The organism is Mesorhizobium sp. M0862 (assembly GCF_040319795.1).
Classification (GTDB): Bacteria; Pseudomonadota; Alphaproteobacteria; order Rhizobiales; family Rhizobiaceae; genus Mesorhizobium.
The window spans coordinates 1-54482 of the sequence record NZ_JAMYOJ010000001.1; the positions used below are offsets into that span (position 1 = coordinate 1).

The 54482-nt window shown below is 63.1% G+C and carries 58 protein-coding genes and 1 tRNA gene; 21 read left to right on the forward strand and 38 right to left on the reverse strand.

Going from position 1 to position 54482, the window contains the following annotated elements; all coding sequences use genetic code 11:
* Positions 1-322 precede the first annotated feature (322 nt).
* The 5 genes from NKI15_RS00005 to mnmE all read right to left on the reverse strand — a co-directional run bounded on the left by NKI15_RS00005 (position 323) and on the right by mnmE (position 6391).
* Positions 323-1213 carry a ParB/RepB/Spo0J family partition protein gene (locus tag NKI15_RS00005; RefSeq protein ID WP_023706932.1) on the reverse strand — a complete coding sequence of 297 codons (891 nt, stop codon included), beginning with the start codon at positions 1211-1213 and terminating at the stop codon, positions 323-325.
* Between the two features lie 62 nt (positions 1214-1275).
* On the reverse strand, positions 1276-2073 hold the full coding sequence (locus NKI15_RS00010; RefSeq protein ID WP_023672118.1) for a ParA family protein: 798 nt from the start codon (positions 2071-2073) through the stop codon (positions 1276-1278).
* A gap of 65 nt (positions 2074-2138) precedes the next feature.
* Entirely contained in the window at positions 2139-2771 is a 633-nt protein-coding gene (rsmG, locus tag NKI15_RS00015) for a 16S rRNA (guanine(527)-N(7))-methyltransferase RsmG (protein ID WP_023751004.1), read from the reverse strand.
* A complete protein-coding gene (gene mnmG / locus NKI15_RS00020; protein WP_023751003.1) occupies positions 2768-4642 on the reverse strand; it encodes a tRNA uridine-5-carboxymethylaminomethyl(34) synthesis enzyme MnmG in 1875 nt (624 codons plus the stop codon). Before mnmG ends, rsmG begins: the two co-directional genes overlap by 4 nt.
* A gap of 426 nt (positions 4643-5068) precedes the next feature.
* A complete protein-coding gene (gene mnmE / locus NKI15_RS00025) occupies positions 5069-6391 on the reverse strand; it encodes a tRNA uridine-5-carboxymethylaminomethyl(34) synthesis GTPase MnmE (RefSeq protein ID WP_023751002.1) in 1323 nt (440 codons plus the stop codon).
* A gap of 60 nt (positions 6392-6451) precedes the next feature.
* Here mnmE and NKI15_RS00030 point away from each other — a divergent pair, with 60 nt between their 5' ends.
* Positions 6452-6520 carry a hypothetical protein gene (locus NKI15_RS00030; protein ID WP_348626502.1) on the forward strand — a complete coding sequence of 23 codons (69 nt, stop codon included), beginning with the start codon at positions 6452-6454 and terminating at the stop codon, positions 6518-6520.
* Positions 6521-6859: 339 nt separating this feature from the next.
* On the opposite strand, the gene yddG is transcribed toward NKI15_RS00030, so the two are convergent.
* From yddG to hemE, 4 genes are all read right to left on the reverse strand, one after another.
* Positions 6860-7786 carry an aromatic amino acid exporter YddG gene (yddG, locus tag NKI15_RS00035; protein ID WP_023751001.1) on the reverse strand — a complete coding sequence of 309 codons (927 nt, stop codon included), beginning with the start codon at positions 7784-7786 and terminating at the stop codon, positions 6860-6862.
* Between the two features lie 167 nt (positions 7787-7953).
* Complete coding sequence (rho, locus tag NKI15_RS00040) at positions 7954-9219, reverse strand: transcription termination factor Rho (RefSeq protein ID WP_023672113.1); 1266 nt, start codon at positions 9217-9219, stop codon at positions 7954-7956.
* A 163-nt stretch (positions 9220-9382) separates the two neighbouring features.
* Positions 9383-9925: a protoporphyrinogen oxidase HemJ gene (hemJ, locus tag NKI15_RS00045; protein WP_023692917.1), complete on the reverse strand. Its 543-nt coding sequence runs from the start codon at positions 9923-9925 to the stop codon at positions 9383-9385.
* Positions 9925-10956: a uroporphyrinogen decarboxylase gene (hemE, locus tag NKI15_RS00050; RefSeq protein ID WP_023687594.1), complete on the reverse strand. Its 1032-nt coding sequence runs from the start codon at positions 10954-10956 to the stop codon at positions 9925-9927. The genes hemJ and hemE overlap by 1 nt, the downstream gene beginning before the upstream one ends.
* Positions 10957-11239: 283 nt before the next feature.
* Between hemE and NKI15_RS00055 the strand changes: the two genes are divergently transcribed.
* The 5 genes from NKI15_RS00055 (at position 11240) to dnaQ (ending at position 15098) form a co-directional block, all read left to right on the forward strand.
* Positions 11240-12178, forward strand: a complete 939-nt coding sequence (locus tag NKI15_RS00055; RefSeq protein ID WP_444848996.1) for a pyruvate, water dikinase regulatory protein — start codon at positions 11240-11242, stop codon at positions 12176-12178.
* Positions 12179-12236: 58 nt separating this feature from the next.
* On the forward strand, positions 12237-12836 hold the full coding sequence (locus NKI15_RS00060) for a Maf-like protein (RefSeq protein WP_023698100.1): 600 nt from the start codon (positions 12237-12239) through the stop codon (positions 12834-12836).
* On the forward strand, positions 12829-13656 hold the full coding sequence (locus NKI15_RS00065; protein ID WP_023698099.1) for a shikimate dehydrogenase: 828 nt from the start codon (positions 12829-12831) through the stop codon (positions 13654-13656). Before NKI15_RS00060 ends, NKI15_RS00065 begins: the two co-directional genes overlap by 8 nt.
* Positions 13657-13683: 27 nt before the next feature.
* Positions 13684-14268 (forward strand): dephospho-CoA kinase, encoded by a 585-nt coding sequence (coaE, locus tag NKI15_RS00070; protein WP_023698098.1) that lies wholly within the window; start codon positions 13684-13686, stop codon positions 14266-14268.
* Positions 14269-14393: 125 nt separating this feature from the next.
* A complete protein-coding gene (gene dnaQ / locus NKI15_RS00075) occupies positions 14394-15098 on the forward strand; it encodes a DNA polymerase III subunit epsilon (RefSeq protein ID WP_352514279.1) in 705 nt (234 codons plus the stop codon).
* Between the two features lie 262 nt (positions 15099-15360).
* Here the strand turns inward: dnaQ and secB are convergent, their stop codons facing one another.
* Positions 15361-15861, reverse strand: coding sequence for a protein-export chaperone SecB (gene secB, locus NKI15_RS00080; protein WP_023672105.1), 501 nt, complete (start codon positions 15859-15861; stop codon positions 15361-15363).
* 139 nt (positions 15862-16000) lie between these two features.
* Complete coding sequence (locus NKI15_RS00085) at positions 16001-16501, reverse strand: FxsA family protein (RefSeq protein ID WP_023742015.1); 501 nt, start codon at positions 16499-16501, stop codon at positions 16001-16003.
* A 196-nt stretch (positions 16502-16697) separates the two neighbouring features.
* Here NKI15_RS00085 and NKI15_RS00090 point away from each other — a divergent pair, with 196 nt between their 5' ends.
* The 4 genes from NKI15_RS00090 (at position 16698) to NKI15_RS00105 (ending at position 19465) form a co-directional block, all read left to right on the forward strand.
* A complete protein-coding gene (locus tag NKI15_RS00090) occupies positions 16698-17402 on the forward strand; it encodes a Tim44/TimA family putative adaptor protein (RefSeq protein WP_023672103.1) in 705 nt (234 codons plus the stop codon).
* A gap of 79 nt (positions 17403-17481) precedes the next feature.
* Positions 17482-18582 (forward strand): murein transglycosylase A, encoded by a 1101-nt coding sequence (gene mltA / locus NKI15_RS00095; protein WP_352514447.1) that lies wholly within the window; start codon positions 17482-17484, stop codon positions 18580-18582.
* The gene (locus tag NKI15_RS00100) at positions 18579-19097 is read left to right on the forward strand and encodes a Smr/MutS family protein (protein WP_352514280.1); all 519 of its coding nucleotides are present in this window, start codon (positions 18579-18581) and stop codon (positions 19095-19097) included. Before mltA ends, NKI15_RS00100 begins: the two co-directional genes overlap by 4 nt.
* Complete coding sequence (locus NKI15_RS00105) at positions 19097-19465, forward strand: helix-turn-helix domain-containing protein (RefSeq protein ID WP_023672100.1); 369 nt, start codon at positions 19097-19099, stop codon at positions 19463-19465. The genes NKI15_RS00100 and NKI15_RS00105 overlap by 1 nt, the downstream gene beginning before the upstream one ends.
* Positions 19466-19560: 95 nt before the next feature.
* Here the strand turns inward: NKI15_RS00105 and NKI15_RS00110 are convergent, their stop codons facing one another.
* From NKI15_RS00110 to NKI15_RS00125, 4 genes are all read right to left on the reverse strand, one after another.
* Positions 19561-19767 (reverse strand): hypothetical protein, encoded by a 207-nt coding sequence (locus NKI15_RS00110; protein ID WP_023672099.1) that lies wholly within the window; start codon positions 19765-19767, stop codon positions 19561-19563.
* Between the two features lie 336 nt (positions 19768-20103).
* Complete coding sequence (locus tag NKI15_RS00115) at positions 20104-20721, reverse strand: transglutaminase-like cysteine peptidase (RefSeq protein ID WP_352514281.1); 618 nt, start codon at positions 20719-20721, stop codon at positions 20104-20106.
* 192 nt (positions 20722-20913) lie between these two features.
* On the reverse strand, positions 20914-22191 hold the full coding sequence (locus NKI15_RS00120; protein WP_023686051.1) for a polyhydroxyalkanoate depolymerase: 1278 nt from the start codon (positions 22189-22191) through the stop codon (positions 20914-20916).
* 252 nt (positions 22192-22443) lie between these two features.
* Positions 22444-22803: a septal ring lytic transglycosylase RlpA family protein gene (locus tag NKI15_RS00125; RefSeq protein ID WP_352514282.1), complete on the reverse strand. Its 360-nt coding sequence runs from the start codon at positions 22801-22803 to the stop codon at positions 22444-22446.
* Between the two features lie 310 nt (positions 22804-23113).
* Between NKI15_RS00125 and NKI15_RS00130 the strand changes: the two genes are divergently transcribed.
* Positions 23114-23299: a hypothetical protein gene (locus tag NKI15_RS00130; protein ID WP_023710328.1), complete on the forward strand. Its 186-nt coding sequence runs from the start codon at positions 23114-23116 to the stop codon at positions 23297-23299.
* 233 nt (positions 23300-23532) lie between these two features.
* On the opposite strand, the gene NKI15_RS00135 is transcribed toward NKI15_RS00130, so the two are convergent.
* The 4 genes from NKI15_RS00135 to NKI15_RS00150 all read right to left on the reverse strand — a co-directional run bounded on the left by NKI15_RS00135 (position 23533) and on the right by NKI15_RS00150 (position 27310).
* Positions 23533-24336 carry an ATP-binding cassette domain-containing protein gene (locus NKI15_RS00135; RefSeq protein WP_352510733.1) on the reverse strand — a complete coding sequence of 268 codons (804 nt, stop codon included), beginning with the start codon at positions 24334-24336 and terminating at the stop codon, positions 23533-23535.
* A 7-nt stretch (positions 24337-24343) separates the two neighbouring features.
* A complete protein-coding gene (locus NKI15_RS00140; RefSeq protein ID WP_352514283.1) occupies positions 24344-25120 on the reverse strand; it encodes an ABC transporter permease subunit in 777 nt (258 codons plus the stop codon).
* Positions 25117-26286, reverse strand: a complete 1170-nt coding sequence (ssuD, locus tag NKI15_RS00145) for an FMNH2-dependent alkanesulfonate monooxygenase (RefSeq protein ID WP_352514284.1) — start codon at positions 26284-26286, stop codon at positions 25117-25119. Before ssuD ends, NKI15_RS00140 begins: the two co-directional genes overlap by 4 nt.
* Positions 26287-26356: 70 nt before the next feature.
* Positions 26357-27310 carry a sulfonate ABC transporter substrate-binding protein gene (locus NKI15_RS00150; RefSeq protein WP_352514285.1) on the reverse strand — a complete coding sequence of 318 codons (954 nt, stop codon included), beginning with the start codon at positions 27308-27310 and terminating at the stop codon, positions 26357-26359.
* Between the two features lie 284 nt (positions 27311-27594).
* Between NKI15_RS00150 and NKI15_RS00155 the strand changes: the two genes are divergently transcribed.
* Positions 27595-27864, forward strand: a complete 270-nt coding sequence (locus NKI15_RS00155) for a GIY-YIG nuclease family protein (RefSeq protein WP_352514286.1) — start codon at positions 27595-27597, stop codon at positions 27862-27864.
* 136 nt (positions 27865-28000) lie between these two features.
* Here NKI15_RS00155 and NKI15_RS00160 read toward each other — a convergent pair whose 3' ends face one another.
* The 4 genes from NKI15_RS00160 to tauA all read right to left on the reverse strand — a co-directional run bounded on the left by NKI15_RS00160 (position 28001) and on the right by tauA (position 31087).
* Positions 28001-28183: a hypothetical protein gene (locus NKI15_RS00160; protein ID WP_023672089.1), complete on the reverse strand. Its 183-nt coding sequence runs from the start codon at positions 28181-28183 to the stop codon at positions 28001-28003.
* An 80-nt stretch (positions 28184-28263) separates the two neighbouring features.
* Positions 28264-29124 carry an ABC transporter permease subunit gene (locus NKI15_RS00165; RefSeq protein WP_352885615.1) on the reverse strand — a complete coding sequence of 287 codons (861 nt, stop codon included), beginning with the start codon at positions 29122-29124 and terminating at the stop codon, positions 28264-28266.
* Positions 29121-29912 carry a taurine ABC transporter ATP-binding protein gene (locus NKI15_RS00170; protein ID WP_352885616.1) on the reverse strand — a complete coding sequence of 264 codons (792 nt, stop codon included), beginning with the start codon at positions 29910-29912 and terminating at the stop codon, positions 29121-29123. The genes NKI15_RS00165 and NKI15_RS00170 overlap by 4 nt, the downstream gene beginning before the upstream one ends.
* Positions 29913-30073: 161 nt before the next feature.
* The gene (tauA, locus tag NKI15_RS00175) at positions 30074-31087 is read right to left on the reverse strand and encodes a taurine ABC transporter substrate-binding protein (RefSeq protein ID WP_352885617.1); all 1014 of its coding nucleotides are present in this window, start codon (positions 31085-31087) and stop codon (positions 30074-30076) included.
* A gap of 230 nt (positions 31088-31317) precedes the next feature.
* Here tauA and NKI15_RS00180 point away from each other — a divergent pair, with 230 nt between their 5' ends.
* From NKI15_RS00180 to NKI15_RS00205, 6 genes are all read left to right on the forward strand, one after another.
* On the forward strand, positions 31318-31479 hold the full coding sequence (locus NKI15_RS00180; protein WP_023681206.1) for a hypothetical protein: 162 nt from the start codon (positions 31318-31320) through the stop codon (positions 31477-31479).
* 415 nt (positions 31480-31894) lie between these two features.
* Positions 31895-32371 carry an RrF2 family transcriptional regulator gene (locus NKI15_RS00185; protein ID WP_023698087.1) on the forward strand — a complete coding sequence of 159 codons (477 nt, stop codon included), beginning with the start codon at positions 31895-31897 and terminating at the stop codon, positions 32369-32371.
* Positions 32372-32387: 16 nt separating this feature from the next.
* Positions 32388-33755, forward strand: a complete 1368-nt coding sequence (locus NKI15_RS00190; RefSeq protein WP_352885618.1) for an FAD/NAD(P)-binding protein — start codon at positions 32388-32390, stop codon at positions 33753-33755.
* 227 nt (positions 33756-33982) lie between these two features.
* Positions 33983-35416 carry a pyridoxal-phosphate dependent enzyme gene (locus tag NKI15_RS00195; RefSeq protein WP_023698085.1) on the forward strand — a complete coding sequence of 478 codons (1434 nt, stop codon included), beginning with the start codon at positions 33983-33985 and terminating at the stop codon, positions 35414-35416.
* A complete protein-coding gene (locus tag NKI15_RS00200) occupies positions 35413-36594 on the forward strand; it encodes a trans-sulfuration enzyme family protein (protein ID WP_023681210.1) in 1182 nt (393 codons plus the stop codon). The genes NKI15_RS00195 and NKI15_RS00200 overlap by 4 nt, the downstream gene beginning before the upstream one ends.
* A gap of 132 nt (positions 36595-36726) precedes the next feature.
* The gene (locus tag NKI15_RS00205) at positions 36727-36918 is read left to right on the forward strand and encodes a hypothetical protein (protein ID WP_352885619.1); all 192 of its coding nucleotides are present in this window, start codon (positions 36727-36729) and stop codon (positions 36916-36918) included.
* Positions 36919-36968: 50 nt separating this feature from the next.
* On the opposite strand, the gene NKI15_RS00210 is transcribed toward NKI15_RS00205, so the two are convergent.
* From NKI15_RS00210 to NKI15_RS00235, 6 genes are all read right to left on the reverse strand, one after another.
* A complete protein-coding gene (locus tag NKI15_RS00210; protein WP_023672079.1) occupies positions 36969-37274 on the reverse strand; it encodes a UBP-type zinc finger domain-containing protein in 306 nt (101 codons plus the stop codon).
* Positions 37274-38941, reverse strand: a complete 1668-nt coding sequence (locus NKI15_RS00215) for an FAD-dependent oxidoreductase (protein ID WP_352885620.1) — start codon at positions 38939-38941, stop codon at positions 37274-37276. Before NKI15_RS00215 ends, NKI15_RS00210 begins: the two co-directional genes overlap by 1 nt.
* A gap of 235 nt (positions 38942-39176) precedes the next feature.
* Positions 39177-42320: an amino acid permease gene (locus NKI15_RS00220; protein ID WP_352885621.1), complete on the reverse strand. Its 3144-nt coding sequence runs from the start codon at positions 42318-42320 to the stop codon at positions 39177-39179.
* Positions 42321-42961: 641 nt separating this feature from the next.
* Positions 42962-43195, reverse strand: coding sequence for a hypothetical protein (locus NKI15_RS00225; RefSeq protein WP_031197458.1), 234 nt, complete (start codon positions 43193-43195; stop codon positions 42962-42964).
* Between the two features lie 53 nt (positions 43196-43248).
* Positions 43249-43455 (reverse strand): hypothetical protein, encoded by a 207-nt coding sequence (locus NKI15_RS00230; protein ID WP_023681214.1) that lies wholly within the window; start codon positions 43453-43455, stop codon positions 43249-43251.
* Positions 43456-43529: 74 nt separating this feature from the next.
* Positions 43530-43829 (reverse strand): DUF1236 domain-containing protein, encoded by a 300-nt coding sequence (locus tag NKI15_RS00235; RefSeq protein WP_023698077.1) that lies wholly within the window; start codon positions 43827-43829, stop codon positions 43530-43532.
* Between the two features lie 206 nt (positions 43830-44035).
* Between NKI15_RS00235 and NKI15_RS00240 the strand changes: the two genes are divergently transcribed.
* The 3 genes from NKI15_RS00240 (at position 44036) to NKI15_RS00250 (ending at position 45166) form a co-directional block, all read left to right on the forward strand.
* Entirely contained in the window at positions 44036-44266 is a 231-nt protein-coding gene (locus NKI15_RS00240; RefSeq protein WP_033001362.1) for a hypothetical protein, read from the forward strand.
* A gap of 48 nt (positions 44267-44314) precedes the next feature.
* Complete coding sequence (locus NKI15_RS00245; protein ID WP_023672071.1) at positions 44315-44623, forward strand: DUF1236 domain-containing protein; 309 nt, start codon at positions 44315-44317, stop codon at positions 44621-44623.
* A gap of 198 nt (positions 44624-44821) precedes the next feature.
* Complete coding sequence (locus NKI15_RS00250) at positions 44822-45166, forward strand: low affinity iron permease family protein (protein WP_023672069.1); 345 nt, start codon at positions 44822-44824, stop codon at positions 45164-45166.
* Between the two features lie 102 nt (positions 45167-45268).
* On the opposite strand, the gene NKI15_RS00255 is transcribed toward NKI15_RS00250, so the two are convergent.
* The 9 genes from NKI15_RS00255 to NKI15_RS00295 form a co-directional block, all read right to left on the reverse strand.
* Positions 45269-45353: transfer RNA gene (locus NKI15_RS00255), tRNA-Leu, on the reverse strand.
* 300 nt (positions 45354-45653) lie between these two features.
* Positions 45654-46274: a 2,3-bisphosphoglycerate-dependent phosphoglycerate mutase gene (locus tag NKI15_RS00260; protein WP_023672068.1), complete on the reverse strand. Its 621-nt coding sequence runs from the start codon at positions 46272-46274 to the stop codon at positions 45654-45656.
* Between the two features lie 27 nt (positions 46275-46301).
* Positions 46302-47123, reverse strand: a complete 822-nt coding sequence (gene dapB / locus NKI15_RS00265; RefSeq protein WP_352461060.1) for a 4-hydroxy-tetrahydrodipicolinate reductase — start codon at positions 47121-47123, stop codon at positions 46302-46304.
* Positions 47120-48979 carry an ABC transporter ATP-binding protein gene (locus NKI15_RS00270; protein ID WP_023681221.1) on the reverse strand — a complete coding sequence of 620 codons (1860 nt, stop codon included), beginning with the start codon at positions 48977-48979 and terminating at the stop codon, positions 47120-47122. Before NKI15_RS00270 ends, dapB begins: the two co-directional genes overlap by 4 nt.
* A 280-nt stretch (positions 48980-49259) precedes the next feature.
* On the reverse strand, positions 49260-50279 hold the full coding sequence (locus tag NKI15_RS00275) for a glucokinase (protein ID WP_352514293.1): 1020 nt from the start codon (positions 50277-50279) through the stop codon (positions 49260-49262).
* 152 nt (positions 50280-50431) lie between these two features.
* Positions 50432-51514: a penicillin-insensitive murein endopeptidase gene (gene mepA, locus NKI15_RS00280; protein WP_373420153.1), complete on the reverse strand. Its 1083-nt coding sequence runs from the start codon at positions 51512-51514 to the stop codon at positions 50432-50434.
* A 46-nt stretch (positions 51515-51560) separates the two neighbouring features.
* The gene (locus tag NKI15_RS00285) at positions 51561-52490 is read right to left on the reverse strand and encodes an SDR family oxidoreductase (protein ID WP_352514294.1); all 930 of its coding nucleotides are present in this window, start codon (positions 52488-52490) and stop codon (positions 51561-51563) included.
* Positions 52487-53641 (reverse strand): tRNA epoxyqueuosine(34) reductase QueG, encoded by a 1155-nt coding sequence (gene queG, locus NKI15_RS00290; RefSeq protein ID WP_352514295.1) that lies wholly within the window; start codon positions 53639-53641, stop codon positions 52487-52489. The genes NKI15_RS00285 and queG overlap by 4 nt, the downstream gene beginning before the upstream one ends.
* Positions 53622-54314: a glutathione S-transferase family protein gene (locus NKI15_RS00295; protein WP_023672063.1), complete on the reverse strand. Its 693-nt coding sequence runs from the start codon at positions 54312-54314 to the stop codon at positions 53622-53624. The genes queG and NKI15_RS00295 overlap by 20 nt, the downstream gene beginning before the upstream one ends.
* Between the last annotated feature and the right edge of the window lie 168 nt (positions 54315-54482).

Genomic DNA, 54482 nt, shown 5'->3' on the forward strand with positions numbered 1-54482 from the left:
TGGATGATCTGCGCGAGCACAAGAAGCTCGCTCTACGCCAAGCCGCATGACCAGTTTCATGATCGCCCATTTTGCAGAACTTGACGCACACAACCTCGCGGCGCGTGGAGCGCTGGCGCCTTTCGCAACGACAAACGAGGTCGGCGCTTGATGGGAGACGACCCTTCTGGCCTGCCGGCCATCTCCCCCTCAAGGGGAGAGATCAGCAGTTCGATCCCTTCGGCAATCGCCAATAAAAAGAAGGGCCGGCAACCGCCAAGCCCTTTCTTCATCCTAAGCCAGAACTTCATTCGCCGGCTAAATATGGCGCAACCCCAACCCTCTACCGCTCATCCTTCAACCGCCGGCATAGCTCGTCGAGCTGCTCCAGACTGCGGTAGTCCACGCGGATCGCGCCGCCTTTGCCCTTGTGCTCGATGGTCACGATCATGCCGATCGTGTTGGTCATCAGCCTTTCCAGCGCCAGCGTGTCGGCATCCTTGCCCGATGCGCCGTGTGCTGGTTTTGCCTTGGGCGGCGTGCCGCCCGCCGGCATCTGCGCCAGCGCCTCAGCCTGGCGCACCGAAAGCCCTTCTTCGACGATCTGCTTGGCTAGCCCGGCGGGATCCTGCGCCGTCACCAGCGTCCGGGCATGGCCGGCCGACAGCACGCCGTCGACCAGCATGTCGCGGATCACGTCGGGCAGCTTCAACAGCCTGAGCGTGTTGGCGACGTGGCTGCGGCTCTTGCCGATGACATTGCCGAGATCGGCCTGGGTGTAGCCGTGATCGTCGATCAACTGCTGGTAGCCGAGCGCCTCCTCGACCGGATTGAGATCGGTGCGCTGGACGTTTTCTATGATCGCCAGTTCCAGCGCTGTGCGGTCGTTGACGTCGCGCACGATGATCGGGATCTCGGTCAGCCCGGCGCGCTGCGCCGCCCGCCAGCGGCGCTCGCCGGCGATGATCTCGTAGCGCCCGGCCTGCGTCGGCGAAGGCCGCGCCACTACCGGCTGCACGACGCCATGTTCGCGGATCGATTGCGCGAGATCCGTCAGATCGGCGTCGCCGAAATGCCGGCGCGGGTTTTTCGGGTTCGGGCTCAGAAACTCGATCGGCACCTTGCCGTCGTCATTCAGGCCTGGCTTTTCGGCCGTTGCCACCGGGCGGTCGATCTCCCCGATCAGCGCCGCAAGTCCACGCCCCAGTCTCTTTCTCGAAAGGTCTTCGCTCATCTCAATTCCAGATTCTTGATCGTTTCGGTGCCGGATCGGCTTTGTTTATCGACCCTGCCTAATCATGCAGCGCGCAATTTTCGCTCGCGGCGGATCACTTCGGATGCCAATTGCAGATAGGCTTGGCTGCCGGAGCATTTCAGGTCATAGAGGATCGCCGGCTTGCCATAGGAGGGCGCCTCGGACACTCGCACATTCCTAGGAATGATGGTCTCGTAGACCTTGTCGCCCATATGTGCCCGCACGTCCTGCACCACCTGGTTGGCGAGGTTGTTGCGGCCGTCATACATGGTCAGCACGATGCCCTGGATGATCAGGTCCGGATTGATCGAACGGCGCACCTGCTCCACCGTTTCCAGGAGTTGGCTTAGCCCTTCCAGCGCGAAGAACTCGCACTGCAGCGGCACAAGAACAGAATCGGCTGCCGCCATTGAATTCAAAGTCAAAAGGTTGAGCGAGGGCGGGCAGTCGATCAGCACATAGCCGAACGGCGCACCGCGCTCGGTGGCGGCGCGCAGCGCGTTGCGCAGCTTAAGCACGCGATCCGGCGCCGAGGCGATTTCCATCTCGATGCCGAGCAGATCGAGCGTCGACGGCACGATCGACAGGCCGGGCACCGCGGTTGGAATGGCCGCCTCTTCCAGGCCCAGTTCGCCGGTCAGCACATCGTAGGACGAGACGGTGCGGTCCTTGCGGTCGATGCCAAGACCGGTCGAGGCATTGCCTTGCGGATCGAGATCGACGATCAGCACCTTTTCGCCGATGGCGGCCAGCGCCGTGGCCAGATTGATGGCGGTCGTGGTCTTGCCGACGCCGCCCTTCTGGTTGGCGACGGTGATGATGCGAGGTCCGGTTTTCATGGGTCTGTGCCAGGTATTCATGTGGGCCAGGTATTCATTGCGTCGCCAAGGTTGCGAAGGAGAGCTTACGCCGTCCGCAGATCGGTCACTTCGAGGATGACGCCATGGGCGTCGGTCATGCTCGGATGTTCTACCAGATCGAAAGCCCAGCGGTGAGTGCTTTCTTCCACCTCGGAGCGGTAATCCCGGCCTTTGTGGAACAGCGCCCGCGATCCCTTGGTCAGCCACGGCGCCGACAGATCGAGCAGCGCCGGCAGCGCGGCCAGCGCCCGCGCCGTGATGATTTCCGGTTCGGAAACAAGCGCATAGCTGTCGTCGATGCGCCGGGCGACGACCCGTGCCGGCAAACCGAACTGGCCAATGACCGCCTGTAAAAACGATGCTTTCTTGCGGTTGCTCTCGACCAGATCGATGGACGCGCCATCGCGTTCGACCAGCAGGAAGGCCATTACCAGGCCCGGAAAACCGCCGCCCGAACCGAGATCGGCCCAGCGTTTTGCCTGCGGTGCGATTCGCGCCAGCTGCGCGCTATCCAGAATATGGCGGCCCCAGACATCGTCCAGCGTCGACGGCGCGGCCAGATTGATGCTGCGGTTCCATTTCAGGAACAACTGTTCGAACGTCACCAACCGATCGAATGTTTCACGTGAAACCGGTCCCGCGGCCTCTTGCAGGCTCGCCCATGAGGCAGCGCTCACGCAACAGCCCTTTGGGCGGCCGATTCGGCGTTGCGGACGTGCGCGACGATGATGGCCAGCGCCGCCGGCGTCATGCCTTCCATACGCTGCGCGTCAGCGATCGACCGGGGCTGACGCGTTAGCATCTTCTGCTTCAGCTCATTGGACAGGCCAGGAACATCGGCGAAATCCACCGACGCCGGGATCAGCCGGCTTTCCTCGCGGCGGATCTGTCCGACATCCGCCTGTTGGCGATCAAGGTAAACCGAATATTTCGCTTCCGTTTCGAGCCGCTCAGCGGTTTTGACGTCGATTGCGCCAAAGGCCGGCGCAACACGGGCCAGCCAGGCTATATCGACGCCGGGATGAGCGAGCAATTCATAAGCGGAGCGGCGCACGCCGTCCTTGTTGATCTCCAGCCCATGCCGCGCCGCTTCGTTGGGCGTCATCGTCGTCGCAACTGCGAGTTCGCGCGCCCTATCAAGATCCTGTGTGACTTGATTGAACCGCTGCGTCCGCTCCGGCGACACGATACCAAGCCGATTTGCCAGAGGCGTAAGCCTTTCATCGGCATTGTCGGCGCGCAGCGATAGGCGAAACTCCGCCCGCGAAGTGAACATGCGGTAGGGCTCGGCAATGCCGCGGCTGGTGAGGTCGTCGACCATCACACCGATATAGGCTTCGGTGCGGCTGAGCACGATTTGGTCGTCGGCCGCCGCCTTGCGCGCGGCGTTGAGCCCGGCGAGCAGGCCCTGCGCTCCGGCTTCTTCATAACCGGTGGTGCCGTTGATCTGACCGGCTAGGAAAAGCCCCGCAATACGTTTGGCCTCAAGCGTCGGCTCCAACTCGCGCGGATCGACATGGTCGTATTCGATGGCGTAGCCGGGCTGCAGCATGGTCGCCCGCTCTAGCCCGGGTATAGTTTTGAGAATGTCGAGTTGCACATCCTCGGGCAGGGAGGTCGAAATGCCATTGGGGTAGACCGTGTCGTCGTCCAGCCCTTCCGGCTCGAGGAATATCTGATGACCGTCTCGATCGCCGAACTTGACGATCTTGTCTTCGATCGACGGGCAATAGCGTGGTCCGACCCCCTCTATCGAGCCGGAATACATGGCGGAGCGGCCGAGATTGGCGCGGATCAGCTCGTGCGTCGCCGGTGTCGTACGCGTGATGCCGCAATGGATTTGCGGATTCTTGATTGTGTCGGTGAGCAGCGAGAACGGCACTGGATGTTCGTCGGCCGCCTGGCTTTCCAGCGACGCCCAGTCGATGGTGCGGCCATCGAGCCGCGGCGGCGTGCCGGTCTTCAGCCGTCCAAGCGCGAAACCGGCGCGGCTCATCGTCGCCGACAGGCCAAGGCTCGCCTGCTCGTTCATCCGCCCGGCGACAATCTTCCTGTCGCCAATGTGGATGAGGCCGCGAAGAAAAGTGCCGGTGGTCAGGACGACTGCACCGCACGCCAACCGGCGCCCGTCGGCCAGGAGCACAGCGGCGATCCGTCCTTCTTCGATCTCGAAATCCAAGACTTCGCCTTCGACGACGTCGAGACCGTTCTGCTGCCGAATCGCTTCCTGCATGGCCAGCCGGTAAAGCTTGCGGTCGGCCTGCGTGCGCGGCCCGCGCACGGCAGGGCCTTTGCGGCGATTAAGCAGGCGGAATTGGATGCCGGCAGCATCGGCAATGCGGCCCATCAGCCCGTCCATGGCGTCGATCTCACGCACCAGATGGCCCTTCCCGAGGCCGCCGATCGCCGGATTGCAGGACATGACACCGATCGTGTCGAAGCGCAGCGTGATCAGCGCGGTACTGGCACCGGCGCGCGCGGCAGCGCTCGCAGCCTCGCACCCGGCATGGCCACCGCCCACCACAACCACATCATAGTGATCGATCATTGTCCCTTCCAGATTCAGAGATTTCCCGACACATGTCCCCACGAGAGGACGCTGTCAAGGATTGCAGGTTGATTCGTTCACGGGGAACGGTGTGCTGAAAGCCGCAGAGGTGTTTCACGTGAGTCAGGGAAGCGGCGACAATTACCTCGGCTGGCGCTGCCCCTCATCTGCCTGCCGGCATCTTCTCCCGGTGAACAAGGAGGAGCTCAAGCGCTGGCGCGCTTCGGTGGTTGGCGAAATCCCGGATAACAGTACCTTTCTCCCCGTCACTGTACGGTGAGAAATGCCCGGGAGGACAATGAGGGGCGAGGCCGCCCTTCGGCACTTGGCGTTTTTGCCAAACTCCTCATTTCACGCGAAACACGCACTTGGGCGGCCCCCTGTGTTTCACGTGAGTCACTCACACGCCCCCCTGTTTCACGTGAGTCACTTTCCAATACAAAACTGCGAAAAGATCACGTCCAGCAGGTCCTCGACATCCACCGCGCCGACAATCCGGCCAAGCCGGTCCGCCGCAAGACGCAGCTCCTCCGCCCGCAGCTCCTGGCCGCGCTCTTGCCCCGACAAAGCCGAGATCAGAAAGCGCCTGGTCTCATTGAGCAGCTCCACATGCCGCAACCGAGACGGCAGGATGTCACCGGCATCGCCGATAGCAGCTGCGGCGCGCCTGCCGATCTCGGCCAGGAGTTCAGCCAACCCAGTGCCGTCCACCGTCGAGATCAACGCATCATAGGCCTCCAATCGCGGCGAACCTTTCAAGAGATCGACCTTGGTGCCGATTCTCAAAACCGGGGCGTCGACAGGCATGTTGCCGATCGCAGTCGGGTCCGCCAGATCTTCCAGCAACAGCACCAGGTCAGCCGTGTGCGCCTTGGCCCGCGCCTTTTCGATACCGATCGCTTCGATCTTGCCGGGCCCCTCGCGCAGGCCCGCGGTGTCGGTTACCCTGACCCGCACTCCGTGGAGATCCAGCACCACTTCGAGCAAATCCCGCGTCGTGCCGGGCTCGTCGGTAACAATCGCCGCCTCACGCCTGGCTAGCGCATTGAACAGGCTAGATTTTCCGGCGTTCGGTGCACCGAGGATGACAACCTCGAACCCGTCACGGATGATCTCGGCGGCATGAAAGCCATCGACATGCCGGCCGATCTCCCCCACCATTGCGCGCACATCGGACCAAACCGTGTCCGAAACGGAACCGGGCACGTCGTCTTCGTCGGCGAAGTCGATTTCCGCCTCGATCATGGCCCGTGCATGGATCAGGCGATGGCGCCAGCCAAGATAGAGTTCGCTTTGCACTCCTTCGGCATTCTGCACGGCAAAGCGCCGCTGCGCTTCGGTTTCGGCGTTGACCAGATCGGCCAACGCCTCCGTCTCGACCAGATCCAGCTTGCCGTTGAGAAGAGCCCGGCGCGTAAATTCCCCAGGCTCCGCATGACGCAGGCCGTCAAAGCCGGCGACGATCTCCAGCATCTTGCCGGCGACGGCGCGGCCGCCATGGACGTGGAACTCGGCGACATCCTCGCCGGTAAAACTGTTCGGCCCAGGAAAAAACAGCACCAGGCCGTTGTCGATAAGCGACCCGTCCACCGTTCGGAGCTTGCGCAGGGTCGCAACCCGGTCCTTGACCATGCCACCGGCAACCGTTTCGACGACGAATCGAGTCCTCGGTCCGGAAATGCGGATGACAGCGATGCCGGCGGGCAGGCGCCCGCTGGAAATCGCAAGGATCGAATCGCCTGAAATCATCTGCCCTTCTCACCGGTCGCCTAGCTGTCCGGTCGACAATCCCACAGTGTCGCGGCCGTCATGAACCGGCTGTTCGTCAATAGCAAGGTGGATCGCGAGGAGCGGCCGGACATTACCAAATCTGTATAGCCGCCTTGTCATCCATGTGCGAGCAGGCGGGTCCTAAACCCGACGCCAAGCAGTTCTGGGCGGGCCAGCAAGCCCTAAGCAGGCCGCGTCGTTAACGCCTGTGCCTGGCCGGAACCGTGAAGCTGGAGCCATCGCCCACGACAGGCAAGTTTCGTTCCGGCTGCGAATCAGAAGCCCGACCCGCGTCACGCCGATATTGTCGCCCTAATCGGAACGCATGCGAATCGACCGAACATTGGCCAGTGGCATCCGGCCGCCGGCAGACCGGGGCTATGCACCGCTATCATGCCGGTGGCGACGGATTCGTAGGAACCGAGCCGCTGTTGCGACACCGGCAGCTCAACCCGTATTTCCGTCCAACGCCGACGGAAGCGGCGTCACATCAATGGATGGCGGCCGCGGCCCGAACAGCAAATCCTTGGCCGCGACCACCGCTCCGACCGTGATCAGGATGCAAGCAACAGCCACCGACCAGTGAAACACACCAAAGCCTGCCAGCAGAAGCACGATGACCGAGAAGAGGGGCGCCGCGTAGGAGAGGGCGCCGAGGATCATGATGTCGCCGTGCTTGCAGCCGTAGTCCCAGGCGTAAAAGCCGGCGCCTAGCGGTATTACGCCCAAGATGACGATGGCGCTCCACTGCGTCGCCGTCTGTGGCCAGACGGTAGCCTCAAGCGTCAGGTGCAGCACCAAGGCGACCGCGGCCGTGATGAAGCAGTAACCGGCGACGACATCGGTCGGCACCTTGCCGAAGCGGCGCGACAAAACCGAATAGCCGGCCCAGATGAAAGCGCAGAACAGCGCGATGACATGCCCCTTCATCACACCATTGGCCAGTCCGATCATGCCGCCCTTGGTGATCACCACAATGGCGCCGGCAAGGCCGAGCATGACGCCGGCAATGTGATGGGCCCTCAGCTTTTCTCCAGGCAGGAAGGCGGCAAAGACGACGATCAGCAACGGCCAGAGATAGGCGATCAGGCTGACCTCGACCGGCGGCGCCGACTGGATGGCGAAGAAATAGGCGCAGTGGTAGATGCACAGCCCCGCTGTGCCGAGCGCCCAGACCTGCCACGGCTGGCGCAGCGACTTGATCGCCGCCGGACGGACAAGCCAGCTCGACGCGCCGACCAACCCGCCAAGCAGAAACGTCATCGCCGCCAGCTGAAAGGGCGGAATCGGTCCCGCCGCGGTCGAAAGCAGCGCCAAGAAGGACCATGTCAGGATGGCCGAGAAGCCGATCAGGGTCGGGATTGTTTTCTCCATGCGGCTTCCGATCTTCGAGACGCGATTACTCGCATGACGACAGCGATGGAAATTGCCGCCCAAGGCCACGCCCTGTCTGAAATGCGACCTGTTTGCCCCCGCAATGAAAAGCCCCGTCCCAGTTCCCGGAAGGGGCTTCAATGCGAACCGATGGCCCGACGAGAAGCTTACGTGTTCATCGAGTCGAAGAAATCGGCGTTGGTCTTGGTCTGCTTCAGCTTGTCGATCAGGAACTCGATCGCGTCGGTGGTTCCCATCGGCGCCAGGATGCGGCGCAGGACGAAGATCTTCTGCAGATCCTGCTTGGAGACCAGCAGGTCCTCCTTGCGGGTGCCTGACTTCAAAATGTCCATGGCCGGGTAGATGCGCTTGTCGGCGACCTTGCGGTCGAGCTGGATTTCGCAGTTGCCGGTGCCCTTGAACTCTTCGAAGATGACTTCGTCCATGCGGCTGCCGGTGTCGATCAGCGCGGTGGCGATGATCGTCAGCGAGCCGCCTTCCTCGATGTTGCGGGCCGCGCCGAAGAAGCGCTTCGGCCGCTGCAGCGCGTTGGCGTCGACACCGCCGGTCAGCACCTTGCCGGAGGACGGCACAACGGTGTTGTAGGCACGGCCGAGGCGGGTGATCGAATCGAGCAGAATAACGACGTCGCGGCCATGCTCGACCAGGCGCTTGGCCTTTTCGATGACCATTTCGGCGACCTGGACGTGGCGCACCGCCGGTTCGTCAAAGGTCGAGGACACGACCTCGCCCTTCACCGAACGCTGCATGTCGGTCACTTCTTCTGGCCGTTCGTCGATCAGAAGTACGATCAGATAGCATTCCGGATGATTGGCCGTGATCGAGTGGGCGATATTCTGCATCAGCACCGTTTTACCGGTACGCGGCTGCGCGTTGATGAGCGCGCGCTGTCCCTTGCCGATCGGCGCCACCAGGTCGATCACCCGCGACGAGATGTCCTTGCCGGTCGGATTGTCGATCTCCATCTTCAGCCGCTTGGTCGGATAGAGCGGCGTCAGATTGTCGAAATGGATCTTGTGACGGATCTTTTCGGGATCGTCGAAATTGATCGTGTTGACCTTGAGAAGGGCGAAATAGCGCTCGCCCTCTTTTGGGCTGCGGATCGGCCCTTCGACGGTATCGCCGGTCTTCAAGGAGAAGCGGCGGATCTGCGAGGGCGAGATGTAGATATCGTCGGGACCCGGCAGATAATTGGCGTTGGCTGAGCGCAGGAAGCCGAAACCGTCCTGCAGCAACTCGACCACACCATCGCCGATGATCTCGACGTCCTGGGCGGCCAGTTTCTTCAGGATGGCAAACATCAGTTCCTGCTTGCGCATGACGCTGGCGTTTTCCACTTCGAGCGATTCGGCATAGGCGATCAGCTCTGGCGGCTTCTTGTTCTTGAACTCTGCGAGTTTCATTTCTTGCATAGACGGACTCTGAATCTGCTTTGGGGAAAATATATCGGCTGGATGCGATAAATGCCGGGCGCGGCCGAAAGCAATCAAGGGCGGCGCATGACGGGAAGGAAGACCCGTCTTTTATCGTCGGTCGGGGGAAAGAGCAAGCTGCGTTTTGTCGACCGAAATGGGCCTAGAACGGCTTGACGACAACCAGGATGACGATGGCGATCATCAGCAATGTGGGGATCTCGTTGACGATTCGCCAGTGCCGCGCCGGTTTTTCATTGCGGTCCTCGGCGAATTTCCTGACAGCACCGGCCAGATAGCCATGCACGCCCGACAGCAACAGCACCAAGCCCATCTTGGCGTGCAGCCAGCCGCCGTGAAAGCCAAACACTTTCCAGGCAAGCCAAAGCCCGAACACCCAGGTGACAATCATCGCCGGATTGATGATGCCGCGCAGCAGACGCCGCTCCATCACCTTGAAGGTCTCCGATTGGACGGACCCCTTCTCTGCGTCGGCGTGGTAGACCAGCAATCGCGGCAGATAGAGCATGCCGGCCATCCAGGAGATGACGGCCAGGATATGGATTGCCTTCGCCCAGGGATAGAAACCCTCAGGCGCAAAGAAAAACAAAAGTGCGGTGAGAACAACCAGCACTCCGATGCCGATGGTCATCCGCATCATCGCCCCACGAGTGCTGTTGCCGCCCGTATTATCCGATTGAGCCATCAGCGTGTCGCGCTCCGCACCTGCTTCACCATCGCCTCGACATGCGCCACCGGCGTCTCCGGCGTAATGCCATGGCCGAGATTGAAGATCAGCGGTCCGTCGCCCAGCGCCTTGAGGATCGCATCGACGCCGTCCGACAGGGCTTTGCCGCCAGCCACAAGCCGCAAGGGATCGAGATTGCCCTGGACCGCACCTGAATGCTGCAGTTCGTTCGCAGCCGACAGGGGCACGGTCCAGTCGATCCCCAGCCCCGTCACCCCGGTCTTCTCACGATAGGTCTCGTAGCGGGCGCCGGCGCCCTTGGGAAAGCCTATGATCGGAACATCGCGATGAACCGCACGAACTTGCCTGACGATCTCCGCCACCGGTTGCACGCAGAACTGCTCGAAAGACGCATCATCAAGCACGCCGGACCAGGAATCGAAAATCTGCACCACGTCGGCACCGGCTTCGATCTGGCGGATCAAATAGGCCGCGGAGTGATCGGCGAGCACTTTCAGGAGATGCTTGAAGGCCGTCGGTTCGCGATAGGCAAACAGCCGCGCCGGCGCTTGGTCGGGTGTGCCGTGGCCGGCGATCATGTAGGTCGCCACCGTCCACGGCGCGCCGCAGAAGCCGATCAGCGTGGTCTCGTCAGGCAATCTTGCCCGCAGCCGGCGAACCGTCTCGTAGACCGGTTCGAGATTCACGTGAAACGTTTCGCCGTTGAGAGCCGAAATCTCAGCTGCAGTGATTGGCGTCAGCAGCGGCCCGCGGCCCTCCTCGAAGCGGACATCGCGCCCCAGCGCATGCGGCACGACCAGAATGTCCGAGAACAGGATCGAGGCATCGAAGCCAAAGCGCTCGATCGGCTGCAGCGTCACCTCAACGGCCAGATCAGGATTGTAGCAAAGATCGAGGAAGGACCCGGCGCGCTTTCTGGTCTCGCGGTACTCCGGCAGATAGCGCCCGGCCTGGCGCATCATCCAGAGCGGCGGCGGAAACACTGCCTCGCCTCTCAGCACGTCCAGCACGATGCGGTTCTCGGGCATTGAGCGCTCTCTTCCCTGCCTTCTCTATAATTAAATAGTCTATTTCTAGAATCTTCTGATTCTAAGAGTCTGTTGGTATCGGTGGTTGTCACCTGTCCCGCTTTGCCCTGGAAAAGGCCAGCCAGCATTTTGTCGCGTGTTTCTTCCGCGGGATTGGCAAAGAGTGTGGATGACCAGGATTCCATCACTGGAGTCAATGGTTTGGCGTAGCAGCTGAAAAACCGCCTCTGTGGATGAAGCGCTGGCAAAAACGCCCGTCCCCAGATTTGTCCCCAGCCGCACCGTGGAGCTGACAGCGCATCGAATTGTGGACAACTGGCCTTCTGATACAGTCGCCTCCAGCCGGTCGCCTTTGCGGTCCCTATTTATCCACACAAGCCCACAGCCTGAGGCGCCCCCTGTGAACAAACCCCAGAGCTTCTTTCATCTGCACCTGATTTCCGACGCCACCGGCGAGACGCTGCTGGCGGCCGGCCGAGCCGCCTCGGCGCAATATAAGGATGCGCGAGCCATCGAGCATATCTATCCGCTCATCCGCACCGAAAAGCAGGTGGCGAAAGTCTTCGAGGACATAGAGGAGGAACCGGGCATCATCCTCTACACCGTCGTCGACCAGAAGCTGGCGCGCGGCATTGACGAGCGCTGCGCCACCATGGGGCTGCCCTGTGTTTCGGTGCTGGAGCCGGTCCTCACCGTCTTCCAGTCCTATCTTGGCACGCCGGCCGGCCGCCGCGTCGGCGCCCAGCATGTGCTCGACGCCGAATATTTCCACCGTATCGACGCACTCAATTTCACCATGGAGCATGATGACGGCCAGCTGCCGCTCAATATGGACGACGCGGATGTGGTGCTGATCGGCATTTCCAGGACATCGAAGACGCCGACCAGCATCTATCTCGCCAACCGCGGCATCAAGACCGCCAACATCCCGATCGTGCTCGGCGTGCCGGTGCCCGAAAGCCTGGTCGCTGCCACCAAGCCGCTGATCGTCGGGCTGATCGCCACCGCCGAACGCATCTCGCATGTCCGGCAGAACCGCGTGCTCGGCAACAGCAGCACCTACGAAGCGACCGATTATGTCGACCGTGCCTCGATCGCCGAAGAGCTCGCCTATGCCCGCCAGATCTGCACCCGCCACAATTGGCCGATGATAGACGTCAGCCGCCGCTCGATCGAAGAGACCGCGGCAGCCATTGTTGCCCTGCGGGGGAAGAATAGATGATGGGATGGCAACGCGACCTCCTGCCCCAATCAACCACTATCGACCAGGCCCAGAACCCATGACCGAAAAAATCATCCTCGCCTCCGGCAGCCCGTTCCGCAAAGCAATGCTCATCAATGCCGGGCTCGGCATCGAAGCGGTGCCTGCCGATGTCGACGAGCGTGCGCTCGAGGCGCCGTTGCAGGACAGCGGTGTGTCGCCGGAAGATGTCGCCCTGATACTCGCCGAAGCCAAGGCGACCGAGGTCAGCGAACGCAGATCGGGCGCCTTGGTGCTCGGCTGCGACCAGACTTTGTCACTGGGAGATGAAGTGTTCCACAAGCCGGCCGACATGGAAGGCGCCCGCCGCCATCTGTTGGCGCTGTCAGGCAAGACGCATCAGCTGAACAGCGCCGCCGTGCTCTGCCGCAACGGCAAGGTGCTGTGGCGCCATGTCGGCATCGCCAGCCTTACCATGCGCAAGCTCGATCCGGCCTTCGTCGGCCGGCACCTGGCCCGCGTCGGCGCCAAGGCGTTGTCGAGCGTCGGCGCCTACCAGATCGAGGGCGAAGGCATCCAGCTGTTCGAAAAGATCGAAGGCGATTATTTCACCATTGTCGGCCTGCCGCTGTTACCGGTGCTGGCGGAATTGCGTGCGCTCGGAGCCATCGATGGTTGAGAAAAAAGCTTTCGTCACCGGCCATCCGATCGCGCATTCGCGCTCGCCGAAGATCCACGGCTATTGGCTGAACACATACGGCATCGACGGCAGCTATTATGCGATCGATGTCGCGCCGGCCGATTTTCCCGAGTTCCTCTCGTCGCTCGAGGCCAATGGCTATCAGGGCGGCAACGTCACCATTCCACACAAGGAAGTCGCCTTCGCCCGGGTCGAGCGCCGCGACGAAGCGGCGGAGATGATCGGCGCGGTCAACATGCTGTGGCTGGACGACGGCGTGCTGTGGGGCGGCAATTCGGACTGGATCGGCTTTGCCGGCAATCTCGACGAGCATGCCCCGGGCTGGGAGAGAAACGCTCCGGCCGTGGTGCTCGGCGCCGGCGGCGCGTCGCGCGCGGTCATCCACGCGCTTAAAGTGCGCGGCATCAACGATATCCGCATCGTAAACCGCACACTGGCGCGGGCGCAGGAACTCGCCGACCGCTTCGGGGCCGGCGTCTCGGCGCATGGCGCGGTCGGCGACTTGCTTGGCGATGCCGGCTTGCTGATCAACACGACGGCACTTGGCATGCATGGCGATGCGACGCTGGCCGCCGATCCGGCCGGCCTGCCAGCTCACGCCATTGTCGCAGACATCGTCTATGTGCCGCTGGAAACACCGCTGCTTGCCGCTGCCCGCGCGAGAAATTTGAAGACGGTCGACGGGCTCGGCATGCTGTTGCACCAGGCTGTGCCCGGTTTCGAACGCTGGTTCGGCAAGATGCCGCAGGTCACGCCTGAGTTGCGACAGATGATCGTCGCCGACATCCTCGCCAAATGATGGGTCGCAAATGATGGGCGCCAAATGATGACCGTGCTCGGCCTCACCGGATCGATCGGCATGGGCAAGTCGACGACGGCGAAAATGTTCGTCGACGCCGGCGTGCCGGTGCATGACTCCGACGAGACCGTGCATCGCCTCTATGCCGGCAAGGCAGCACCTCTCGTCGAGGCGGCCTTTCCCGGCACCGTGATTGCCGGTTCGGTCGACCGCACCGAGTTGGCGCGCCGCGTGCTCGGCAACGCTGCTGCGCTGAAGACATTGGAGGCGATCGTCCATCCGCTGGTGCGGGCCGATGCCGATGCCTTTCTGGCAAGGCACCGCGCCGCCGGCGCGCCGCTCGTCGTGCTCGACATTCCGCTGCTGTTCGAAACCGGCGGCCGCAACCGTGTCGACAAGGTCGTCGTCGTCACCGCGCCGGCCGATATCCAGCGCGCCCGCGTGCTGGCGCGTCCTGACATGAGTGAGGAAAAGCTGGCGGCAATCCTGGCCAAGCAGGTGCCCGACGCCGAAAAGCGCCGGCAGGCCGATTTCGTCATCGACACCGGTGAAGGCATGGACGCCGCCCGCACCGCGGTCGGCGCGATCATTGCCGAGCTCTCAGGACGCTGAGCTCGCCTGCTAACTCCTGGGGGATAAGTCGCGCCCATCAGGCCCCTGACGGCAGGCTGTCGGCATTACCCATTGCCATTTTGTTCCGCTCCATGATTCTACTCCTCCAGGAGTAGGTTGATTCTATGCGTGAGATCATTTTCGATACCGAAACCACCGGACTCGACATGCGCGACGACCGCATCATCGAGCTTGGCGGCGTCGAGCTGGTCAACCGCTTCCCGACCGGCCGCACCTTCCACAAATTCATCAATCCGCAGGGGCGCGCCGTCCATGTCGAGGCGCAAGCCGTGCACGGCATCAGCACCGCCGACCTCGTCGGCAAGCCGACCTTTGCCGAAATCGCCGAGGAATGGCTCGCCTTCACCGACGGCGCCAAGCTCGTCGCCCACAACGCCAGTTTCGACATCGGCTTCCTCAACACGGAATTCGGGCGGCTCGGCCAGCCGGCCATAGACACCGGGCGCGTCGTCGACACGCTGGCGCTGGCGCGGCGCAAGCATCCGATGGGCCCTAATTCGCTCGACGCGCTCTGCCGCCGCTACGGCATCGACAACGGCCACCGCACCAAGCACGGCGCGCTGCTCGATTCCGAGCTCCTGGCCGAAGTCTACATCGAACTCATCGGCGGCAAGCAGGCCGCACTTGTCCTCGACGCCGTCGTGGTGCAGCTCAACAGCAATGGCGACGTTGCCGATATCGACATCTCGATCGCCGCCAGGCCAATCGCCCTGCCGCCGCGCCTGACCGAGGGCGAGCGAGCGGCGCATGCGGGGCTGGTGGCGACGCTCGGTGAAAAGGCGCTGTGGCTGAAGGTGGCGGCGGGGTGAACGGATCGCGGAGGTAGCGTTCCGTCACACCCCTCTCTGGCCTGCCGGCCATCTCCCCCTCAAGGGGGGAGATCAGCAGCTTCGCCGCTCCAGCCCATTCCTGCAACGTCTAAATTTGGCGAAGGTCGCGATGACGGCCAATCTCCCCCCTTGAGGGGGAGATGCCTGGCAAGGCAGAGGGGGTGCTGTCCCGCCAGCATCTCAGTATACTAAAAGCCCGGCACGAAGCCGGGCTTTCAACTCATGCGCGTGACGCTTGCCTTCAGCTCACCTTGACCTTCGATGCCGCCTGGTCCTCGGCCAGCTTCTGCTGGAACATCTGTGCAAAATCGATCGGGTCGAGCATCAACGGCGGGAAGCCGCCATTGCGGGTGGCTTCGGCGATGATCTGGCGGGCGAACGGGAACAAAAGCCGCGGGCATTCGATGAACAGGATCGGCAGCATGTGCTCCTGCGGGAAGCCGGCGATGGCGAAGACGCCGCCATAGACCAGTTCGACATTGAACAGCACTTCCTGGTCGAAGGACGCCTTGGCGTTCAAGGTCAGATTGACGTCGAACTGCTTGTCGGAGAGCGGGTTGGCATTGACATTGACGTTGATCGCAATGCCTGGGGCCTTGTCGCGGCCGCGCAGCGAGTTCGGCGCGCCGGGGCTTTCGAAGGACAGGTCCTTCACATACTGGGCAAGCACGTTGAGCGACGGCTGCGCCGTTTCGCCGTTGCCGTTGGCGGCGCCGACCGGCGCGTCATCTTTGCTGGCCATGAGCCTTGTTCCTTTTGCCTGGACAGCAGCGCTGACCGAATTGAAATCGGGCGTTGGCTAGCATGGTCGGCAAGACAAGACAAGGTTTGCCGCCTTCAGGCCGAAAGGGGTCAATAGTCAGTCGTTGGCAAGGTGACGTTCAGTCGTCCTTCAGGCGGCGCCACGGCGAGTTATGGTCGGGACCGCGCTTGAAATCGTCCTCGCGCGAATAGTCGCGGTCGTCGAGGTCGATGACCTTGTCGCGCGACCTGCCGCGAAAACCGCCGGCGGTGAAATCGGTCGCGACGACGATGCGGCCCTTGAGCCTGCGCCAGGCAAGGTCGCGCACCGGCGGCAGGAACAGCAGCAGGCCGATAATATCGGTGATGAAGCCGGGGATGATCAACAGGATGGCGGCGACCACGATCATGGCGCCATGCGCGAGCTGGCGGCTGGGGTCGCCGCCGCCGGCCATCTCGGCGCGGACCCGCGCCATGACACCAAAACCCTGGTGCCGGAGCAGAAGCACGCCGGCAATGCTTGAAGCCAGCACCAGGCCGACCGTGGCGAGCGCCCCGACCTCGCGGCCGACAATGACGAAACCGGCGATTTCCAGCAGCGGCAGCGCAAGCAGGAACAGAGGAAGGAAGGAAATGCGCAAGTCTTGACCGATCGTTTCCATGTTTGCCGGGCGGCGCATAATCGCCGCTGGCACTGAGGCCGTTAGATAGGTATGCCTGCCTTTGATTTGAATGATTGCGCCATGCGTTCTATATGCTTTGCATGTTTAACGCCATGCGACCGCCGCCCGATTGGCTGGCGGTCCCGGCTAGGTCAGGGATTGATTGGCGAAAGATATGGGATTCTTCGACTTCGGCACCATTTTCTTTCTGATTGCGGCGGTGGTGATCTTTTTCCAGCTGCGCAACGTGCTTGGCCGCCGCACGGGCAGCGAGCGCCCGCCCTTCGATCCGTACACGGCCAGCCGCACCGAGAAGGACGCGACCCAGAAGCCCGAAAATGTGGTTTCGCTGCCACGCAAGCGCATGCCGGGCGAGACGGCTGCCGAGACCTATGCGGCCATCGATGCCTTCGCCAAGCCCGACACCGACCTCAACAAGGGCCTGCGCGCGATCAAGGACAATGATCCCTCCTTCGACCCCAAAGTCTTCGTCGACGGCGCCAAGATGGCTTATGAGATGATCGTCATGGCCTATGCCGATGGCGACCGAAAAACGCTGAAGAACCTGTTGTCGCGCGAGGTTTTTGACGGCTTCGTTGCCGCGATTGGCGACCGCGAGGCGAAAGCCGAAAAGATCCAGTCCTCCTTCGTCGGCATCGACAAGGCCGACATCGTCTCGGCCGAGATGAAGGGCGGCGAGGCCCACATCACGCTGCGCATCGTGAGCGAACTGATTTCGGCGACCCGCGACAAGGCGGGTGCCGTCATCGATGGCGATCCCGAGACGGTGGCCGAGGTCAAGGATGTCTGGACCTTCGCCCGCGACACACGCTCGCGCGATCCGAACTGGAAGCTGGTCGCCACCGAGGAAGAAGACTGAGCCTATGCATGTCGCCCGGTGCGGGCAGCTTTTTTGGGATAGCGACATGCAGGCAAACATCGGCAGTGGCGAGGCTGAGGTGTCGCTCTCGCCGCTTTTCGTGGAAAAGTCCTTCGATGATCTTCCCGGTTGGAATTCCGATGACCATCTGCCCGCTTTCGAAGCCTTCCGCCGTTCGGCCTTTCATGTCCTGAACAAGCCCTACCGCACCGGTTCGTTGGGCGTCCGGTTCGACGCGTTTGCCGGCGCTTATGACGAGGCGCGCACCGTTTCGCCGGCGAATCGGTCGGCGGCCAAGGGTTTTTTCGAGCGCCATTTCGCCCCAGTCCAGATTCGATCCGAAAACCCCGGCCTGGTCACCGGCTTCTACGAGCCGGAGGTCGAGGCCTCACCAGTGCGCACGGATGAATTCACGGTGCCGCTGCTGGAGCGGCCTTCCGATCTCGTCGACATCGATGATGCCAACCGTCCTCGAGGGATGGACGACTATCTCGCCTTCGCCCGCGATACGCCGCAGGGCCTGGTGGAGTATTTCGACCGCAGTGAGATCGAGAGAGGCGCGCTGGCCGGCCAAGGCCTGGAAATCGCCTGGCTTGCCGACAAGGTCGACGTCTTCTTCATCCATGTGCAAGGTGCGGCCAGGCTGAAGATGACCGACGGCCGGCTTTGCCGCGTCACCTACGCCGCCAAATCCGGCCAACGTTTCAGCGGTCCGGGGAAGATTCTCGCCGAACTCGGCGAAATCCCACTGGAAAAAGTGACGATGCAGTCTATCCGCGCCTGGTTCAGGGCGCATCCGGATCGCGTCGACGAGATCCTCTGGCAGAACCGCTCCTACATCTTCTTTCGCGAAGCCGATGTCGACGATGCCGCACTCGGTCCTATCGCCGCCGCCAAGGTGCCGTTGACGCCGGGCCGTTCGCTCGCGGTCGACCGGCTGCTGCACACATTCGGTACCCCCTTCTACATCGACGCTCCGTCGCTGACCGCCTTCGACGGAAAACCGTTCCGGCGGCTGATGATTGCGCAGGACACCGGCTCGGCCATCACCGGACCGGCGCGGGGCGATCTGTTCGCCGGCTCCGGCGATGCGGCCGGCGAGATCGCCGGCGTCGTTCGCAATGCGGCCGATTTCTATGCCTTGGTTCCACGCGCTCTCGTTTCGGAATCGAATCGATGAGCAAGCGCCCCGATAAACTCAACGAAGACGATCGGGTGCTGTGGAACCTGGTGGCGCGCACCGCCCGACCGTTGAAGGGCCGGACCGCGGTCGACATTCCCGACATTGTCGTCGACCCCAAGCCGGCACAGACGCCGGTCGCTGTCGGTCCGGTCCTCGCCGCCAAGCCGAAGGCGCAGCATGTATCGCACGCGCTGGACGAGCCGACATTGGACAAGCTGAAGAAGGGCCGGCTGCCGATCGAAGGCCGCGTCGATCTGCATGGCATGACCCAGGACGAGGCCTATTCGCTGCTGTTTTCGTTCCTGCACCGGGCCCATGCCGGCGGCATCCGCTATGTCCTCGTCATTACGGGAAAAGGGTCGTCGTCGGGCGGCGACGGCGTCTTGCGGCGCGCCGTGCCTGCCTGGCTGTCGACGCCTGCCTTCCGGCCGCTGGTCTCCAGCCACGATCACGCCGCCCGCAACCACGGCGGTTCGGGCGCGCTCTACGTTCGACTCAGGCGAACCCGCTGATGACGCCGTTCGGCGAAAAACTGCGGGCGCTTCGAGCCGAGCGCGGCTTGCGCCAGAAGGACATGGCGCAGGCGATCGGAGTCAGCGCCGCCTATTTGTCGGCGCTGGAACATGGCCGCCGCGGCGCGCCGACCTGGACGCTGATCCAGAAGATCATCGGCTATTTCAACGTCATCTGGGACGATGCCGAAGAGCTGGCGCGTCTGGCCGAGGCCTCACATCCGCGGGTGAGACTCGATACGTCCGGCCTCAGTCCTGCCGCCACCGAGTTGGCCAATCTCTTGGCCGAAAACATCGAGAAGCTGGACGAAGCCGAGCTTGCCCGCATCACCGGCTCGATCCGGGCGGCACTGGAGCGGCGTAAGTAGGGCGGCGCCAAGGCCACGAATGCTCATCAATAGCGCCGGCATTTCATCCTGAAGGCGATGCCCGCCGGCCGTTAGCCAGCGGGCATATAGCGAGATTACTTCGCGCCGGCCTGGCCGCCACGGCCGCCAGTGCTGTCATGATCGCCGCCGCGACCGCCACCCAGGCAGTCCGAGGTGAGATCGCAACAGCGATTGCCCCACTGGTTGTTCTTGGCGCAGCCGGTCTGGTCGGCCATAGCGGATCCGGCCAGGGACGATACCGCGATGGCGGCGAGGAAAGCATTACGCAGGAAAGCAGTCATTTGAAGTCTCCATGGTTGGGTTTCTGTTTACGGCTGTGTGTCGCCGCTGGAGACGGTTTGGTTCACGCAGGTAGTGAAATTTTTCGAGGAGGCGTTTCGAGAGATATGATTTCGAGGGCAGCGCTGCCCTCATCCGCCTGCCGGCGACTATTTTGCAACGTTGACGATTGGCGAAATCACCGATGGCAGCATCTTTCTCCCCGTCACTATACGGGGAGAAATGCCCGGCAGGGCAATGAGGGGCAGCGCCGACTTTAGGTTATCTCGTGAAAGTTATTAGCCGCGGGCTTCCGACGAAGCTGTTCGCAGCGACGCGCTCACATGCATCGTCCTTATTTACTGAACCGCGCCGACCAGCACCTGCTGGCCGCCGCGGATCGAGACCCAGCGGCCGGTGTTGTCGATGGCCTGCCGCTTGAGGAAGCGATAGCCGGTGGCGTCCCAGATCTTCACCTTGTCGGTCAGATTGTCGAGGACGTAGTCGCCCTTGTCGGTGCGCACCGTCAGCACGGCATGGCCTTCGCCGTCCGGCTTGCGCACGACGGTGATCAAGAGATCGGCCAGCGACACGCCAGAGCGCGAGAGCAGGCGGCGCTTTTCCAGCACATAGTCTTCGCAATCGCCGACGCCCTTGTCGGGATAGGCCCAGACCTCGTCCTTGCCATAGATGTCGTAGTCGCTCATCGGCTTGACGGCGGCGTTGACCCTTGACGTCACGTTGATCAGCTTGCGCATGAAGGCGTCGGTCATCGCGGCGGGGTTGAGGTTGCTCGGCCGGATCGAGCATTCGCCGGGCTGGGTTTTACAGAAATCATAGTGGCCGATCGGCTGCGAGGTCATGCCGCCCGTCGCCATGGCGCCGCCTGCAAGTGCCGGCACTGCCCAGCACGCAGAGATCGCCAGCCCTGCTGCCGCCCACAAGCGCAGCGTCCGTGCCATCGGTGAGGAAGTCATTGTCCCCGTTCGCCCTTGTTCTTAACGAAAGGTTAAAGGGGATTTACACTCCGTGTCAATTATCGGGGGAGCCAGATTCTTCGGCATGGTTACCCGCGCCCGCCCAACAGCGTCTATTGTGCAACAGAACGCCTGTGGCGCGCAAAATCGCCCCGCTTTTGCGGGCAATGCACGCTGCAGCCGGATCGAGCCTCAGCCTTTGGCGGAGCGGACCAGCTTGGGTTTCACCGCTACGCGTGTTTGGCGGCCGTAGCTTGTGATGAAATCGACGATGCGCGGCACGATTTCCGAGCGGAATCGCGACCCGTTGAAGACGCCGTAATGGCCGACGGCCGGCTGCATGTAATGCGCATGCCGGTCAGCCGGGATGTTGGGGCAGAGATCGTGGGCGGCCTGGGTCTGGCCGAGACCGGAAATGTCGTCGTTCTCGCCTTCGACCGTGAACAGCGCGACATTGCGGATCGCCTTGGTGTCGACAACCTCGCCGCGATGCGTCATCTCGCCCTTGGGCAGCGCATGGCGCACGAACACCGTGTCGACGGTCTGCAGATAGAATTCCGCCGTCAGGTCCATCACCGCCAGATATTCGTCGTAGAAATCGCGGTGCTTCTCGGCATTGTCGCCGTCATGCTTGACCAGATGCATGAAGAAGTCCTTGTGGGCGGTGATGTGGCGGTCGAGGTTCATGCTCATGAAGCCCGACAGCTGCAGGAACCCCGGATAGACCTCGCGGCCGAAGCCCGGCACCGGCCATGGCGCATGCATGATGACGTTGTCGCGGAACCAGTCGATGCCCTTTTCCTTGGCCAGAAGATTGACCGCGGTCGGGTTGCGGCGTGTGTCGATCGGCCCGCCCATCAGGGTCATGGTCGAGGGCACGAAGGGATCGCCGCGCTTTTCCATCAGCGCCACCGCTGCCAGCACCGGCACCGAAGGCTGGCACACCGCCATCACATGGGTGTCCGGCCCCAGCGCATGCAGCATGTCGATGATGTAGTCGATATAGTCGTCGAGGTCGAAATGGCCGTCAGTCACCGGTACCATGCGGGCATCGACCCAGTCGGTGATGTGCACGTCGGCATAGGGCAGCATCGCCTCGACCGTGCCGCGCAGCAGCGTCGCATAATGGCCCGACATCGGCGCCACGATGAGAAGCTTGGGGTCGGCCTTTCGCCCGGCGGGCACCGACCGCTCGAAGCGGGTAAGATTGCAGAACGGCTTCGACCACACCGTCTTTTCGCTGACCTCGACGCTCTTCCAGTCGACCACGGTCTTGCTCAGGCCGAAATGCGGCTTGCTGTAGCGGCGCGTCGTGCGCTCGAACAGTTCGGCGGTGGCGGCGACCGAGCGGCCCCACGGCGTATGCGAAAACGGATTGAGCGGGTTGGTGTAGAACAGCCGCACTGCATCGGCATAAAGCCGCGCGGGCTGCAAGGCGGCATGGTTCATTTCATAGAGCTGATAGAACATCAGGTACTCCGCAGCTGCCGTGACCGAAGGGACGACGGACAGCGCCGAGCCTTGAATGTCTCGCGCGGAGGTTAACAAGATATTGCTGCGATGCAATACGTCACGTGGCGTGACATATGCCAATCTTTCGTCCAAGGCCTTGAGAAACCGCGTTGGGCGGGTGCAGCCGGCTCAATGTGCACTGCAAAATGCAAGGCTGTTGGACGACGGGGCAGGATGTGTCCGGCCCGATCGGGCCGGACTTGGACAGATCTAGACGCGCGCCATGCACACCGAGGTATGGCCGGAGCCGATGAAGCCGAGTTGGCCGGCGGCGCCCTTGGACAGATCGAGCACGCGCCCTTTGATGAACGGGCCGCGGTCGTTGATGCGCACGATGACGCTGCGGCCATTATTCTGGTTGGTCACTTTCAACTTGGTGCCGAAAGGCAGGCTGCGGTGCGCGGCGGTCAGCGCCGACGGGTTCATGCGTTCGCCATTGGCGGTCCTGGAATGCAGTGCGTACCAGGAGGCGCGGCCGCACTGGCCAGCGGCGGAGGAGGCGGATGCACCGACCATTAGGCCAGCCGCGATCGTTACCGCGATAAGCGCGGTCTGGTTTGTTTTCTTCATGTTGGGGGGATTGGCTCCGTTTTCGACAGACCCCAGCCGTTAAGTGTCGAATAAGGCAGGAAATGCGGCAAGCATCGGGCAGTTCCGTGGCACCGGCACACGTTTGGAGTCGCTGGGAAACAGTTTGTCAGGCATCTTTCGTGTGGCGCAGCCGTATCTCCGGCGATATTGCGAGCTGTTTCACAGATTCCGTGAGCAAGGCAGGACGTTATAGTACAAGTAGAAGAGAGCGCGATTGGGCGCCGTCCTTTCGCTCTGTCATCACGGTCATGGCGCAGTTGACGATCGACTTCGGAAAGGAATCTTGGCGATGAGACTGTTCAGATATCTGCTGGCGCTGATCGTGCTCGCCATTGGCGCGCTGTGGTCGCTGCAGGGCATTGGCGTGGTCGGCGGCAGTTTCATGACCGGCCAGTCGCAATGGCTCTATATCGGCATCGTGACCATGCTGGTCGGTTTCGCCGGGCTGGTATGGGCGAGCCGTTCGCGGGGGTGAGTTGCGACGAAAAATCGACCCACACAGATCGACCCCCACTCCGTCGAGCTTCGCTCGACACCTCTCCCCCGATCGACGGGGGAGAGGAAAGACGGAGTGGGGGAAGGCGCTGGTCAAACCCGCAGTCGCAAACAGGCACAACCCGGCGAGCAAGAAAACAGCCACCCCATATTGCCGGTCCATTCTGTTACCTATCTATCCGGCTCGGATAGAATGCCCTGCCCGCGACAGCACTACCCGAACAGCTGATCCAGAATCCTTCCCTCCAGCCTGGCAAGCTCGACCGAACCGCGCCGGCGCGGCCGCGCCACCGACACGTCGAGATCGAGCGCGATGCGGCCCTCGTCGATCACCACCACCCGGTCGGCGAGCGCAACCGCCTCGGCGACGTCATGCGTGACCAGCACGGCGGTGAATTTTTGCTCCAGCCAGATGCGTTCCAGAAGCTGCTGCATTTCGATGCGGGTCAGCGCATCGAGTGCGCCGAGCGGCTCGTCGAGCGCCAGAATCTTTGGCTGTCCGATCAGTGCACGCGCCAGCGCCACGCGCTGCTTCTGGCCGCCCGACAGCACCGAGGGCCATTCGTCGGCGCGGTCGGCGAGGCCGACTTCACCCAGGATGGCGAGCGCGCGCCGCCTGGCTTCCGCACCGGTGGCAAGCCCGGTCAGCCCGACCTCGACGTTTTTCACCACGCTGGCCCAGGGCAACAGCCGCGGCTCCTGGAACATGAAGCGGCTCTCTTCGCCGGCGCCGGCCTTGGCTTCCGGCCCGAATGTCAGCGATCCTTCCGTCGGCCGGTCGAGCCCGGCCAGCAGCCGCAAAAGCGTGCTCTTGCCGCAGCCGCTCTTGCCGATGACGGCAACGAACTGCCCGACCGGCACGTCGAGATCGATGCAGTCGAGCACGACCTTGTCGCCAAAGCGCTTTTCCATGCCCTTGAAGGCAAAGGCGCGCTGCCTTTCGACGGCCTCCTCCGGCCGTGACGGTTCCGGCGCGGCGACGAAGGAACGGATGGCGGTCAGGCTGGCGGTTGGCATCGAACCCTCAGGCGTTCTGGAAGGCGGGATGCCAGCCGAGCGACAGCCGCTCGAGCAGGCAGGCGAAGCTGTCGGCAAGCTTGCCGAGCAGCGCATAGATCAGGATCGACAGCACGACCACATCGATCAGCAGGAATTCGCGTGCCTGCATGGCCATGTAGCCGAGGCCGGAACTGGCCGAGATGGTTTCGGCAACGATCAGCGTCAGCCACATGATGCCTAAGGCATAGCGCAGGCCGACGAAGATCGCCGGCAGCGCGCCGGGCAGGATCACCTGAAAAAACAACGCGCGGCGGTCCATGCCGTAGACCCGGCCCATCTCGACCAGCTGCGGGTCGACGCTCTGGATGCCGAGCAGCGTGTTGACGTAGATCGGGAAGAACACGCCGAGCGCCACCAGGAACAGTTTTGCTTCCTCGTCGATGCCGAACCACAGGATGACCAGCGGGATCAGCGCCAGATGCGGGATGTTGCGGATCATCTGCAGCGTCGTGTCGGTCAGGCCGCGGCTGAGCGCCGACAGCCCGTTGGCAAGGCCGAGTGCAAAGCCGATCGAGCCGCCGATGGCAAAGCCGGCCAGCGCGCGCAGCGTGCTGACGCCGATGTTCTGTATCAGCTCGCCCGACAGCGTCAGCCGCCAGAAGGCCTCGGCCACCGCGCTCGGCGCCGGCAGCACATTGGCCGGCATCACGCCGGCGCGGCTGGCGGCTTCCCAGCCAATTATGACCAACGCCGGCAGCAGCCAGCCGATGCCGTTCTGTTTGACCCGTTGAGCCAGGCTCATGACGACGCCTGAAGGCGGTTGGCGCCGTGGAAGCCGACGGCGAATTCATTGGCGATGTTCTCATGCGCCCGTGCCCGCCTGGTGCCCAGGCCGAGACGCGGGAACAGAAGCTCGGCGACGCGGTAGGCTTCCTCGAGATGCGGGTAGCCGGAGCCGATGATGGTGTCGATGCCGATCGCCTGATACTCGCGGATGCGCTCGACGATCTGCTCGGGCGAGCCGACCAAAGCTGTGCCGGCGCCGCCGCGCACCAGGCCGACGCCGGCCCACAGATTGGGCGAAACCACCAGCCTGTCGCGGCGGCCGCCATGCAGTTCGGCCATGCGCCGCTGTCCCACAGAGTCCATCTCCCTGGTGAAGCGGGCCTGGGCATTTTCGATCTGGGCATCGGTGACGTGGCTGATCAGCCGGTCGGCGGCGCGCCAGGCCTCTTCCTCGGTCTCGCGCACGATGAAATGAAGCCTGATGCCGAAACGCAGTTTGCGGCCGCGCCGTTCAGCCTTTTTGCGCGCCGCGCTGAGTTTTTCCGCCACCTGCGCCAGCGGCTCGCCCCAGGTCAGGTACATATCGACGAGATCGGCGGCGAGCTCCTGGCCGGCATCGGACGAGCCGCCGAAATAGAGCGGCGGCCGCTCCTGTTGCGGCAAAAGGTCGAGGCGGCCATTGTCGACGCGGTAATATTTGCCGTTGAAGTTGACGCTCTCGCCCGACACCAGCGCGCGCCAGATGGTCAGGAACTCTTGCGCCTGCGCATAGCGCTCGTCATGCGGCAGGAACACGCCATCGCCGGCAAGCTCGGTCGGGTTGCCGCCGACCACGACATTGAGCAGCAGGCGGCCATTGCTCAGCCGGTCGAGCGCCGCCGTCTGGCGCGCCGCGAAGGTCGGCAGCGTCACGCCGGGCCGCAGCGCCACCAGGAATTTGAGCTTTTCCGTCAGCGCTGCAAGGCCAGATGCGGTGATCCAGGAATCCTCGCAATTCTGCCCGGTCGGCAGAAGCACGCCGGGAAAGCCGAGCCGGTCGACGGCCTGTGCGATCTCCTTGAAGTAAGCGAACTCGGGCGGCCGCTGCTGCTGTTCGGAGCCGAGATAGGAGCCGTCGCCATGCGTCGGGATGAACCAGAAGAAATCGAGCGGGCCGGCTTGCGAACTGTCTGGAGCGGTCATGGCGAAATCCCTGAAGCGTGAAACGGCAAAAGGCGCCGGGCGTTTTCCGCCCGGCGCTGCACGTGAAAGTTCAATTGCCCGGTGCGGTCCACACGGCGTCGGAGATGCGCACCGCGTTCGGGATCAGCTTGAGCTTGAAGAAGCGGTCGGCTGTCGCCTGCTGGCCGGCGATGATCTCGTCGGTGATCGGGAAGATGCCGAATTTGGTGCGGTTGGCCGCGATCGTCTGTGCATCGAGCGGCACGCCGGTCACCTCATGCAGCGCCGCGGCGACCTTGTCGCGGTTCGCATCCGCCCATTTCGCCGCCACGCCGAGCGCCGCTATCGTCGTGGTGATCGTCTCCGGATGCGCCTTGGCAAAATCCTTGTTGGCGAGGAAATAGGTGTTCACCTTGAGCACCTCGCTGGAGCGCGCCAACACGCGCGGCTGGTAGCGTGTCTCGGCGATGGCGTAGAACGGATCCCAGACCGCCCAGGCATCGATCTGGTCGCTGGCGAAAGCCGCCGCGGCATCGGCCGGGCTGAGATAGACCGGGGTGATCTGGTCGAAGGGGATGTTTGCTTTTTCGAGCGCTGCGACCAGCAGATTGTGCGCGCTGGTGCCTTTGCCGACGCCGATGCGCTTTCCCTTGAGGTCGGCGAGCGACTGGATCGGCGATGCCGGCTTGACGAAGATCGCTTCGCCGTCGCCATTGGCTGGCAGTGCCGCCGCATAGACGATGTTGGCGCCGGCCGACTGGCCGAAGATTGGCGGTGCGTCGCCGGTCCAGCCGACATCGATGGCGCCGACATTGAGCGCCTCGACCAGCGGCGGGCCGGCGGTGAATTCGACCCATTTCACCGCGACACCCTTGTCGCTCAGCGCCTTCTCGATCACCTGCTGCTGCCGGGCGATGACCGGCAGGCCGGTCTTCTGATAGCCGATGTTGAGCTGCTTCAACTCCTGCGCCGAGGCACTGAGCGAGGCAGCAATGCCCGCCGCCAAAAGGCCAAGGCCGAAAACGCGTCTGGTCAGGCTGAACATGATCCCTCTTCCTTCGCTGCGAACCGGCGCCGGGAAGGGCTCCCTGCCGTGGATGAGAGACAAGGCTAGGTAGCTCTATAAATTTAGTAGAGAAACGATTTTGCGAGTTGGCTGCTTGACGTGGAAATATTTTCTTCAGAACCCAGCGCTCGCAAGGAGCGAAGCGACGCGGCGCAGACCCTAGGATCCATGCCGTGACGTTTGCCGTAGAGTGGAACGGATCAGAATGTCGCTTGTGCGCGAACCGAGGCTCGATACCCTGAAACCATGACGGCTACGTCTACATGACTGCAAGCCAAAAACGCGGCACGATCTACATCGGCGTCACCAACGATCTCGCCCGCCGCATGCCTGAACACAAATCCGGCCAGGGCGCAGGCTTCACCAGCCGCTACGGTGTTCAACGGCTGGTCTGGTATGAGGAATTCTTCGACATCACCGATGCCATTCAACGCGAGAAGTCGCTGAAGCGATGGCCGAGACAGTGGAAGATCGAACTGATAGAGAAGGCCAATCCGGAGTGGTTTGAGCTGTTTCGCGGAACCGGGTGGTAGGCGCCCGGTTTGTTGCTCCCCTGGAGCGTAGCATCAGCGTCTCGGCATGGATCCTAGGGTCTGCGCCGCGTCGCTTCGCTCCTTGCTTCGCCCTAGGATGACGAAATCGCGAAGGCTGGCGCTAATCACCATCACCTCACTGCGACCAATACTGCCAGGCCCAGTAAAATCCCTCGTCGCGTGGCGGCAGGCGGTCGCGTTCGGCGTCGAGTTGCACCGGGGCCGGCGATTTCGGTTGCGGCTGCGACGACGAGTTCTCCCGCCAGGCGAGCAGCCAGTTGCCGAGGTGGGCGAACAGCACCGCGGTGGACTGGGTCATGACATCACTCCTTCTGTTCCGGATCGGCGGTCGCCGTGCTGCGAAGGGAAGCAGCCGGTCAAACCGGCAGAAACTTGTTGTCATTCCTTTCCCGCCCACGGAACCAGCTGACGCTCGATCCGGCGGATGATGAATTCCAGCACGAAGGCTATTGTCGCGATCACCACTATTCCCATCACCACGACATCGGTGACCAGGAACTGGGCGGCCGACTGGATCATGAAGCCGAGGCCGCGCGTTGCCGCCACCAGCTCGGCTGCAACCAGCGTCGACCAGCCGGCGCCGAGCGCGATGCGCAGGCCGGTGAGGATCGACGGCAGCGCGCTGGGCAGGATAACATGGCGCACCACTTGGCGCTGCGTCGCACCAAGCGAACGGGCCGCATCGATGCGCTCCTTTGAGACACCGCGCACGCCCGAGGCCGTCGACAGCGCCACGGGCGCCAGCATGGCAATGGCGATCACCAGGATCTTTGACGGCTCGCCGATGCCGAACCAGATGATGACCAGCGGCAGATAGGCGAGCGGCGGGATCGGCCGCAAAAATTCGAGCAAGGGATCGAAGATGCCGCGCCCGACCGTCGAAATGCCCATAGCCAGCCCAACCGGAACGCCGATGACGATGGCCGCGAGCAGCGCCGCGAAGACGCGGCCGAGGCTGGCGACGGTGTGCTGGAGCAAAGTCGCGTCGACGAAGCCGTCCTTGATCACCACGATGAACTTGGTCCACACGGCAGCGGGCGACGGCAGGAACACCGGCGACACCAGTTGCAGGCGCGCAGACAGCGCCCATGCCGCCAGCACGACCAGGATGGTGACGGCGCTGATCGCCCGCGAGGAAACCCCGCGCCGCTTCCGCACCGGCCGCGACCACGGCACCGAAATGGCATCGGCCTCGCCGGTCCCGGTGGCCGGCCGCTCGCTGTAGGAGGTGACGCTCATGCCGCCTCTCCTTCGAAGATCGCACCGGTCAGCTCGCCGCGCGCCGCGGCAAAGACTGGATCGGCCTTGATGGCGCGGATCGGCTCGCCTGCGGCATAGCGCCGGCTGAAACCGGTCTCGAATGTCCGCACCACGCGGCCCGGTCCGGGCGCCAAAACGACGATGCTTGTGGCCAGCACCAGCGCCTCCTCGATGCCGTGCGTGACCATCAGCACGCCGACCCGGCTTGCGGTCCACAGGTCGAGCAGCGTCGTCTGCATGCGCTCGCGCGTCAGCGCATCGAGTGCGCCGAGCGGTTCGTCGAGCAGCAGGAATTCCGGTTCGGCGGCGAGTGCACGGGCGAGTCCGACGCGCTGGCGCATGCCGCCGGACAATTCCCAGATGCGTTTGTCGCCGACGCCGTCAAGCTTGACCAGCGCCAGCAATTCGTCGGCGCGGCGCGCCCGCTCGGCTTGCGGCACGCCGCGCAGCCTGAGCGCAAAGGCGACGTTTTCACGGGCCGTCAGCCAGGGAAACAGCGCATCGTTCTGGAACACGACCGCCCGGTCGGAGCCTGGGCCGGTGATCGGCCGGCCGCCGATCGTGGCGACCCCGCGCGCAGGCTCGACCAGGCCGGCGGCGACATTGAGCAGCGAGGTCTTGCCGCAGCCGGAGCGGCCGACCAGCACGACGAAATCGCCCTTGGCGACATCGATGGAAACTCGGTCGACCGCCGGCGCTGCCTGGCCGTCATAGTGAACCGAGACCTTGTCGAGTACGAGATGCGGGTGGAGTACGAGATGCGGCATGAAAAGGGGCTCCGGAAGAAAATCAGCCTGCCCCGGCCCTCGTTGAGCGGATCCGGGCCAGGCAGCACGCGGCGTCAGGGAAGAGGAAACCGCGCGTGTTCAGAGCAATTCCAGGAAAAGTGTGAAGCGGTTTTCCGTCCGGAATTGCGTAAAACTGAAGATCAGTTCGAGGCCAGAGCCTCGGTCACGTATTTCGACGACACGTATTTCGAATAGTCGGGCAGCACGGCGTCGATCTTGCCCTGCTCCTTGAGGAAGGCCGAAGCTGCCTCGATCGCCTTGACCGTGCCGCCGCCGAGGAATTTGCCGGAAGCCTGCTCTTCCAATGTCGGGAAGACGTAACCCTTGAGGAGCTGCGGCACCTCTTCCAGTTTGGCGCCGGTGATCTTGGCGATCTTGGCCGCTTCCGGCGACGAAACCGACCATGCCTCGGGCTTGGCCAGGAACTGGGCATAGGATTCGCCGGTCACCTTGACGAAATCGCGCACGGCGTCCGGGTTCTTTTCGGCGAAGTCGGTGCGCACGATCCAGGCGTCGAAGGTCGGCGCGCCCCAGGCGGCAACCTGCGAGGAATCCAGCACCACCTTGCCTGTCGTCTTGATCTGGCCGAGCGCCGGATCCCAGACATAGGCCGCGTCTATGTCGCCGCGAGCGAACGCGGCGGCTATTTCCGGTGGCCTGAGATTAAGGATTTCGACCGACTTCGGGTCGACGTTTTCGTGCTTCAGCGCGGCAAGCAGGCTGTAATGCGTGGTCGACACGAACGGCACCGCCACCTTCTTGCCGGCGAGGTCGGCGATCTTCTCGATGCCGGATCCATTGCGGGCGACCAGCGCCTCGGACTGGCCGATCAGGCCGACGACAAAGATGGTCTGGATCGGCAGTTCGCGGCTGGCGGCCGCGGCCAGCGGACTCGAGCCGACATAGCCGATATCGACCGAACCGGATGCGACGGCGGCGATGACATCGGCGCCGGAATCGAATTTGCGCCAGTCGATCGTGGCCTTGGTCGCCTTTTCATAGGCGCTGTCGGCCTGCGCTACTTTGGAAGGTTCGACCACCGTCTGGTAGCCGATGGTGATGTTGAGGTCCTGCGCCTGGGCCGGGCCGAGGAAGGCCGCACCCGCCAAAGCTGCCGACGACAGGAGGACAATGCGTCGCGAAATGCTGGACATGAAAGGCTCCATGAAAAATGAGAAAAACCGGATGCCTGTTCATAGTCAGCTAATTCTATCATTCTTGTAGAGTTAAATCCTTCCAAGCAAGAAGCACTTGTTAGAAAAAAACCACCGGCTGATGCGGGCGCGGTGACCGGCCCGTGCCGAACCGTGCGCAAACGCAAACGGCGCCCCCAAGGTGCTGAAGAGTTGGTGGTCCTGCCAACCTCCTACGGAAGAGGCCTGATTTGGTGCTCGGCGCGCCGCTTGCGGCCTGCCGCAGGATCGATGTCGAGCCGTTGAGCCTCACCGACTTCCGCAGCGACGGCCACCGCTGGATGCTGCGGTCAAGCGGCGTGCCGGTGGCCGCCAAGGCCGCCCGGCCTCAGAGCGGCAAGGCGGCGTCCTGATATCGGGCGCAGGGCGGCGCCCGAGTTGTCGGGAGTCATGTTTCGCCGATCCGCGGCTGTGACCCAAAATTCCCGGCAAAGCCCCAAATGGCGCAAATCCATGCTGTAAAAGACGGTTGATTTGAAAACACGTTCCGCGTGTTCGAGGGTAAGTATAGTAATCTTATCGACATTGGGAGCAGGAGCCGCCGCTCATCGCCGCAATCGCTCGCGGCTGGCTGTGACCTTAACGGCACAAAGCCTTGCTAAAGTGGCCCCTGCGGCGTGAAAACGAAGCAAAATCAAGGTTTCTCGGCTTGTATATCATGTCAGTAGAATTTATGTGTCGAAGCAGCTTGCACGCGGCGGGGAGGCACGTCAGGCGTTTCGAAACCGATGGTTTTGGGCCATCGCCTGACAGAGAAACATTCGGTCTATGCTCACCAAAAAAGGCAAGTACGGCCTCAAGGCGCTGGTCCATCTGGCGCAACTGCCGGTGGGACAGCTCGCCTTTGTCGGCGACATCGCCAGCGGCAACAACATTCCGAAGAAATTCCTCGACGCCATTCTGGGCGAATTGCGCAATGCCGGTTTCGTCCAGAGCCGCAAGGGCAAGGATGGCGGCTATCGCTTGGCGCGCCCGGCCGACGAGATCAAGGTCGGCCATGTCGTGCGCGTGCTCGACGGACCGCTGGCGCCCATCCCCTGCGCCAGCCGCACCCAGTATCAGCGCTGTGAAGACTGCAATGAGGCGACATGCCAAGTCCGACATCTGATGCTCGAGGTCCGGCAGGCGATCGCCGAGGTGCTCGACCAGCGCACGCTGGCCGAGATGCGCGACATCGTCCTCGACGACCTTCCGGTCGCGAGGGACATCGGCGAGCTTGCGCCGGCGCAAAAGGTCCCCGCCTGATCCTGAGCGTGCTCGCATGAGCGTCGCGCGCGCCAATTCGATCATCCCCAGCTCGATCATCATCGTCGGCGGCGGTGCCAGCGGCGTCGTGCTGGCCGCGCATCTGCTCAAATCGGCCAATCCGGACCTGCGCGTTACGCTGATCGAAAAGCGTCCGCATTTCGGTCAGGGCATCGCCTATTCGACGCTTTTGTCGGCGCACGTGCTGAACGTCAGTGCTGCCGGCATGAGCGCCTATGCCGACGATCCCCTGAATTTCTGGCGCTGGTTGCAGGGGCGCGGCCTGATAAGCCAGGAACAGACGCCGCAGACACCCTTCTATGCGCCGCGCAGCGTCTATGCCCGCTACCTCAAGGAAGTGCTCGACGAGCTCGAAGCGCGCGAAAAGGAAACCGGCCGTCTCAGGCTGATTCGCGAGGAAAGCCTGTCGATCTCGCCGACATCGTCCGGCGTCGAAGTTGTGCTGGCCAACGGCACCAGCGTCGTCGCGCATCTGGCGGTGCTTGCCACCGGCCATGACGAGCAGCCCGGCGCCGGCCAGGGCCACGCCATCCGCATGGGCACCGAGGCCGACACCGCGCTCGATCCTGAAGCCCGCGTGCTGGTGCTGGGCACCGGGCTCAGCATGGTCGATGCCTTCCTGTCGCTCGAGCAGCGCGGCCATCGCGGCGAGATCGTCGCCGTATCGCGGCGCGGGCTGCTGCCGTCGCCGCACCGCAAGGGCAACCCGATCAAGCTCGACGTCGCCGACATTCCGCTCGGCACGCAGCTCTCCTATTTCGTCGGCTGGTTCCGCGATCTGATCCGCGAAAACCAGAAGGCCGGCATCGACTGGCGCGACGTCGTCGATGGGCTGCGACCCTTCAATCAGAAAATCTGGCAGAACTGGCCGTCCTCGGCCAAGCGCCGCTTCGTTGAGCACACCAAGGCCTGGTGGGACATCCATGGCCATCGGCTGGCGCCCGAGGTGCATGCCCGCGTCACCGAAGCGGTGCGCACCGGCCGCATCCGCCCGGTCGCCGGCCGTGTCGTCGGCATCGAGGCCGGCGATGGATTCACCGTCGGCATCCAGTCTCGCCACACAAAGGCGCTGGAAACGCTGCAGGTCGCCCGCATCTATGATTGCACCGGCATCGCCCGCGACATCTCGACGACGTCGAACAGCGTCGTGCGTTCGCTGGTCGACCGAGGCCTGGCGCGGCCCGACCCGCTGCGGCTTGGTCTCGATGTCACAGCCAAATGCGAAATCATCGCCGGCGACGGCACCGCATCGGCCAAGATCCTCGCCGTCGGGCCGCTGACCCGCGGCACCTTCTTCGAGATCGACGCCATCCCCGACATCCGCGTGCAATGCGCTAGGCTGAGCAAGCAGCTGCTGGGGTAAAGCTGTTGACGTCGGCGGGATAGCACGCCCCTCAGAGGGGGGTGGGAAGGATGGCTACGGAGGGTGTTTGGCTTGAGTCCAAAGCCGGCGTCAAACTGGAATTCCATTCCCCCTCTCGCCGGTTGATTGGCACGATCTACCTTCTTTCCGACTGCAAACGGCCGGAAAAGAAGCTACGCTGCCGCTCTGCCCCCGAGGCGGTCGCTTGTTCAAGGGAGCACATCGATATGAGCGAGCACGGAAAAGCTGCGCCAGGCAGTTCGGACGGCGCGTTATCCCGCCTGCGTCCGCCCTACGCCTCGGTGCTCGACCTCATCGGCCAGACGCCGGTGGTCGAACTGACCAAATTCGACACCGGCAAGTGCCGGCTGTTCATCAAGCTCGAAAGCCAGAATCCCGGCGGCTCGATCAAGGACCGCATTGCGCTGTCGATGATTGCCGCGGCCGAGAAGGAAGGCAAGCTGAAGCGCGGCGGCACCATCGTCGAGGCGACCGCCGGGAATACCGGTCTCGGCCTCGCCCAGGTCGGCATCCCCAAGGGCTACCGCATCATCCTCGTCGTGCCCGACAAGATGTCGCGCGAAAAGATCCAGCATCTGCGCGCGCTCGGCGCCGAAGTGCGCATGACGCGGTCCGATATCGGCAAGGGCCATGCCGAATATTACCAGGACATGGCCGAGAAGATCGCATCGGAAACGCCCGGCGCCTTCTACGCCAACCAGTTCGCCAACCCGGCCAACCCTGAGGCGCATGAGACCACCACCGGACCGGAAATCCTTGCCCAGCTCGATGGCGACCTCGACGCCGTGGTCGTCGGCGTCGGCTCCGGCGGCACGCTGACCGGGCTTGGCCGCTACTTCGCCAGAACATCGCCGAAGACCGAGATGGTGCTGGCCGATCCCGTCGGATCGGTGCTGGCGCCGCTGATCAAGACCGGCAAGATGGAAGAGGCCGGCAGCTGGACCGTCGAAGGCATCGGCGAGGATTTTGTGCCGCCCAATGCCGATCTGTCGCTGGTCAGGAAAGCCTATTCCATCCCAGACAAGCAGAGCATGCTGGCCGTGCGGGACCTGCTTTCGAAGGAAGGCATTCTCGCCGGCTCGTCTTCCGGCACGCTGCTGTCGGCCGCGCTTCGCTATTGCCGCGAGCAGACGACAGCAAAACGTGTCGTCACCTTCGTCTGCGACAGCGGCAACAAATATCTGTCCAAGGTGTTCGACGATTTCTGGCTGGCCGAACAGGGGCTGGCCGAACAGGAACAGCATGGCGATCTGCGCGACCTTGTCATGCGCTCGCACCGCACCGGCGACACCGTCTATGTCGGCCCCGACGAAAGCCTGCTCAACGCCTATGGCCGCATGCGCCGCTCCGATGTCTCGCAGCTGCCGGTGCTGGACAATGGCAAGCTGGTCGGCATTATCGATGAGGGCGATATATTGGCCAAGGTCGACGGCCCCTATGACGGCCGCTGGGACCGCTTCAACGCCCCGGTGCGCACCGCCATGACCTCCAATCTGCACACGCTGCAGGCCAGCCAGACGCTGGATGCGCTGCTGCCGGTGTTCGACCGCAACGAGGTCGCCATCATCTTCGATGGCGACGAGTTCGTCGGCCTGATAACCCGTATCGACCTGATCAACCATTTGAGGCGCGCACGATGACTGCTGAAACATCCCCATCGGGCAAGAACCGCCTGGCTTTTTCCACGCGCACCATCCATGGCGGCCAGAGCCATGACCCGCTGACCGGCGCGGTGATGGTGCCGATCTACGCGACTTCGACCTATGGCCAGCAGTCGCCCGGCGTGCACAAGGGGTTTGAGTACGCCCGCAGCCAGAACCCGACCCGCTTCGCCTTCGAGCGCGGGGTGGCCGATCTCGAAAGCGGCTCGGCCGCCTTTGCATTCGCTTCCGGCCTGGCGGCGATCTCGACCGTGCTCGAGCTGCTCGACAGCGGCGCCCATATCGTTGCAACCGACGACATCTATGGCGGCTCGTTCCGGCTGATGGAGCGGGTGCGCAAGCGCTCGGCCAATCTGCAGGTGAGTTTTGTGGACTTCACTGATCTGGCGGCGGTGGAAGCAGCGATCCGTCCGGAGACAAAACTGCTCTGGGTTGAAACCCCGACCAATCCGCTCCTGCGCATCGTCGACCTCGAAGGCGTTGCGGCACTCGCCAGGCGCAAGGGCGTATTGACGGTCGCCGACAACACGTTCTGCAGCCCCTACATCCAGCGGCCGCTGGAACTCGGCATCGACATCGTCGTGCACTCGACGACGAAATATCTCAACGGCCATTCCGACATGGTCGGCGGCGTCGCCATCGTCGGCGACAACAAGGATCTCGCCGCCCAGCTGAAATTCCTGCAGAACGCCATCGGAGCCATCTCCGGTCCCTTCGACAGTTTTCTCGCGCTGCGCGGCATCAAGACACTGGCGCTCAGGATGGAGCGGCATTCCACGAACGGCCTGAAGATTGCGCAGTGGCTGGAGGCGCGAAAAGATGTGCGCCGCGTCGTCTATCCCGGCCTGGCCAGCCATCCGCAGCACGCCATCGCCGTCCAGCAGATGCATGCCTTCGGCGGCATGATCTCGGTCGACCTCGACCGCGACCTCGCCGGCACCAAACGCTTCCTGGAACGGACGCAATTGTTCACGCTGGCTGAAAGCCTCGGCGGCGTCGAAAGCCTGATCGAACACCCGGCGCTGATGACGCACGGCTCGATCCCGGCGGAAAAGCGCGCGGAAATCGGCATTTCGGATTCGCTGGTGCGGTTGTCGGCGGGGATCGAGGATGGCGATGATCTGATCGCCGATCTGGACCAGGCGCTGCGGGGGTAGGCGTACCGGATGCGTACCGATGACAATGAGGGGCGGCGCTGACCGTCAAGATTAAATCCCAATCCGCCGCGCGTTAACACATTCAGCAGCCTTTGCTTAACCCTTCGCCGCTATGTCCCGCCTCGGGGAGGCATGGCGAGAGTGAGTGTGATGGACAACAACCCGGAAAAGCGCAGCGAATGGCGCGCCATTTTTTATGTGCAGGCCCGCGTGGCCATCCTGTTCGTCCCGGTCGTCGCCAGCCTTCTGGTCATCGCCGCGCTTGCCGGAAATGAGCGCAATCCCGATAGCCTTGACCGCACCGTCACTGGCTCGGTGAAATAACGGCGCAGCCGTCGGCCTGAGGACCAGCCGACGTCGCGCCGACAGCCACCTCAGAAAAACTTCGGGATCGGGCCGTTCTGCGGCGTCACGTCGCCTTCCAGGTCGATGAACGCCTCGTCGACAAAGCACCAGGCCCAGCCTTCCGGCGGGTCGTAGCCTTCGATGATAGGGTGCTTGGTGGCGTGGAAATGCTTGGTGGCGTGGCGGTTGGGCGAGTCGTCGCAGCAGCCGACATGGCCGCAGGTACGGCACAGCCTGAGATGCACCCACATGGAGCCGCTCTTCAGGCACTCCTCGCAACCGAGCGCGCTCGGCGTCACCGTCTTGATGTCGCGCGTGTGTTTGCATTCATCCATTATGCTCTCCTGGCCAGTTCGGGCGCTGCTGCGTCGGGTCGCGCGAGATAGGCGTGCAAGGCAGCCACCACCTGGGCGCCTTCGCCGACGGCGGCGGCGACCCGCTTGACCGAGCCTGCGCGCACGTCGCCGATGGCGAACACGCCGCTGCGGCTGGTCTCCATCTGGCCCGCCCCTATGTCGGCGCCGGTGCGCACGAAACCCCTGGCGTCGAGCGCGATATCGCACCCAGCCAGCCAATCGGTGTTGGGGTCGGCGCCGATGAACAGGAAGAGATGCTGGATCGGCCGCATCTCGACGCCGCCGGGGTTGCGCCAGCGCAACTGGGTGAGATTGCCGCCTTCGCCTTCCAGCGCCTCGATCTCGGTCTCGCCAAGCACCTCGATGTTGGGTTGCGCCTCGATACGCTCGATCAGATAGCGCGACATGGTTTCCCTGAGGCCGCCGCGGCGCGCCAGCATCGTCACCTTGCGCACCTGGCTGGCGAGATAGACGGCCGCCTGCCCCGCCGAATTGCCGGCGCCGACCAGCGCCACTTCTTGCCCTATGCATAGCCGCGCTTCGATCGGCGAGGCCCAGTAATGCACCGACGTGCCCTCGAACTCGGCCAGCTTGGCGATGTCGAGGCGGCGGTAGCGGGCGCCGCTGGCGATCACCACCGTGCGTGCGCGCAGGCTTTCACCGTCGCCGACGGTAAGCGTGTAGCCCTCGCCTGCTGCACCGAGCAGCTTGGCCTCGTCGGGGATGACTATTTCGACGCCGAATTTCTGCGCCTGGTTGTAGGCGCGCGCCATCAGCGCCATGCCGGAAATGCCGGTGGGGAAACCCAGATAGTTCTCGATGCGCGCGGAGGCGCCGGCCTGGCCGCCGAAGGCGCGGCAATCGAGCACGATGGTCGACAGCCCTTCGGATGCCGCATAGACCGCGGCCGCCAGCCCCGCCGGCCCGGCCCCGACAATGGCGACGTCATAGACCATGTCGGGATCGATCGGCCGCAGCAGGCCGATGCAGCGGGCAAGTTCGGTTTCGCCGGGATTGTGCATCAGCTTGCCGTCGGGGCAGAGCACGATCGGCAGATGGTGCGGGTCGACATGAAAATGCTCAATCAGCGTCTTGGCGCACGGGTCGCTGTCGGAATCGAGCGCGCGGTGCGGCTGGCCGCTGCGGCGCAGAAACCCCTGCAGCCGCAGCGTGTCGCCATTGCCGGCCGGGCCTACGACGATCGGTCCGCTGCTGCCGCTTTCCAGGAGCCCGACGCGGCGCAGGATCAGCGCCCGCATGATCCGCTCGCCAAGGCTTGCCTCCTGCACCATCAAGTCGCGCAGCCGCTGCGAGGGGATGACGAAGGCCTCGACCGGCTCGGCCGCCTCCGCATTGACCAGCGACGGCCGGCTGGAAAGCTGCGCCAGCTCGCCGATGAAATTGCCGGGACCATGAGTGACGATGGTCTCGCGCCGGCCGGGCCTGACATCCTGGGTGATATCGACCGTGCCCGACAGGATGACGATCAGCCCCGGCGCCACGGTGCCGGCGGTGACGATGTGCTCGCCGGCTGCATAGGAACTCGCCTCGCCGAACCGGCGCATGCGCTCGATATCGGCGTCGCCCAGGATGGGAAACATCTGGTCGCGGCGGGTGACGGTGATCGGCTGGGTGGGTGGGGCCATAGGTGCGAACGTAGCGCCGAGACGGCCGGGTTTGAAGTGGTTTGTTGGGGGACTGGCCGGAAGGGCAGGTTGGCTCCCGCGCCAGTTGGTGCGGATGCTTCGCATGGCCCCGCGCTGCAAGGCAAACAGCACGCCGACCAGTGCGACCTTTATAAGGGCGAGCCCGAGCAGTACCGCCAGCAGTCCTCGTTCACCAGTATGCTGCAGGAGCAGCGCGCCGACGGTCGGCGCCGGGCTATCGCGTTACGCCAAGCGCCTGGTGTGCGGTGGTATCCTCGGGCTCCCCGAACGCAGATCCCGGCGAAAGCCCATTCGTCACATCTTTGTAGAGCGCTATCGGATGCGGGCGCCCTACCAGATATCCTTGGATTTCGGGACATCCTTCCTTCATCAGGAAGGCACGCTCGTCCTCTGTTTCGACACCCTCCGCGATGACAGGCAAGGCCAGCGCATTCCCCAGGCTGAGTATCGTGCGCACGATGGCCGCCGATTGGACATTCGAGCCGACACCCGAAACAAAACTGCGATCGATCTTGATCTTGTCGAATGGAAACGCCTGCAAGGAGGACAGCGAGGCATACCCCGTGCCAAAATCATCCATCGAGACCCTGACGCCCAATGCCTTCAACCTCCGCAAAACCGACAAGGCAGTTGCCCGGTCGCGGATGAGAACCCCTTCCGTGATTTCCAGTTCCAGCCGCCCCGGAGCAAGGCCGGTCTCGTAGAGGATAGAATGAACGAGGCCTACCAGGTCCCCGAAACGGAACTGCACGGGAGAGAGGTTGACGGCGATCTGCAGCGGTGAGGGCCAGGAGGCCGCGTCTCTGCACGCCTGCCTGAGCGTCCATTCACCTATCTCAACGATCGTGCCATCCTGTTCGGCAAGCGAGACAAACGCGTTTGGGGAGATGAGCCCATGTTTTGGATGGTTCCATCGGGCGAGTGCCTCGAAACCGAAGATTTCGCCGTCCATCCTGGCTTGCGGCTGGTAATGAAGCACAAGTTCGCCATGGCCGACCGCAGAGCGCAAATCTCGCTGCAAGGCGTAGCGCTCTCTTAGTCGCTTATCCATCTCAGGATCGAAGAATTGCACCATTCGACGACCGTCCGCCTTGGCCCGGTAGAGCGCTGCGTCGGCATTTGCCATCAGCGCCGCGGCATTCTCTCCGTCTTTCGGATAGATCGCCGCGCCGATGCTCACCCCGATCGAAATGTGCTGGCCCCGGATTTCGAATTTGCCTGCCGCCGATTCGAACAGACGGTCCGCGACTTCCTTGGCACCTGCGGACCGGTTATCCATGGCCAGGACAACCGTGAATTCGTCGCCGCCCATGCGCGCGATAAACGCCTCAGGCGCCGCGGTTTGGAGACGCCGGGAAATGGTGCAAAGCAGATCGTCGCCGGCGGCGTGCCCGAAAACGTCGTTCGCCTCTTTAAAATGGTCAAGGTCGATGCTGAAGACGGCAAAGCTGGCGTGCGTTGCTTTTGCACGCTCGAGCGTCGTGGCCAGGTGTGCTGCAAGCGCGGCCCGGTTCGCCAGGCCGGTAAGCGGATCGTGGTGCGCGAGATGCGCGATTTCCTCGTGCCGTGCCATCAGTTCGGTGCGCGCTACGTTCATGTTCTCGCGCGCGTCGTCCAGGCCGTGGGCGGCTTCCCTCACCTTGTCCTGGAGCAGGTTGAAGCTTTCGGCCATCTCTCCAAGTTCGTCACGAGAGTTTACCGTAACCGGCATGATATTCACGGAGGCATGCGCCGCAGCGAGGTCTCCCCGCCCCAGGGCGACCATGGCAAGAGAGAAATCCTTCAGCGTTCCGGATGTCAGACGCTTTGCCGCGTTGCTCACCTCTGTCGCCGAATGGGTGATCATTCCCGGCAAGATCAGGCCAACGCTGATGGTCAGCAGCGCGACAACGACAAAAATGTCCTCCAGCGCGGCGACCAATGAAGTGTCGCCTTGGGGAACGCTGCCGATCGCCAGGAAATAGCCGGCACCGTCAAGCACGAGCACAAAAAGCATGGCTCCGGTAAGCTTCAGGTGAAGCGTATGTGGCAGCAAGGGTAGACCGAGTGCGTATCGATCCTCCATCGTGCGCCAGGCGTAGAGCGCAGCACCCGAATATGCCAAAGCCAGACCGAACAGGACGGTAGGAAGGCCAAATTGCTGAAATCCCAGTATGGCGGTCAACAGCCATATTGCAGCCGCGCCTACGCCAAGGATAATCGTTCCCCTGGGAGCCCGGAAGGGTCGCTCGGCTTCGGGACTATCACGGCGCAAGAGCCAGACTGCGATGTTTGGCATGCAGATGCTGATCAGGTACGTAAAATTGGCCGCGGCGATCATCCAGAGCGGATACCCGCACAGCATGAAGCCGATTGCGGCGGCAGCTGTGAGCAGCGTTGCCGCCCAAGGACAATCTGTTGAGGTGCGCCTGGCCAGGAAGCTCGGCAGCAGGCCGTCTTCGCTCAGCTGCGCAAGGGTCCGCGCGGCGCCTGCCAATGGCTGCAACGTTCCATGGAACATGTTCAGCATGATGAGCCAGATGGCGGCCGCCTTGCCGAAACTCCCCAACAAGGGCGCAAAGGTGGGCCCGAGAGCTATGGCGAGGTCGGTGCCGAGCGGCTCCGGCCCGAGCACACCCAGCCAGACAACCGGCAGGACCAGGAAATAGACGCCGGCCATTGCGGCGCTGGCCCACATCGCCAGAGGAATGTTGCGGTTGGGATCGATGGTTTCGCCAACATGGCAGGCTGCAGCCTCAAATGCCGGTGCGGCAAACCCGATCAGGTACAGTCCCGCCATCACCGACGTGATATCGCCGAACAGGCCGGTAAACGGGCTGGTCAGGGCAAAATCCGTCGCCTGCCGCCAGTCGACCGAGCCACTGATGACCGGTACGAGGGATGAGAGAAACGCAAGCGTCGCGGAGGCCGTGGCGATCGGGATCGCCAGTTGGACCACCCACTTGATTCCACACAGGTTCACCGTCGTAAAGAATGCGATAAGCCCGCAGGCGACCGCCTCCACGGGGAGGCCCGGCAGGTACCATTGCTGGATTGCAGACGCTGAAAGAACCGCTGTCAGTCCGCAGGTCGGCACCCAACCCCACCAATAGCAGGTGCCCGTCAGAGCCGAGAGAACGGGACTGTAAGGTCGGAAAGCTTCGGCGCACGCTGCAGAGATACCGCCGACGCGGTTTGGCCACATGAGAACCAATTCGGTCCAAGCCGGCGCGGCGGCCCAGCTTAGAAGCAGACCAACAACTAGCAAAGGAACCGCGGCGCTTCCTTGACCGGGAATATTCCCCTGGCCGACAAAAAGGGCGGCAATCAGAAACAGGCTTTGATTGCTGCCACCCATGGCGAGCGCTGTCGTGCCCATCCATCCCAAGGTTCTCGGGTGCGGTCGTGAAGGCGTGAGGCCCGGCATTCAGAGACATCCATTCGAGTGCGGAGCGCTGTCTGACTGGCGAATGTAACCTGCGGAGATATGTCTGTCGAACGTCGCGCTCCCGAAGTCAAAGTTGGACCTTAGGTGAGACGTATTAAGACTTCGTACCAAACCAGATCCGCCCGATGATCGCTGTCAACTTGCGGTAGCTGCGGTTCAATCATGCTGATGCCGGCCCGAATGGATCGATCTCCTCCGATCTGGGATATCATATCAATTTTATCTAATCGCCCACTATCAGGGATAGTCGCGAATACAGCCTAATATCGATTATTATCGACAAATCTCGTGATTGCGGGGCGCCATCATTCGAAACGGCGGCTGAAGTCGACTGTAGATCGCTAAGCACATTGACCGCTTTTGACTTCGTACCTCGCCATCGTGGGGGCAAGCACCGAGACTTCACGCCGTGCCTCAAGTTGGAGCTAACTTGTGCGAGCACGCCGCATAGCCCCGCGTTGCAGGGCAAACAGCGCGCCGACCACGCTGGGCGCGGCGGTCGGCCTCGGCGCGCTGGTGGGTCCTTCCCAGGCCGGCGCCCGTACGGTCGAGATGGCGATCGCCCGCTACCATCATCCGATCTGGACCAAACTGGCCTCGGTGACATTTGTGACCATAGGCGTGGCGACGCTCTGGACCGGCCTGCCGGTTCTGCCGGCCGCGCTGATACGGCGCCGGCATCGGCTCGCATGGCCGGGTATCTTCACATGCGGCGACATGGTGTTCTGGACGATGCTTGAGCGCGACGCGACCTCGCCAGCGGGCACGCCTTCGACGCCGGCCCGCAGCAGGAATGTGTTCAGCACCAGAACACTTGGGAGCAGCGTTGCGGGGGCCTGCACACGTGAGTACTTCGCCCTTACAAGCCTTCCGGCTGGTCCTCGAGGACGAACGAAGCTGCAATCAGGTCATCGCCGCTGATGCGGCCACTGCCGCCAACCATGATGGATGCGACTTTCTGAAAGGTCTTCATGTCGGCCTCTGTTATGCGCGCATCGCGCATTCTCGCCCTGAGAGAACCCAGGCGGGTATCGAGGGCTGGCGATGTCTCGACGTCATCGATCATCTTCGATCATCCTGGAGCGCAATGTTAAATCCGCAGCCCGCCGCCATGGTCGGCGGCGGGCTGCAGCTATTCGATCAGTCGTAGACCTTCACAATTTTCCGGGTGCCGGGGTCGACCAGGACGGTGCGGTTGTCGACCACGACATAGCGGTATTTGACGTTGGGAACTTCGTGCAGCTCGACCGTATCAGGCAAGGCACTGCCGACGTTCAGCTCCACGCCCGGGATCTTCACCGAAGCCAGCGGCTGCTTTTTCACATATTCGCGGACGACCGTATCCTGCTCCGGTGTGATGACGACATCCTGAGCTGCGGCGCCGCCGACGCCAGCCAAAAGCAACAAGCCTGCAGCGGCACTTGCAAAGTGGATTTTCATGGTTTTCTCCTCGCGTAATCCGGCGACGGCACCACGCCTGTTCGCCGAGGGACCGAACTTGAGATCAGCCAGATTGTTCCTATGACTTCAGTCCGCGGCGAACCAGACCAAAGTCGGATATCAGCTAAGACCCAAGTCCCGAGGCGGAACGTTCAAGCGGGGCAGGCGTTTCCCAAATGCAACTAAATAAAACAGGAGAGGAACACATGGCCGACGGCCCAACTGTTGTTAATTCTGGTGGTGGGGGCGGCACTGCGATTGCTGTTGTTCTTGCACTTATTGCAGTCGTAGTATTGCTTATTTTTACCGGCGTCATCAATATCCGCGGCGACGGCGGCAAGGATATCAACGTCAAGGTTGAAGCGCCAAAGGTGGAAGCTCCGGCTGCACCCGCAAAGCCTGCGGCACCTGCCCCAGCCCCTGCGAGTGGCGGCTGATCTGCTCGCATCCACACTTCCGAACTGACCTATGAAAAGGAAATTCCCATGACCAGATATTTCGTCAGCGCCGCCGGCGCCCTCGTCCTTATGGCGGGCATCGGCACCTCGTTTGCCGAGGACGTTATTGTTCTCAAGCCCGAACAACAGACGGTCGTTCGCGAATATATCCATAAGCAAAAGCTGGCATCAGTCAGTTTGCTGGGCGTCGAACTCAATGTCGGCACGGCTCTTCCAGACACTGTCGAGCTCCACGCAATCGACGTTCCGGATGTCCGCTACAAGTATACGGTTGTCGGAGATCATGCGGTTCTCGTCGATCCCGACACGCGCAAGGTCGTGCAGATCATCGAATAACGCGCGAGCCCGCCGCTCCGGTCTGGAGCGGCGGGCTGTGGCTGCCCTGTGAAAGTCTACGGGCAGCCTTTTCTCAACGGGAGGATGTCTGATGTTTAGCGACAAGGAAACTTGGGTCCTGGAAGCTGCCTTACTCGCGGCAATTCCAATTTGCGTAGCCGTCACCGCACTCGTGGCATTTTTGACCGCGGCCTTGATATGAATCGCTTCCTGTTTGTGATGGGCGACTTTCTATCCCGGCCACCGGGCTTCTATGTCCTTCTTGTAGCCATGCTGCTCTGTACTGCGTTGGTGCCATTCGGCCTGACGAATGTGGTCACCTACGCATTGTCGGTAGCGGCCATCGTGATCACCGGCGTTGTACTGATCCAGGGTTACCGCGACACGGCCGCCATTCACGCCAAGCTTGATGAGATTATCGTTTCGCTGAATGAGACCAGAAACGATGTCGTCGGCTTGGAGCATGCCGAGCCGGAGGAGATTCGGGAGAAGCTCCAGACACTCGAAGAAGAAGCAATGAAAGCGGTTCGCCCGCCGCATTGACCCTCCGCCGGACTATCTGTCATCCATCAGCAAAAAAGCCCGGGAAACCGGGCTTTTTTGCTTCGCGTCTAAATCATTTCGGATTTATCCGAAACGGGAATTTGGTGCCCAGAAGAGGACTCGAACCTCCACTCCTTGCGGAACACGGACCTGAACCGTGCGCGTCTACCAATTCCGCCATCTGGGCTGGTGCGGGCTCATGTAAGCGGGCAAACGATATGTGTCAACGCGCTTTTTCGAGGGCCGCTGCCTGCCGGCTTAGTTTCCCGGGGGTCAGCGCCGCCCCTCACCTGCCTGCCGGCATCCTCTCCCCGTACAGTGACGGGGAGAGGGGCGCTCTCATCGATGAATTTTCGCCAGTCACCTGCGTCACAAGAAGAGCGCCGAGGCTGCGGCCAGCCCTTTCTCCCCGTCACTATACGGGGAGAAATGCCCGGCAGGGCAATGAGGGGCAGCGCCGACTTGGCGAATGCGCTGGCCGAAAACCTCACCCCTCCAGCACGTCCTTCGACGCCACAGTGGAATCGGCGTTGAGCTTGTAGATCACCGGCACTCCGGTGCCGAGCTCGAGCTTGACGATCTCCTCGCCGCTCTTGCCGTCCAGCGCCATGATCAGCGCGCGCAGCGAATTGCCATGCGCGGCGACCAGCACGGTGCCGCCTTTCAGAACATGCGACTGCATGTCGTGCAGGTAATAGGGCCAGACGCGGGCGCCGGTGTCCTTCAGGCTTTCGCCGCCGGGCGGCGGCACGTCGTAGGAGCGGCGCCAGATGTGCACCTGCTCCTCGCCCCACTTCTGGCGCGCGTCGTCCTTGTTGAGGCCGGAGAGATCGCCATAGTCGCGCTCGTTCAGCGCCTGGTCGCGGATCGTCTTCAAATCGCTCTGGCCGACCGCGTCGAGAATGTGCTGGCAGGTCTTCTGCGCCCGGATCAGCGCCGAGGTGAAGGCAATGTCGAATTTCAAGCCGCGTGCCTTGAGCTTCTGGCCGGCTTCCTTGGCCTCCTTGTGGCCCTGCTCGGTAAGGTCGACATCGCGCCAGCCGGTGAACAGGTTCTTCAGGTTCCATTCGCTCTGGCCGTGGCGCACGAGCACGAGAGTTCCCGACATGTTTGCTCCTTCAAAATTATGGATAGTTTAGCTCAAGCCGAGCACGTCCCGCATGGAATAAAGTCCGGGCTTTTTACCGCGCGCCCAGAGCGCGGCCTTGACCGCGCCGCGGGCAAAGATGGCGCGGTCCTCGGCATGGTGCGACAGCGTGATGCGCTCGCCGGTTCCGGCCAGGATGACGCTGTGGTCGCCGACCACCGAGCCGCCGCGCAAGCTGGCAAAGCCGATGGTTCCTGGCTTGCGCACGCCGGTATGGCCGTCGCGTGACCGCACATCTTTGCCGGCAAGGGAAATGCCGCGTCCCGCCGCCGCCGCTTCGCCGAGCAGCAAGGCGGTGCCCGAGGGCGCGTCGACCTTGTGCTTGTGATGCATTTCGAGGATCTCGATGTCGAAATCCTCTGGACCGAGCGCGCGCGCGGCCTGCTCGACCAGCACCGCCAGAAGATTGACGCCGAGGCTCATATTGCCGGATTTGACGATCGTCGCGTGGCGCGCCGCGGCCTCGATCCTGGCGTCGTCTTCCGCCGAGCAGCCGGTGGTGCCGATGACATGGGCAATGCGTGCCTGCGCGGCATAGCCTGCGAATTCGACGGTGGCTGCCGGCATGGTGAAATCGAGCACGCCGTCGGCCTTGGCGAACACCGGCAGCGGATCGTCGCCGATCGTCACATTGATGATGCCGATGCCGGCAAGCTCGCCCGCATCCCTGCCGAGATAGGGCGATCCGGTTCGTTCGACCGCGCCGACGACGCGGGCGCCGGGGATCGAATGGATGGCGCGGATCAGCGTCTGGCCCATGCGGCCGGCCGCCCCCACCACCACCAGGCCCATTTCGCTGGATTCGCTCATGCTGTTCTCCCCACCGCCTTCTTGGCGCGGCTGCGCCGGACCGGAGTTTGGACGGGCTTCGAGTCGTCGACAAGCCCCAGTCCGTTCTTGCCTTGAATGCGGTGGAAGCGGGCGTAGACACTGTTTGGATCGGCCATCAGTGCGGCATGGGTGCCTTCCTCGACCAGGCGCCCCTCTTCAAGCACGATAATGTGGTCGGCGTTGACGACCGTCGACAGGCGATGCGCTATCACGATGGTGGTGCGCCCTTCCATCACATGGGTCAACGCCTCCTGGACGCGCGCCTCGGCCTCGTTGTCGAGCGCCGAGGTCGCTTCGTCGAGCAAAAGGATCGGCGCGTTGCGCACGATCGCCCGCGCAATCGAGACGCGCTGGCGCTGGCCGCCGGAAAGTGTCGAGCCGCCCTCGCCGACGGGCGTGTCGTAACCCTGCGGCTGCTGACGGATGAACTCGTCGGCCGCCGCCAGCACCGCCGCCCGCTCAATCTCGGCGTCGGTCGCCGAAAGTCGGCCAAAACGGATGTTGTCGCGTATGCTGCCTTCGAACAGATAGGGGGCCTGCGAGACATAGGCGATCGAGCCGCGCAGCGAGTGCTTGGTGACTTTGGAAATGTCCTGGCCATCGATCTCGATCGAACCCTTGTCGACATCGTAGAAGCGCTGCAGCAGCGCCACGAGCGTCGTCTTGCCGGCGCCCGAGGCCCCGACCACCGCCGTAACCTTGCCGGCCGCGGCGGTGAAACTCAGGTTCCTGATCACCGGCATGTCGGCGCTGTAGCCGAACGTCACATTGTCGAAGCGAACCTCGCCGGTGGTGATCCTGGCTTCGACCGCGTCGGGCGCATCGCCCTGTTTAGGCTCCAGGTCGAGCAGCTCGTAAATCATCCGGGCGTTGACCAGGGCACGTTCCATACCGACCTGCGTACGAGCCAGGCGCCGTGCCGGATCGTAGGCCATGATCAGCGCGGTGATGAAGGAAAACACAGCGCCTGGTGGTTGTCCGAGCACCAGCGCCCGGTAGCCGGAATAGGCAAGGACGGAGGTAATGGCGAGACCGCCCAAAATCTCGGAAATCGGCGACAGCCGCTCCGCGACCCGGGCGATCTTGTTGTTACGCTGCTCGGCCGTATCGGCCATGATGCCGATCCGGCGCGCCAGCTCGGCTTCCAGAGTGAAGGCCTTGACGATGGCAATGCCTTGGGTGGCCTCCTGCACGGACCCGTTCAGCCGCGAGTTGATCAGCACCGATTCCCGGTTGATGCGCCGCAATCGGCGGGTGATGTAGACGACGGCCCAGATCAGCGGCGGCCCGATCAGCAGCGAGCTGAGCGACAACACCGGATCCTGGTAGATCATGACGCCGACGAGGGCGATCAGCGAGACCGCGTCGCGGCTGATGGAGGTCAGCGTCAGCGATAGCAGATCGCGAACGCCCCCGACATTCTCGTTGACCTGTGCCGCCAGCCGACCGGAACGCGTATCGTTGAAGAAGTCGACGCCGAGCTTCATCAGGTGGTCGAAGCTGCGCTTCTGGTAGCGGGCGACCAGATTGTTGCCGATCTTGGCCAACGCGACCGCCTGGCCGTAACCGGCGAAGCCGCGCAGCACGGAGGCGGCCATGAACCCGGCGCAGATCCAGACGATCATGTCGCCGCGTCGTTCGTAGAAGATCTCGTTGATCATCGGGGCCATGATCCACGCCGTGAAGGCGGTGGTGGCGGAAACAATCAGCAGGCAGCCGACGGCAACGACATAGGTCCAGCGATATTCACTACCGTTTTCGGCCAGGATGCGGCGCAGCACCGCAGTGACCTCAGCTGGCTGGACTTTCAGTTTGAGTGGACTTTGAGCGGTCAAATCGCGGGCGCTTCGTGGTTTGCTAGAGCATGATGCCGAGAAGTGTGAAGCGGTTTTCGGACGACATCATGCTCTATCTCTTTGATTTAGAGCCGGATTCAGATTTCAGGTCGATTCGATCTGAAATCATCCGGCTCTAGGGATGCCAGGCTGGAATTCGGCCCCCTCTTAGCGCCCCGGCTACGGCTTGCCTATGGCGAAACTTCATCGCGGCCCGAGGTTAGGGTCACGAAAGCGGCAGCCATTTCCAGGAAAAGACCCGTTTTCGGGACGAAATGGATCATGCCCGCCAGCGCCGCCCCGCGGTCTGGACGCCGAACAGCGACGGGTTGCGGGCATAGGCGGCAAGGCCCAGAAGCGCCGCCAGCGGGTGGGTGATGACATAGACCGGCATCGAGGCCATCAGCGCGCTGTGCGGCGCCTTGTCCTCGAAGGCGGCGCGGAAATTGCCCTCCTTCAGTGCCGGAACGATCTTTTGCGCGATGCCGCCGGTCAAGAACACGCCGCCGCGGCTCATGAACACCAGTGCGAGATCGCCGGCGGTGCGGCCGAGGCAGGTGACGAACAGCGCCAGCGCTTCCTCGGCAACCGGGTCGGTCTTGGCCAGAGCCGCCCCGGTGATTTCGGCCGGCGTGGCGAACGGCGCCGGCTTACCGTCGGCCTTGGCGACCGCCCGGTAGACATTGACCAGACCGCGCCCGCACAGGATCTGCTCGCCCGAAATGCGGCCGTCCAGCTTTTCGATATGCGGGAACACCTCGAAATCGCGCGGCGTCCGCGGACCGATATCCATATGGCCGCCTTCGCCAGGCACCGGTATCCAGTGGTGGAGGGCATGAACCAACCCAGCGACGCCGAGGCCGGTGCCGGGGCCGAGCACGACGCGTCCGGCATTCTCCTCCGGCGTGCCGCCGCCGATCTTTTCCATATGCTCTTCGCCGAGCGCCACGACGGCCAGCGCCTGCGCCTCGAAATCGTTGAGCACGACGATGTCGCCCAGGCCCAGATTGGCAAACATCTGCTTCGGCTTCACCACCCAGGGACAGTTGGTAAGCGGGATCTCGTCGCCATCGACCGGTCCGGCGATGGCCAGCACTGCCGAATTCGGCCGGACGGACGACCGGTCGAGCACCGCCGCCTGGATCGCCTCGTCTATGGTGGCGAAATTGGCGGTTTGCACGATATGCGGCTCACCGGCTTCCGAATTTGCGTCGAGCACGATCGAAAAGCGCGCATTGGTGCCGCCGATGTCGCCGATCAGCACTGGAAACCGCAACGCGGTGTCGTCGTCGCCTGACATGCTCTTGCTCGTCCCCTTTGCGGCGCCGTTGCGACCGTTTCAATCGCCCGGTTTTTCAATCGCCCGGTGTTCAATCGCCCGGTGTTCAATCGCCCGGTGTTCAATCGATTGACTAGCGCATGGCCCCGGAAAGGGAAAGCGTCAGTTAGCCATCACTGTCCGACGTTTGCCGGCGGCCGTCGCCTTGGCAGGGGAATGCCGATCTCCGGCGTGGCGGTGAAGGCGTTGGCTGCGTTTGGCAAGCCGCCCGCATTGCCCGCAATAGGCGGAGGCGCGTCGGGTTCCGGCGCCCTGGCGGCGATCGGCACGCCGCCGCCGCGATAGGTGACGGCTTCGGCCGAGTCCGCGTCGGGCTGGTCAAGCACGAACTGGCATTGTTTCGGCAGGTTCGCCATCGTCATCAGGTCGCGCGCCTTGGGCGCATCCGGGTTCTTGTTGGGGCGCCACGGCTCCTCGGTAAACCACCAGGCCAGCGGCTTGCCGCAGCCGTCATCGTCGGGCGTCGCTTCCTGTCCCTTGCAGTTGGGCGAACCCGGCTGGCAGCCGATGCGGATGTGGAAATGATAGTCATGGCCCCAGAACGGCCGGATTTTTCTCAGCCAGGTACGGTCGCCGGTGACGGTGTCGCACAGCTTCTTCTTGATGCCTGGATTGACCAGGATGCGCTCGACTTCCGGATAGCTCGCGGCGCGCTTCAACAGCTTGGTATGTATCGGCTTCCACAGCCTGTCCTTCACCAGATGCGTCTTGTCGTCGACCATCAGCGTGGCGCTGATGTTTTCGCGCTCCTGGGTCGTAAGCTTGCGGTCGGGCATCGGCGTCAGCCAGATGTCGGCGTCGAGGCCGATCTGGTGCGAGGCGTGCCCGGTCAGCATCGGGCCGCCGCGCGGCTGCGAAATGTCGCCGATCAGAAGCCCCGGCCAGCCGTCGGCGGCGGCATCGCGCGACAGCTTCTCGATCAGCGCAATCATCGTTGGATGACCCCAGCGCCGGTTGCGCGAGGGACGCATCACCTCCCAGTTCTGGCCGTCCATCGGAATGGCGACGCCGCCGGTGAAGCAGCCCTTTGAATAGAAGCCGAAGGATTGCGCCGCAGCCACCGCCGGCAGCTTCTTGGCGCCGAACAGGTCTTTTGCCCGTGGCTCGGCCGTGATTGCGCCCGCCACCAGCCCGGCCAGCGCCACGATCGCCAGCGCCGCCGTCAGGAACGGCCGTCTGCCGGTCAAGGATCGCATCGAAATCGTCATGAACCCCACTGCAAAAGTCCGCAACACAATCGAATCATATCACCCTCGGGCTCGCGTTTCGATTATCTACCTTCATCGGGCTGCGCGGCTCGCCGTCGCGCCAGCTGCCGTCGGCCCACATCCGATCGAACGCCTGGCGGTAGTCCGGATAGCGGAACCGGTAGCCCGCTGCCTTGATCGCGGCGTTGGCGACGCGCTTGTTCTCGCCATAGAAGGACCGCGCCATGGGCGAAAGTTGGGCGGTCTCGAAAGGAATCTCTGGCGGCGGCTCGACGCCCATCAGCGAAGCGGCATAGGTGACGACATCCTGCGGCGGCGCCGGCTCGTCATCGGTGACGTTGAAAATGCCGCCTCTATTGCCACCGATGAGGTGCCAGAGCGCGCCGGCGATGTCGTCGCAATGGATGCGGTTGAACACCTGGTCGGGCTTGACCAGCCGCCTGGCCGTGCCGTTTTCCAGATTGACCAGCGCGTTGCGTCCTTGCCCGTAAATGCCGGAAAGCCGCAGGATCGCCACCGGCTTGCCGGTATCGAGGCCAAGCTGCAGCCAGTCTCGCTCGGCCGCCACTCGCATCGACGAGCGTTTCGACACCGGCCGGCACTCGGCCGTTTCATCGACCCAGGCGCCGTCATAATTGCCATAGACGCCGACGGTCGAAAGATAGCCGATCCAGCGAAGCGCCGGCATCGCCTCGATCGCCTTGCGCGCGGCGAGAAGCACAGGGTCGCCGGCCTCCTCCGGTGCCACGGAGACGACGAGATGGGTGGTGGCCTCCAGCGTTTCGCCGATTTCAGGTGTCAAGGCGCCGTGAAACAGCAGCGGCGCGATGCCGGCCTGACGCAATGCCTCGAATTTCTCGGCCGAGCGCGTGGTGCCGAAGATCGTAATCGCCTCCGCATTGGCCCGTGCAAAGGCTTTGCCCGAATAGCCGGCGCCGAAGATAAAAACCTGTTTTTCGCTCATGCGTGCGCCTCAATTGGCAATGCGGACAGCCATTCCTCCCGCACTGAAGTGTCGGTTTCGGTTTTCAAGTAGATCGCCGCCTGCCCGTTGAATTCGGCGGCCGTCACCAGCCGCGCCAGCGCCCAGATCGCCGCGCCGCGCACCAGCGGCGAGGCGTCGCCAAGGAGGGCGCGGACAGGGTCAGCCAGCAAAGTATCGCCGGAATTGCCGGCGGCAACCAGCACGTTGCGGACAAAACGATCGCGGCCGATGCGCTTGATCGGCGAGCCCGAGAAGAAAGACCGGAACGCCGTGTCGTCCAGCTGCAACAGCTCGCCCAGCGGCGGCTCGCGCAGTTCGTCGCGGGCAGCAAGCTTGGCTTCCGAAGCGGCGCGGGCAAACTTGTTCCACGGGCAGGCGGCAAGGCAATCGTCGCAGCCATAGATGCGGTTGCCGATCTTTTCGCGGAATTCTTGCGGGATCGGCCCCTTGTTCTCGATGGTCAGGTAGGAGATGCAGCGCCTGGCATCGAGCCGATAGGGCGCCGGAAAGGCATCGGTCGGGCAGGCGTCGAGACAGGCGCGGCAGGAACCGCAATGGTCTACCTCGGTCGCATCGGGCGTGAGCTCAGCCGTGGTGAAGATGGTGCCGAGAAACAGCCAGGAGCCGTGCTCGCGGCTGACCAGATTGGTATGCTTGCCTTGCCAGCCGAGCCCGGCGGCCTCAGCCAGCGGCTTTTCCATCACGGGCGCCGTATCGACGAAAACCTTCACGTCGCCGCCGGCCCGCGCGACGATCTTGCCGGCGATCTCCTTCAGCCGGCCCTTCATCACCTCGTGATAGTCGCGGTTTTGCGCATAGACCGAGATCGCGCCGCGATCGCGCCTTGCCTGCAGCGCACGCGGATCGTGGTCGGGGCCGTAATTCATTGCCAGCACGATGATCGAGCGCACCTCGGGCCACAGCGTCGAAGGCTCGCTACGGCGTTGAAGCGTCTCCGCAATCCACGCCATCGAACCGTGAAAACCATCGGCGACGAATTCGGCCAATCTGGCTGGCGCCAGCGGGATCGCATCGGGCGTGGTGACGGCAACCGCATCGAAGCCGGCGCGCCGCGCCTCGGCGTCGACTAGCGCGCGCAGGGTTTGGCTTCTAGAAGTCGAGGTCCGCATAATGCGACACCGGCGACAGGCCGCGCACCCGGTCGGAGAGCAGCGGCCGGAACGACGGCCGCGATTTCACCCGCGTGTACCATTCGCGCGCCGCGGCATGCTCGCGCCAATCGATCTCGCCGAGATAATCCAGCACCGACAGCGTCGCCGCTGCCGCCAGGTCGGCATAGGTGACCTTGCTGCCGGCCAGCCAATGACGGGTGCCGGCCAGCCAGTTGGTGTACTTCATGTGCTGGCGAATGTTGGCGCGCGCCGCGCGGATCGCCGCCGAATCGGGGGAACCGCCGCCCGCCGTTTCCGGCATCACCGGCTTCAGCACGCGCTCGCGCACCAGATGCCGGGTCACTTCGCTCTCGGCCTTGTTGAGATACCAGTCGGTCAGGCGGCGGATTTCGGCGCGCTGCATCGGGTCTTCGGCAAACAGGCGCTTGTCGCGCTTCAGGACACCACGTGTTTCGTCGAGATATTCAGCGATCACCATGGCGCCGACGATCGGCACGTCGCCTTCGGCCAGCAGGATAGGCAAGGTGCCGGCGGGGTTCAGCGCCAGAAACTCCTTGCGCCGCGTCCACGGTTTTTCCTCGATCAGCGCCAGCTCCTCGCCATATTCGCCGAAGGCGAGGCGCACGAAGCGGCAGGTGGCGAACATCGGGTGATGGAAAAGCGTCAGCATGATTCCGCGATATTAAGGCGCACTGGCGAATCGCCGTCCGCACCGGTAAGTCTTGGCGGCCCGTCATGCGGCCGTCACGGTGCTGCGACCTATAGGGGGACTTCCGCGCCGTGACAAGCAAGCCCTTTTGCCAGCCGTTTCCTTCCGTCCCTTGAATGCCGAGGTTGC

Excerpts from the sequence above, each read along its gene's own strand:
- NKI15_RS00105 (WP_023672100.1), top strand. The coding sequence starts at position 19,097 with ATGACGCCGTTCGGCGAAAAACTGCGGGCGCTTCGAGCCGAGCGCGGC.
- NKI15_RS00150 (WP_352514285.1), bottom strand. The coding sequence starts at position 27,310 with ATGTTCAGCCTGACCAGACGCGTTTTCGGCCTTGGCCTTTTGGCGGCG.
- tauA (WP_352885617.1), bottom strand. The coding sequence starts at position 31,087 with ATGTCCAGCATTTCGCGACGCATTGTCCTCCTGTCGTCGGCAGCTTTG.
- NKI15_RS00240 (WP_033001362.1), top strand. The coding sequence starts at position 44,036 with ATGGCCGACGGCCCAACTGTTGTTAATTCTGGTGGTGGGGGCGGCACT.
- NKI15_RS00065 (WP_023698099.1), top strand. The coding sequence starts at position 12,829 with ATGGTTGAGAAAAAAGCTTTCGTCACCGGCCATCCGATCGCGCATTCG.
- NKI15_RS00195 (WP_023698085.1), top strand. The coding sequence starts at position 33,983 with ATGAGCGAGCACGGAAAAGCTGCGCCAGGCAGTTCGGACGGCGCGTTA.
- coaE (WP_023698098.1), top strand. The coding sequence starts at position 13,684 with ATGACCGTGCTCGGCCTCACCGGATCGATCGGCATGGGCAAGTCGACG.
- NKI15_RS00285 (WP_352514294.1), bottom strand. The coding sequence starts at position 52,490 with ATGAGCGAAAAACAGGTTTTTATCTTCGGCGCCGGCTATTCGGGCAAA.
- rho (WP_023672113.1), bottom strand. The coding sequence starts at position 9,219 with ATGCAAGAAATGAAACTCGCAGAGTTCAAGAACAAGAAGCCGCCAGAG.
- dapB (WP_352461060.1), bottom strand. The coding sequence starts at position 47,123 with ATGAGCGAATCCAGCGAAATGGGCCTGGTGGTGGTGGGGGCGGCCGGC.
- NKI15_RS00190 (WP_352885618.1), top strand. The coding sequence starts at position 32,388 with ATGAGCGTCGCGCGCGCCAATTCGATCATCCCCAGCTCGATCATCATC.
- NKI15_RS00005 (WP_023706932.1), bottom strand. The coding sequence starts at position 1,213 with ATGAGCGAAGACCTTTCGAGAAAGAGACTGGGGCGTGGACTTGCGGCG.
- NKI15_RS00275 (WP_352514293.1), bottom strand. The coding sequence starts at position 50,279 with ATGTCAGGCGACGACGACACCGCGTTGCGGTTTCCAGTGCTGATCGGC.
- mnmG (WP_023751003.1), bottom strand. The coding sequence starts at position 4,642 with ATGATCGATCACTATGATGTGGTTGTGGTGGGCGGTGGCCATGCCGGG.
- NKI15_RS00115 (WP_352514281.1), bottom strand. The coding sequence starts at position 20,721 with ATGACTTCCTCACCGATGGCACGGACGCTGCGCTTGTGGGCGGCAGCA.
- queG (WP_352514295.1), bottom strand. The coding sequence starts at position 53,641 with ATGCGGACCTCGACTTCTAGAAGCCAAACCCTGCGCGCGCTAGTCGAC.
- NKI15_RS00200 (WP_023681210.1), top strand. The coding sequence starts at position 35,413 with ATGACTGCTGAAACATCCCCATCGGGCAAGAACCGCCTGGCTTTTTCC.
- NKI15_RS00210 (WP_023672079.1), bottom strand. The coding sequence starts at position 37,274 with ATGGATGAATGCAAACACACGCGCGACATCAAGACGGTGACGCCGAGC.
- yddG (WP_023751001.1), bottom strand. The coding sequence starts at position 7,786 with ATGGAGAAAACAATCCCGACCCTGATCGGCTTCTCGGCCATCCTGACA.
- NKI15_RS00135 (WP_352510733.1), bottom strand. The coding sequence starts at position 24,336 with ATGCCAACCGCCAGCCTGACCGCCATCCGTTCCTTCGTCGCCGCGCCG.
- NKI15_RS00010 (WP_023672118.1), bottom strand. The coding sequence starts at position 2,073 with ATGAAAACCGGACCTCGCATCATCACCGTCGCCAACCAGAAGGGCGGC.
- dnaQ (WP_352514279.1), top strand. The coding sequence starts at position 14,394 with ATGCGTGAGATCATTTTCGATACCGAAACCACCGGACTCGACATGCGC.
- NKI15_RS00120 (WP_023686051.1), bottom strand. The coding sequence starts at position 22,191 with ATGTTCTATCAGCTCTATGAAATGAACCATGCCGCCTTGCAGCCCGCG.
- NKI15_RS00295 (WP_023672063.1), bottom strand. The coding sequence starts at position 54,314 with ATGCTGACGCTTTTCCATCACCCGATGTTCGCCACCTGCCGCTTCGTG.
- NKI15_RS00160 (WP_023672089.1), bottom strand. The coding sequence starts at position 28,183 with ATGACCCAGTCCACCGCGGTGCTGTTCGCCCACCTCGGCAACTGGCTG.
- NKI15_RS00235 (WP_023698077.1), bottom strand. The coding sequence starts at position 43,829 with ATGAAAATCCACTTTGCAAGTGCCGCTGCAGGCTTGTTGCTTTTGGCT.
- NKI15_RS00060 (WP_023698100.1), top strand. The coding sequence starts at position 12,237 with ATGACCGAAAAAATCATCCTCGCCTCCGGCAGCCCGTTCCGCAAAGCA.
- ssuD (WP_352514284.1), bottom strand. The coding sequence starts at position 26,286 with ATGACCGCTCCAGACAGTTCGCAAGCCGGCCCGCTCGATTTCTTCTGG.
- hemE (WP_023687594.1), bottom strand. The coding sequence starts at position 10,956 with ATGCCCGAGAACCGCATCGTGCTGGACGTGCTGAGAGGCGAGGCAGTG.
- NKI15_RS00130 (WP_023710328.1), top strand. The coding sequence starts at position 23,114 with ATGAGACTGTTCAGATATCTGCTGGCGCTGATCGTGCTCGCCATTGGC.
- NKI15_RS00125 (WP_352514282.1), bottom strand. The coding sequence starts at position 22,803 with ATGAAGAAAACAAACCAGACCGCGCTTATCGCGGTAACGATCGCGGCT.
- NKI15_RS00100 (WP_352514280.1), top strand. The coding sequence starts at position 18,579 with ATGAGCAAGCGCCCCGATAAACTCAACGAAGACGATCGGGTGCTGTGG.
- secB (WP_023672105.1), bottom strand. The coding sequence starts at position 15,861 with ATGGCCAGCAAAGATGACGCGCCGGTCGGCGCCGCCAACGGCAACGGC.
- hemJ (WP_023692917.1), bottom strand. The coding sequence starts at position 9,925 with ATGGCTCAATCGGATAATACGGGCGGCAACAGCACTCGTGGGGCGATG.
- NKI15_RS00205 (WP_352885619.1), top strand. The coding sequence starts at position 36,727 with ATGGCGAGAGTGAGTGTGATGGACAACAACCCGGAAAAGCGCAGCGAA.
- NKI15_RS00090 (WP_023672103.1), top strand. The coding sequence starts at position 16,698 with ATGGGATTCTTCGACTTCGGCACCATTTTCTTTCTGATTGCGGCGGTG.
- NKI15_RS00110 (WP_023672099.1), bottom strand. The coding sequence starts at position 19,767 with ATGACTGCTTTCCTGCGTAATGCTTTCCTCGCCGCCATCGCGGTATCG.
- NKI15_RS00245 (WP_023672071.1), top strand. The coding sequence starts at position 44,315 with ATGACCAGATATTTCGTCAGCGCCGCCGGCGCCCTCGTCCTTATGGCG.
- NKI15_RS00140 (WP_352514283.1), bottom strand. The coding sequence starts at position 25,120 with ATGAGCCTGGCTCAACGGGTCAAACAGAACGGCATCGGCTGGCTGCTG.
- NKI15_RS00155 (WP_352514286.1), top strand. The coding sequence starts at position 27,595 with ATGACTGCAAGCCAAAAACGCGGCACGATCTACATCGGCGTCACCAAC.
- NKI15_RS00165 (WP_352885615.1), bottom strand. The coding sequence starts at position 29,124 with ATGAGCGTCACCTCCTACAGCGAGCGGCCGGCCACCGGGACCGGCGAG.
- mnmE (WP_023751002.1), bottom strand. The coding sequence starts at position 6,391 with ATGATTTCAGGCGATTCGATCCTTGCGATTTCCAGCGGGCGCCTGCCC.
- NKI15_RS00170 (WP_352885616.1), bottom strand. The coding sequence starts at position 29,912 with ATGCCGCATCTCGTACTCCACCCGCATCTCGTACTCGACAAGGTCTCG.
- NKI15_RS00250 (WP_023672069.1), top strand. The coding sequence starts at position 44,822 with ATGAATCGCTTCCTGTTTGTGATGGGCGACTTTCTATCCCGGCCACCG.
- NKI15_RS00230 (WP_023681214.1), bottom strand. The coding sequence starts at position 43,455 with ATGATCGATGACGTCGAGACATCGCCAGCCCTCGATACCCGCCTGGGT.
- mepA (WP_373420153.1), bottom strand. The coding sequence starts at position 51,514 with ATGCGATCCTTGACCGGCAGACGGCCGTTCCTGACGGCGGCGCTGGCG.
- NKI15_RS00185 (WP_023698087.1), top strand. The coding sequence starts at position 31,895 with ATGCTCACCAAAAAAGGCAAGTACGGCCTCAAGGCGCTGGTCCATCTG.
- NKI15_RS00215 (WP_352885620.1), bottom strand. The coding sequence starts at position 38,941 with ATGGCCCCACCCACCCAGCCGATCACCGTCACCCGCCGCGACCAGATG.
- NKI15_RS00220 (WP_352885621.1), bottom strand. The coding sequence starts at position 42,320 with ATGGGCACGACAGCGCTCGCCATGGGTGGCAGCAATCAAAGCCTGTTT.
- NKI15_RS00260 (WP_023672068.1), bottom strand. The coding sequence starts at position 46,274 with ATGTCGGGAACTCTCGTGCTCGTGCGCCACGGCCAGAGCGAATGGAAC.